This is a genomic window from Anoxybacillus tepidamans PS2 (genome assembly GCF_000620165.1).
Taxonomy (GTDB): Bacteria; Bacillota; Bacilli; order Bacillales; family Anoxybacillaceae; genus Anoxybacteroides; species Anoxybacteroides tepidamans_A.
This window is the reverse complement of record NZ_JHVN01000005.1, coordinates 115,344-173,014: the sequence shown is the minus strand read 5'-3', so window position 1 is coordinate 173,014 and position 57,671 is coordinate 115,344. Positions and strand designations below refer to the sequence as shown.

General features: G+C 44.6%; 48 protein-coding genes (2 of these 48 cut by a window edge). 31 read left to right on the top strand and 17 right to left on the bottom strand.

The window, feature by feature from the left end:
* Nucleotides 1–382: the 3' portion of a carbohydrate ABC transporter permease gene (locus N667_RS0107520; RefSeq protein WP_027409012.1), read on the top strand. The gene continues 914 nt to the left of window position 1, outside the view; 382 of the gene's 1,296 nt are visible here — the last part of the coding sequence; its start codon lies off the left edge, out of view; it ends in the stop codon at nt 380–382.
* Nucleotides 383–397: 15 nt separating this feature from the next.
* Complete coding sequence (locus N667_RS0107515) at nt 398–1,225, top strand: carbohydrate ABC transporter permease (protein ID WP_027409011.1); 828 nt, start codon at nt 398–400, stop codon at nt 1,223–1,225.
* Between the two features lie 52 nt (nt 1,226–1,277).
* On the opposite strand, the gene yhfH is transcribed toward N667_RS0107515, so the two are convergent.
* Nucleotides 1,278–1,415, bottom strand: a complete 138-nt coding sequence (gene yhfH, locus N667_RS19370) for a protein YhfH (protein ID WP_084278977.1) — start codon at nt 1,413–1,415, stop codon at nt 1,278–1,280.
* Between the two features lie 151 nt (nt 1,416–1,566).
* On the opposite strand from yhfH, the gene N667_RS0107505 reads away from it, so the two are divergent.
* From N667_RS0107505 to N667_RS0107485, 4 genes are all read left to right on the top strand, one after another.
* Nucleotides 1,567–2,301, top strand: coding sequence for an MBL fold metallo-hydrolase (locus N667_RS0107505; RefSeq protein WP_027409010.1), 735 nt, complete (start codon nt 1,567–1,569; stop codon nt 2,299–2,301).
* Between the two features lie 338 nt (nt 2,302–2,639).
* Nucleotides 2,640–4,181: a fatty acid--CoA ligase family protein gene (locus N667_RS0107495; protein ID WP_027409009.1), complete on the top strand. Its 1,542-nt coding sequence runs from the start codon at nt 2,640–2,642 to the stop codon at nt 4,179–4,181.
* A 385-nt stretch (nt 4,182–4,566) separates the two neighbouring features.
* Nucleotides 4,567–5,289: an AzlC family ABC transporter permease gene (locus tag N667_RS0107490; RefSeq protein ID WP_027409008.1), complete on the top strand. Its 723-nt coding sequence runs from the start codon at nt 4,567–4,569 to the stop codon at nt 5,287–5,289.
* Nucleotides 5,279–5,581, top strand: coding sequence for an AzlD domain-containing protein (locus N667_RS0107485; RefSeq protein ID WP_027409007.1), 303 nt, complete (start codon nt 5,279–5,281; stop codon nt 5,579–5,581). The genes N667_RS0107490 and N667_RS0107485 overlap by 11 nt, the downstream gene beginning before the upstream one ends.
* Before the next feature lie 33 nt (nt 5,582–5,614).
* On the opposite strand, the gene N667_RS0107480 is transcribed toward N667_RS0107485, so the two are convergent.
* Entirely contained in the window at nt 5,615–6,205 is a 591-nt protein-coding gene (locus N667_RS0107480; protein ID WP_027409006.1) for an SCO family protein, read from the bottom strand.
* A 138-nt stretch (nt 6,206–6,343) separates the two neighbouring features.
* Between N667_RS0107480 and N667_RS0107475 the strand changes: the two genes are divergently transcribed.
* The 11 genes from N667_RS0107475 to N667_RS0107425 all read left to right on the top strand — a co-directional run bounded on the left by N667_RS0107475 (nt 6,344) and on the right by N667_RS0107425 (nt 24,892).
* Nucleotides 6,344–7,609: a M48 family metallopeptidase gene (locus N667_RS0107475; RefSeq protein WP_027409005.1), complete on the top strand. Its 1,266-nt coding sequence runs from the start codon at nt 6,344–6,346 to the stop codon at nt 7,607–7,609.
* Between the two features lie 124 nt (nt 7,610–7,733).
* The gene (aceB, locus tag N667_RS0107470; protein WP_027409004.1) at nt 7,734–9,323 is read left to right on the top strand and encodes a malate synthase A; all 1,590 of its coding nucleotides are present in this window, start codon (nt 7,734–7,736) and stop codon (nt 9,321–9,323) included.
* A 20-nt stretch (nt 9,324–9,343) separates the two neighbouring features.
* Entirely contained in the window at nt 9,344–10,627 is a 1,284-nt protein-coding gene (gene aceA / locus N667_RS0107465) for an isocitrate lyase (protein WP_027409003.1), read from the top strand.
* A gap of 228 nt (nt 10,628–10,855) precedes the next feature.
* The gene (locus tag N667_RS0107460; protein ID WP_027409002.1) at nt 10,856–11,056 is read left to right on the top strand and encodes a hypothetical protein; all 201 of its coding nucleotides are present in this window, start codon (nt 10,856–10,858) and stop codon (nt 11,054–11,056) included.
* 112 nt (nt 11,057–11,168) lie between these two features.
* Nucleotides 11,169–11,708, top strand: coding sequence for a competence protein ComK (locus N667_RS0107455; RefSeq protein ID WP_027409001.1), 540 nt, complete (start codon nt 11,169–11,171; stop codon nt 11,706–11,708).
* A gap of 93 nt (nt 11,709–11,801) precedes the next feature.
* Nucleotides 11,802–12,419, top strand: coding sequence for a TVP38/TMEM64 family protein (locus N667_RS0107450; RefSeq protein ID WP_027409000.1), 618 nt, complete (start codon nt 11,802–11,804; stop codon nt 12,417–12,419).
* Between the two features lie 18 nt (nt 12,420–12,437).
* The gene (gene lepB, locus N667_RS0107445) at nt 12,438–12,974 is read left to right on the top strand and encodes a signal peptidase I (RefSeq protein ID WP_027408999.1); all 537 of its coding nucleotides are present in this window, start codon (nt 12,438–12,440) and stop codon (nt 12,972–12,974) included.
* 137 nt (nt 12,975–13,111) lie between these two features.
* Nucleotides 13,112–16,597, top strand: a complete 3,486-nt coding sequence (gene addB, locus N667_RS0107440) for a helicase-exonuclease AddAB subunit AddB (RefSeq protein ID WP_027408998.1) — start codon at nt 13,112–13,114, stop codon at nt 16,595–16,597.
* Entirely contained in the window at nt 16,597–20,331 is a 3,735-nt protein-coding gene (addA, locus tag N667_RS0107435) for a helicase-exonuclease AddAB subunit AddA (RefSeq protein ID WP_027408997.1), read from the top strand. The genes addB and addA overlap by 1 nt, the downstream gene beginning before the upstream one ends.
* 11 nt (nt 20,332–20,342) lie before the next feature.
* Complete coding sequence (locus N667_RS0107430; protein ID WP_027408996.1) at nt 20,343–21,518, top strand: exonuclease SbcCD subunit D; 1,176 nt, start codon at nt 20,343–20,345, stop codon at nt 21,516–21,518.
* Nucleotides 21,515–24,892, top strand: a complete 3,378-nt coding sequence (locus N667_RS0107425; protein ID WP_027408995.1) for an AAA family ATPase — start codon at nt 21,515–21,517, stop codon at nt 24,890–24,892. The genes N667_RS0107430 and N667_RS0107425 overlap by 4 nt, the downstream gene beginning before the upstream one ends.
* Before the next feature lie 303 nt (nt 24,893–25,195).
* Here the strand turns inward: N667_RS0107425 and N667_RS0107420 are convergent, their stop codons facing one another.
* The 7 genes from N667_RS0107420 to N667_RS0107390 all read right to left on the bottom strand — a co-directional run bounded on the left by N667_RS0107420 (nt 25,196) and on the right by N667_RS0107390 (nt 27,488).
* Entirely contained in the window at nt 25,196–25,417 is a 222-nt protein-coding gene (locus N667_RS0107420; RefSeq protein WP_027408994.1) for a spore germination protein, read from the bottom strand.
* A gap of 2 nt (nt 25,418–25,419) precedes the next feature.
* Nucleotides 25,420–25,839, bottom strand: a complete 420-nt coding sequence (locus tag N667_RS0107415; RefSeq protein WP_027408993.1) for a spore germination protein GerPE — start codon at nt 25,837–25,839, stop codon at nt 25,420–25,422.
* A gap of 28 nt (nt 25,840–25,867) precedes the next feature.
* Nucleotides 25,868–26,050, bottom strand: a complete 183-nt coding sequence (locus N667_RS0107410; protein WP_027408992.1) for a hypothetical protein — start codon at nt 26,048–26,050, stop codon at nt 25,868–25,870.
* On the bottom strand, nt 26,047–26,658 hold the full coding sequence (locus N667_RS0107405; protein WP_027408991.1) for a spore germination protein GerPC: 612 nt from the start codon (nt 26,656–26,658) through the stop codon (nt 26,047–26,049). The genes N667_RS0107410 and N667_RS0107405 overlap by 4 nt, the downstream gene beginning before the upstream one ends.
* A gap of 48 nt (nt 26,659–26,706) precedes the next feature.
* Entirely contained in the window at nt 26,707–26,964 is a 258-nt protein-coding gene (locus N667_RS0107400; protein WP_027408990.1) for a spore germination protein GerPB, read from the bottom strand.
* A gap of 12 nt (nt 26,965–26,976) precedes the next feature.
* Entirely contained in the window at nt 26,977–27,198 is a 222-nt protein-coding gene (locus N667_RS0107395; protein ID WP_027408989.1) for a spore germination protein, read from the bottom strand.
* 65 nt (nt 27,199–27,263) lie between these two features.
* On the bottom strand, nt 27,264–27,488 hold the full coding sequence (locus N667_RS0107390) for a spore germination protein (RefSeq protein WP_027408988.1): 225 nt from the start codon (nt 27,486–27,488) through the stop codon (nt 27,264–27,266).
* A 136-nt stretch (nt 27,489–27,624) separates the two neighbouring features.
* Between N667_RS0107390 and N667_RS0107385 the strand changes: the two genes are divergently transcribed.
* The 3 genes from N667_RS0107385 (at nt 27,625) to N667_RS0107375 (ending at nt 30,821) form a co-directional block, all read left to right on the top strand.
* Entirely contained in the window at nt 27,625–27,849 is a 225-nt protein-coding gene (locus N667_RS0107385) for a spore germination protein (RefSeq protein ID WP_027408987.1), read from the top strand.
* Between the two features lie 88 nt (nt 27,850–27,937).
* Complete coding sequence (locus N667_RS0107380) at nt 27,938–29,530, top strand: long-chain-fatty-acid--CoA ligase (RefSeq protein ID WP_027408986.1); 1,593 nt, start codon at nt 27,938–27,940, stop codon at nt 29,528–29,530.
* Between the two features lie 88 nt (nt 29,531–29,618).
* The gene (locus N667_RS0107375; RefSeq protein WP_232223889.1) at nt 29,619–30,821 is read left to right on the top strand and encodes a DUF418 domain-containing protein; all 1,203 of its coding nucleotides are present in this window, start codon (nt 29,619–29,621) and stop codon (nt 30,819–30,821) included.
* 8 nt (nt 30,822–30,829) lie between these two features.
* Here the strand turns inward: N667_RS0107375 and N667_RS18380 are convergent, their stop codons facing one another.
* Nucleotides 30,830–31,015: an aspartyl-phosphate phosphatase Spo0E family protein gene (locus tag N667_RS18380; RefSeq protein ID WP_269528346.1), complete on the bottom strand. Its 186-nt coding sequence runs from the start codon at nt 31,013–31,015 to the stop codon at nt 30,830–30,832.
* Nucleotides 31,016–31,219: 204 nt separating this feature from the next.
* On the opposite strand from N667_RS18380, the gene N667_RS0107360 reads away from it, so the two are divergent.
* Together N667_RS0107360 and N667_RS18375 are read left to right on the top strand one after the other, a co-directional pair.
* Nucleotides 31,220–32,128 (top strand): fumarylacetoacetate hydrolase family protein, encoded by a 909-nt coding sequence (locus N667_RS0107360; RefSeq protein ID WP_027408984.1) that lies wholly within the window; start codon nt 31,220–31,222, stop codon nt 32,126–32,128.
* 416 nt (nt 32,129–32,544) lie between these two features.
* Nucleotides 32,545–33,723 carry a fatty acid desaturase family protein gene (locus N667_RS18375; protein ID WP_084278970.1) on the top strand — a complete coding sequence of 393 codons (1,179 nt, stop codon included), beginning with the start codon at nt 32,545–32,547 and terminating at the stop codon, nt 33,721–33,723.
* A gap of 380 nt (nt 33,724–34,103) precedes the next feature.
* On the opposite strand, the gene N667_RS0107350 is transcribed toward N667_RS18375, so the two are convergent.
* Nucleotides 34,104–35,297, bottom strand: a complete 1,194-nt coding sequence (locus N667_RS0107350) for an ornithine--oxo-acid transaminase (RefSeq protein WP_027408983.1) — start codon at nt 35,295–35,297, stop codon at nt 34,104–34,106.
* A 157-nt stretch (nt 35,298–35,454) separates the two neighbouring features.
* Between N667_RS0107350 and N667_RS0107345 the strand changes: the two genes are divergently transcribed.
* Nucleotides 35,455–35,811, top strand: a complete 357-nt coding sequence (locus N667_RS0107345; protein ID WP_027408982.1) for a YisL family protein — start codon at nt 35,455–35,457, stop codon at nt 35,809–35,811.
* A gap of 137 nt (nt 35,812–35,948) precedes the next feature.
* Here N667_RS0107345 and N667_RS0107340 read toward each other — a convergent pair whose 3' ends face one another.
* Nucleotides 35,949–36,497 (bottom strand): DUF2777 family protein, encoded by a 549-nt coding sequence (locus N667_RS0107340; protein WP_027408981.1) that lies wholly within the window; start codon nt 36,495–36,497, stop codon nt 35,949–35,951.
* A 349-nt stretch (nt 36,498–36,846) separates the two neighbouring features.
* Here N667_RS0107340 and asnB point away from each other — a divergent pair, with 349 nt between their 5' ends.
* A complete protein-coding gene (gene asnB, locus N667_RS0107335; protein ID WP_027408980.1) occupies nt 36,847–38,694 on the top strand; it encodes an asparagine synthase (glutamine-hydrolyzing) in 1,848 nt (615 codons plus the stop codon).
* A 31-nt stretch (nt 38,695–38,725) separates the two neighbouring features.
* On the opposite strand, the gene N667_RS0107330 is transcribed toward asnB, so the two are convergent.
* On the bottom strand, nt 38,726–40,075 hold the full coding sequence (locus tag N667_RS0107330) for an MATE family efflux transporter (RefSeq protein WP_027408979.1): 1,350 nt from the start codon (nt 40,073–40,075) through the stop codon (nt 38,726–38,728).
* A gap of 125 nt (nt 40,076–40,200) precedes the next feature.
* Here N667_RS0107330 and N667_RS0107325 point away from each other — a divergent pair, with 125 nt between their 5' ends.
* Nucleotides 40,201–41,061, top strand: coding sequence for a helix-turn-helix transcriptional regulator (locus N667_RS0107325; protein ID WP_027408978.1), 861 nt, complete (start codon nt 40,201–40,203; stop codon nt 41,059–41,061).
* Between the two features lie 30 nt (nt 41,062–41,091).
* On the opposite strand, the gene N667_RS0107320 is transcribed toward N667_RS0107325, so the two are convergent.
* Nucleotides 41,092–42,858, bottom strand: a complete 1,767-nt coding sequence (locus tag N667_RS0107320) for an alpha-glycosidase (RefSeq protein ID WP_027408977.1) — start codon at nt 42,856–42,858, stop codon at nt 41,092–41,094.
* A 232-nt stretch (nt 42,859–43,090) separates the two neighbouring features.
* Between N667_RS0107320 and N667_RS0107315 the strand changes: the two genes are divergently transcribed.
* The 6 genes from N667_RS0107315 (at nt 43,091) to N667_RS0107290 (ending at nt 51,760) form a co-directional block, all read left to right on the top strand.
* On the top strand, nt 43,091–44,380 hold the full coding sequence (locus N667_RS0107315) for an extracellular solute-binding protein (protein WP_027408976.1): 1,290 nt from the start codon (nt 43,091–43,093) through the stop codon (nt 44,378–44,380).
* Nucleotides 44,381–44,574: 194 nt separating this feature from the next.
* Nucleotides 44,575–45,858 carry a carbohydrate ABC transporter permease gene (locus tag N667_RS0107310; protein WP_027408975.1) on the top strand — a complete coding sequence of 428 codons (1,284 nt, stop codon included), beginning with the start codon at nt 44,575–44,577 and terminating at the stop codon, nt 45,856–45,858.
* Between the two features lies 1 nt (nt 45,859).
* A complete protein-coding gene (locus N667_RS0107305) occupies nt 45,860–46,702 on the top strand; it encodes a sugar ABC transporter permease (RefSeq protein WP_027408974.1) in 843 nt (280 codons plus the stop codon).
* Nucleotides 46,703–46,798: 96 nt separating this feature from the next.
* Complete coding sequence (locus tag N667_RS0107300) at nt 46,799–48,331, top strand: alpha-amylase family glycosyl hydrolase (RefSeq protein ID WP_027408973.1); 1,533 nt, start codon at nt 46,799–46,801, stop codon at nt 48,329–48,331.
* A gap of 12 nt (nt 48,332–48,343) precedes the next feature.
* Nucleotides 48,344–50,713 (top strand): glycoside hydrolase family 31 protein, encoded by a 2,370-nt coding sequence (locus N667_RS0107295; RefSeq protein ID WP_027408972.1) that lies wholly within the window; start codon nt 48,344–48,346, stop codon nt 50,711–50,713.
* Nucleotides 50,714–50,731: 18 nt separating this feature from the next.
* The gene (locus N667_RS0107290) at nt 50,732–51,760 is read left to right on the top strand and encodes a LacI family DNA-binding transcriptional regulator (protein ID WP_027408971.1); all 1,029 of its coding nucleotides are present in this window, start codon (nt 50,732–50,734) and stop codon (nt 51,758–51,760) included.
* 215 nt (nt 51,761–51,975) lie between these two features.
* On the opposite strand, the gene N667_RS0107285 is transcribed toward N667_RS0107290, so the two are convergent.
* The 3 genes from N667_RS0107285 to N667_RS0107275 all read right to left on the bottom strand — a co-directional run.
* The gene (locus N667_RS0107285) at nt 51,976–52,839 is read right to left on the bottom strand and encodes an SDR family oxidoreductase (RefSeq protein WP_027408970.1); all 864 of its coding nucleotides are present in this window, start codon (nt 52,837–52,839) and stop codon (nt 51,976–51,978) included.
* An 88-nt stretch (nt 52,840–52,927) separates the two neighbouring features.
* The gene (metH, locus tag N667_RS0107280; protein WP_027408969.1) at nt 52,928–56,335 is read right to left on the bottom strand and encodes a methionine synthase; all 3,408 of its coding nucleotides are present in this window, start codon (nt 56,333–56,335) and stop codon (nt 52,928–52,930) included.
* On the bottom strand, nt 56,328–57,671 hold the 3' portion of the coding sequence (locus tag N667_RS0107275) for a bifunctional homocysteine S-methyltransferase/methylenetetrahydrofolate reductase (protein ID WP_027408968.1). The gene runs 507 nt beyond the window's last position; only the last 1,344 of its 1,851 coding nucleotides appear in the window; the start codon falls outside the window, past its right edge; it ends in the stop codon at nt 56,328–56,330. The genes metH and N667_RS0107275 overlap by 8 nt, the downstream gene beginning before the upstream one ends.

Genomic DNA, 57,671 nt, shown 5'->3' with positions numbered 1-57,671 from the left:
GCCTTATATGGCGCTGTTGCTATTGGCAGGATTACAAACCATTCCGAGTTCTTTGTACGAAGCAGCTTCTATTGACGGGGCAACGAAATGGCAACAGTTCATCAAAATTACGTTGCCGCTGTTAAAATCGAGCATTTTAGTGGCCTTATTGTTCCGTACACTTGATGCGTTCCGCGTCTTTGACTTAATTTACGTGCTCACAGGCGGTGGTCCGGCGAACTCAACGGAAACGATATCAATTTTGGCCTATAAAGTCATGTTCTCACAGACGAATTTTGGAGGCGGTTCGGCGCTTGCGGTGATCGTCTTTATCTGCGTTGCTATTATTTCGATGATTTATATTAAATTGCTAGGTGCGGATTTGCTCTCTGATAAAAAATAGCGAAGGGGTGAGAGTATGCAGAAAAAAGCTGGCCCGCTGTTTTATTTATTTTTAGCTGCTTTCGTATTTTTTGTCATGTTTCCGTTTTTATGGATTTTGTTAAGCTCGATTAAACCGCTTACTGAGTTGTTCGGGGACAGTGCATTTAACTGGTTCGCAAGCCACCCTACATTCAAATCGTACGTGTCGGTATTTTTGAATTATCCGTTTTTGCGATATTTGTGGAACAGTACTGTTGTCGCAACGGTTACGACGGTTTACACAGTGTTTGTGGCAGCATTTGCCGCGTATGCCATTGCCCGCCTTGAATTTAAAGGGAAGGCGGTTATTCTCGGGCTCGTTTTAGCGGTGTCGATGTTTCCGCAAATTGCGACCATTTCTCCAATCTACATGTTTGTGAAAAAGTTTGGCTTAACCAATAGCTACTTAGGATTAATTATTCCGTATACGACATTTGCGTTACCGCTATCCATTTGGCTTTTGGTGACGTTTTTCCGCAAAATTCCGTTCGACTTAGAAGAGGCGGCGAAAATGGACGGGGCAACGCCGATGCAAACATACTTTAAAGTCATTTTACCGTTGGCGGTACCAGGCGTGTTTACAACGTCGATTCTCGTTTTTATTGCTGCTTGGAACGAATTTTTATTTGCGCTGACGATCAATACCGCTGAAAAATATAAAACCGTCCCTGTCGGCATTGCCATGTTCCAAGGGCAGTATACGATTCCATGGGGCGAAATTTCTGCGGCGACGGTGATTGTGACCATTCCGCTTGTCATTATGGTCTTATTGTTCCAAAGACGAATTGTTTCCGGTTTAACGTCTGGTTCGGTCAAAGAATAGAAAAATGGATGGCGATAAAAAGGATGCTCTGTAAAAAGAGCATCCTTTTTTGTTAACGATGATGGACGACGCCTAAACAGTCGCTGCATTTATTTCCATAACATTCATGCTGCTCTTCGATTTCTTTCCCGCATTCGGCGCATTTTTTCGGCGGGAGGTTTTTAAAAAATTCAACAACGCTCATTAACATGGTGATCGCCTCCGTTCATTTGTTAATTGTATTGTATTATAACAGTATTTAATTAGTCAATAACTGTTTTAAAACAAAATTCAGCAATGATGCAAAATATTGGAGAATTATGTATGATGAAGAAAAGAATATAGAGTAGAGGTGAATAGTAATGAAGGTGACAGTTATTGGATATTGGGGCGGATTCCCGGCGGCGAATGAAGCGACATCTGGCTATTTGTTTGAACATGAAGGATTTCGGCTGCTTGTCGATTGCGGCAGCGGTGTGCTGTCGAAACTGCAAAACTATGTGACAGTAGAAGAGCTGGATGCGGTTGTCGTGTCGCACTATCATCATGATCATGTTGCGGACATCGGCCCGCTGCAGTACGCCCGGCTCATTAAAACGAATCTCGGAGCGGCGTTGCCGGAACTGCCGATTTACGGACATTCATTTGACAGCGATGGCTTTACACGGCTTGCCTATAAAGGGCTCACTAAAGCGATCGCCTATGACCCAGATAAAACGCTTGAAGTTGGTCCGTTTACGATTTCATTTATGAAAACAGCTCATCCGGTCATTTGTTACGCGATGCGTATTACAGCGGGCGGAAAGTCGGTGGTGTATACAGCAGATTCCAGCTATTTGCCGGAGTTTGCGCCGTTTTCTCAAGGGGCTGACTTGCTTATTTGCGAGTGCAACTTTTATGCGGGGCAAAACGCGGCACAAGCGGGACATATGACGAGCGAAGAAGCGGCGACGATTGCGTGCGATGCCAATGTCAGCGAGCTTTGGCTTACGCATTTGCCGCATTTTGGCGACCATTCGCAGCTCATCAGCGAGGCCAAAGCCGTATTCAATGGAGCGGTAAAGCTTGCAAAAACGGGGCTTGTGTGGGGCGAATAACGGACAAGGCGAGCAACATTATTGCTCGTCTTTTACTGTGTAGGAGGAGGGGAAGATGGTAAATAAATTAAGTTGTCATTTGTTTTTCTGTATATTTTTGAACAAAAAAGTACGTCTATGTCAAAATGAAAATGACGGCAAAGTGAATAATAAGTAGTAGCTCATAGTTACCAATGCTCATTATTTGTTGAGCACACTTTTGCTGGTTGAATTGCTAGGAAAGGCCTAACCTTTTCCCTTGCTCTTCCAATTTTTTTTAAATATAATATATTTAGAATTTTTTTAATTATTAAATGAATGATGATTCATTCATGGATTCGATAGGGGGAGGGAGTTTGATGAATTTATCTTCGCGGTTGGCAGAAATAGCCGAGCAGCTGCCGGAAAAGCTAGCGTATGTATATGAAGGGGAGCGTGTTACATACGGCGAACTGGATGCAGCGGTTACGAAATTTGCAAGCGGTTTGTGTCACATGGGGATTGGAAAAGGGGATCATGTTGCGTTACTGCTCGGAAATTCGCCGTACTTCGTCATCGGTTTGTATGGCGCGCTGCGGGCGGGTGCGACAGTGATACCGATCAACCCGATTTATACGCCGGATGAAATCGGCTATATTTTGAACAACGGAGATGTCAAGGCGGTCATCGGGTTCGATTTGCTTGTTCCGCTATTTATAAAGATGGAGGCGCATCTGCCGAAAATCGAGCATATCATTGTTTGTGAAACGCCGCAAGGAAAAGCGCAAGGAATTTCGCTTGCGAGCCCCAAAATGAAATCGTTTACAGAGATGTTGGCATCAGGAGATGTTCATTTCGAGGCTCCTGCGCTTCGCGAAGATGATACAGCCGTTATTTTATATACGTCAGGAACAACCGGCAAGCCGAAAGGAGCGATGTTAACGCATAAGAACCTTTACAGCAACGCGCAGGATATCGCCAATTATTTAAAGATTAACGACAGCGATCGCGTCATTGCGACGCTGCCGATGTTCCACGTCTTTTGTTTGACGGTTGCTTTGAACGCCCCTCTTATGAACGGAGGAACGGTGCTCATTATTCCAAAATTCAGTCCGGCGAAAATTTTTGAGATTGCTAGAGAAGAAAAAGCGACGATTTTTGCTGGCGTGCCGACGATGTACAACTTCTTGTATCAGCACGAAGAAGGGAAAGCGGAAGATTTCGCGACGCTGCGCCTTTGCATTTCCGGCGGGGCCTCCATGCCGGTAGCGCTTTTGAAAAACTTTGAACAAAAATTTAAGGTGATTGTATCGGAAGGGTACGGGTTATCGGAAGCCTCCCCGGTCACGTGCTTTAATCCGCTTGACCGTCCGCGCAAACCAGGATCGATCGGCCGAAGCATTTTAAATGTAGAAAATAAAGTAGTGAACGAATTCGGTGAGGAAGTGCCGGTCGGAGAAGTCGGAGAGTTGATTGTACGCGGTCCAAACGTCATGAAAGGGTATTATAAAATGCCGGAGGAAACGGCGCATACGATCCGCAATGGCTGGCTGTATACAGGAGATTTGGCGAAAATGGATGAAGAAGGGTATTTTTATATTGTGGACCGGAAAAAAGATATGATTATTGTCGGCGGCTATAACGTATATCCGCGCGAAGTAGAAGAAGTGCTTTACGGCCATCCGGATGTCATGGAAGCAGCGGTGATCGGCGTACCGGATCCGAGTTTCGGTGAAGCGGTGAAATGTTTCGTCGTTTCGAAAAATCCGGATTTAACCGAGGAAGCGCTCATTGAATATTGCCGCCAACATTTAGCGAAGTATAAAGTTCCGAGTTTCATTGAGTTTTTAGAAGAACTGCCAAAAAACACGACCGGAAAAATTTTAAGAAGGGCGTTGAAAGAACAATTAGCATCCAACTAAGCATAAAAAGCGCTGAATGATTCGGTATTTTTGTATGAATATCTTTTTCCTTCTGTAAAGTTCATTTCGGTTCCCGCAAACAGAGCAACAGTTTTTTTATCTCTATTAAAGCAATTCTTCTCAAGCGAATGACTTACATAGCCTGAGTCTATGTCTCTAAGGGCTCAGGCTATTTTATTTTTCCTAGAGATGTTAGGGGTCATGTACAGGAATGAGTTGTCGTGTATATCTTTTCAACTGTTTAGAAAGGAAAGACGGGTCGTTCTGAAAAAATAAATGCCTCTTTCTGTCCATCTATTAGAATTAAGAGAAATGATGAATATGGTATAATTATATTTATTCAAAGAATAGAGTAAATTTTATAAAAGGGGAGGGGAAGAAAAAGATGGAAACGGTTTTAACAGCGAAAAAATCGTCATCGTTTCGGCAAGGGGCGCAGGCAGGAGTAAGCATTGCGATTGGATATATGCCGATCGCACTAGCATTCGGTTTTCTTGCGAAAACAACAGGGCTCTCACTATGGGAGGCTGTGTTGATGAGCGTCATCGTATTTGCCGGTGCGTCGCAATATATTGCCTTGAATTTGCTGTCGCTCGGCACTGGGGCGTTTGAAATTGTGTTGACAACGTTTATTTTAAATATTCGTCATTTTCTTATGTCTGCATCATTAAATGAAAAAGCAGAACTCGATGCATTATGGAAAAAGGCGCTGTATGCATTTGGCATTACGGATGAAACGTTTTCTGTGGCGGCGACGAAAGAGGGAACGGTGAACGCATCCTATATGTTCGGACTTATTGCATTGTCGTACGGAAGCTGGGTGGTGAACTCAGGCATTGGATATCTGGTGGGATCAAAGGTTCCGGAAAATTTGAAAGAAAGTATGTCAGTAGCGTTGTATGCCATGTTTGTCGGGCTGCTCGTTCCATCCCTAAAGAAGCAGCGGAAAGTAATTTGGCTTGCCGGATTGGCGGCGATTTTCAACTCGATTTCGCTTCTAGTATTCCATGTGCCAAAAGGATGGGCGATTGTTATTGCTACGCTGTTAGCATCTGTCGCTGTTCAATATTTTTCAAGGGAAAGTGAGGAGAACGGGGATGCGCAGTGAGATTGTTTGGATGATTGTTGCAATGGGGCTCGTTACATATATTCCGCGCATGCTTCCGCTCGCTGTTTTTCATCGCGTGAAGCTTCCGCCGTTTTTTCAAGGGGTATTAAAAAACGTTCCGTACGCGACGCTAGGAGCGCTCATTGTGCCGGGAATTTTTCTTATTCATGAAGATCGCCTGTTTGGCGTTCTTGGATTTGTGAGCGCTTTTATCGCGGCATGGCTCGGGGCGAATGTCATTGTTGTTGTGCTTGCTTCGGTTCTCGTGTTGAGTTTGTATGCAATGATATAAGCAGAAACCACCGTACTTAACGACGGTGGTTTTTCATTTGATTTCGTCCATAATTGCTTTGTATACGGTTTGAACATTAAAATTTTTGCTCCCCATGCCGAATTGTTCGATTAAGCGGTTGTTTTTATCGAGCAAGTATGTATTGGTTGTATGAATAATCATGCCGTTTCCGGGATCGCGATATTGAAAGTTAAAGGCATCGGCTACTTTTTTTGTGTCTTTTTCATTTCCGCGAAGCAATACCCATCCTGCATCGTCCGGATGGATGCCAAATGTTTTGGCGTACGCCTGCAGTTTTTCGCGTGTGTCGCGCGTCGGATCGATCGTGATTGTTATAAATTCAACTTTGTTTCCGAACACCCCGTTTACTTCAAGTTTTTTTCGCAATTTCGTCATTTCAAATGTTGTATTTGGGCAAATATCGGGACAATTCGTATAAATAAACTCGAGAAGACGCACTTTCGGTTTCATTTGGCTAAAATGATATGGCTCGCCCCAAGCGGTTTCCAATGTAATATTGCGAGGAAGTGCCATTTGCCATTGGCGATATACGGAAAAATAAAGAATACCCGCACCGACGCAAATGACAAATAGGCTAGCAAATATCCAGTATACTTTTTTCAAATGCTTCACCCCCATTTTCATCATACATGAAAAAAGGACAAAAAACGAATAATGATTGTGAATTTTATCTGACGTTCTAACTTAAAGAAAAACGACTACACTAGTATAGTACGAGCGTGCATAAAAGAGGGGGGTTTTATGAAAAAGATCATTCGTTGGAGTGTCATCATTTACGCGTTATATTGCATCGGTATCGCCTTTTATTTATTTGTGCTTGCTCATTCGTCCATTCCTTCTGCATGGAAGGGAACAAGCGCGGATCCGGCAACGTTTCTGACGCCGCGAGAGTTGCTTTTAAGTGAACATTATTCACAACTAAAGAACTTTTTATATTTTATTTCGCTACCATATGAATGGATTGTTTATTTGATCATTTTGTTCAAGGGAATATCTAAAAAGATGGAACTATGGGCGACTCGCGCAACAAGATGGTGGATCGTGCAGGCAGCCGTTTACGTGTTTTGGCTATCCCTTATTGTTTCTGTTGCAACGCTGCCCCTCGATTTTATCGGCTATCGCATTTCGCGGGCATACGGCATTAGCACACAACCATTTTTGAACTGGTTGCGGGATGAAACAACAGATTTTTTAGTGAATACAGTATTGCTGATCTTCATTATAATTGTGCTATATTGGCTTATTCGCCGTTTCGAAAAGCGTTGGTGGTTATATGCTTGGATCGTTTCAATACCGTTTACCATTTTTTTGATGTTCATCCAGCCGGTTGTGATCGATCCGTTATATAACAGTTTTTATCCTCTTAAGGATAAGGTGCTTGAGGAAAAAATTTTAGCGATGGCACAACGAGCGCATATTCCTGCCGATCATGTGTTTGAAGTAAACATGTCCGAAAAAACGAATGCGTTGAATGCTTACGTCACAGGCATTGGTTCTCATGCGCGCATCGTGTTATGGGACACGACGTTAAAACGTTTGAAAGAGCAGGAAGTGTTATTTATTATGGCGCACGAAATGGGACATTACGTTATGAAGCACGTGTATTGGGGAGTAGCTGGCTATATCGTTCTTATTCTGTTTGGATTGTTTGTGACGAACCGTTTGATGCGATGGTCGATAGGAAAATGGAGGGGGCATTTTCAAATTAAAAGCATCGGCGAACTTGCTTCATTGCCGCTATTGTTGCTGACAATTTCGCTGCTTCAGTTTGCTGCAAGTCCTTTTGTTAATGCGGTATCGCGGTACGAAGAGCACGCTGCTGACAAGTATGCGATTGAATTGACGCAAAATACAGACGCAGGAATTTCTACATTTCAAAAACTGGCGCAAGCAGGACTTAGTGAAGTGTATCCACCGGCTCTTGTGAAATGGTTCCGCTATACCCACCCAACGATTTTTGAAAGAATCTTGTTTTTAAGGAGTGTAAAATCGAAAGATGACAAATAGCAGAAAGGGGACTTTCTGCTTATTTTTTTTAAATTTAAAAAAATAGTTTGATTTTTATCAATACTGTTATATAATAACAACAGAAATAAAAATATTTGTATTATAACAAGAAAGGCGGGGGAATATGGAAACGCAAACATCTGGTCTTCATGTGAAGGGGCGCATGAAGGCGGAATACGAAACGATTTTAACCACTGATGCGCTCCAATTTGTTGAAAAATTAGAGCGCCACTTTGGGGACCGAAGAAAGCAACTGCTCGAACGAAGAAGAGAACGCCAACGTGAATTGGACTCGGGAAAACTGCCAGACTTTTTAGAAGAAACAGCACATATCCGCAACAGCGATTGGACGGTCGCTCCACTTCCTCTAGATTTGCAGGATCGCCGCGTTGAAATTACCGGTCCAGTCGATCGGAAAATGATCATCAATGCCCTCAATTCCGGAGCGAAAGTATTTATGGCCGATTTTGAGGACGCGAACTCCCCAACTTGGGAAAACTGCATTGAAGGGCAAATTAATTTGCGCGATGCAGTTAACCGAACGATCACCTATGAATCTCCTGAAGGAAAAAAATATAGATTGAAAGAAAAACCAGCTGTGCTGAAAGTTCGTCCGCGCGGCTGGCATTTAGAAGAAAAGCACGTAACGCTTGACGGAAAGCCGATTTCTGCAAGTTTGTTTGATTTTGGACTTTATTTTTACCACAACGCTAAAACGTTAATTGCCAACGGTTCGGGCCCGTACTTTTATTTGCCGAAAATGGAAAGCCATTTAGAAGCCCGGCTTTGGAATGACGTGTTTGTTTTCGCGCAAAATGAACTGGGCATTCCGCAGGGAACGATTAAGGCGACGGTTCTTATTGAAACGATTTTGGCAACGTTTGAAGCCGATGAAATTTTATATGAGCTTCGCGAACATTCCGCAGGCCTCAATTGCGGGCGTTGGGATTATATTTTCAGCTATTTGAAGCGCCTTCGCAATCAGGAGAGAGTCATTCTCCCTGACCGAGCGCTTGTTACGATGACGGTGCCGTTTATGAGAGCTTATTCTTTGTATGTAATTCAAACATGCCACCGCCGCAATGTTCACGCGATGGGGGGAATGGCGGCACAAATTCCGGTCAAGGACAATCCTGAGCTAAACGAGCAGGCGTTCCAAAAAGTTCGGGCTGACAAGGAGCGCGAGGTGCGTGACGGCCATGATGGAACATGGGTGGCCCACCCGGCGCTTGTTCCGGTTGCAATGGAAGTGTTTGATCGAGAAATGCCGACCCCAAATCAAATTCATCAGAAGCGTGAAGATGTCTATGTAACAGCGAAAGATTTGCTTGAAGTGCCAACAGGACCAATCACAGAAGAAGGGGTACGGACAAATATTAATGTTGGCATTCAATATATTGAATCGTGGCTGCGCGGCCGCGGGGCAGCACCGATTCATCACTTAATGGAAGATGCTGCCACCGCTGAGATTTCACGTGCGCAACTTTGGCAGTGGATTCGCCATCCAAAAGGTGTCTTAGATGATGGACGAAAAGTGACAGAAGAGTTATTCCAGCAGCTGAAAAAGGAAGAACTTGAAAAGATTAAGGAAGAAGTAGGGGAGGAAGCGTTTCAAAACGGGCGTTTTCGAGAAGCGGTGCAATTATTTGAAAAGCTCGTGTTAGATGATGAATTTACTGAGTTTTTAACCATTCCGGGATACGAACTTTTATAAAAATAGAGGGGGAGAGGAAAATGGTACGTGATGAAAGAGTAAGACAATTAGAGGAAAGCTGGAAAATGGATGAGCGCTGGAAAGGAGTGGTGCGTCCTTACTCAGCAGAAGATGTCATGAAATTGCGCGGTTCGATTGATATTGAATATACGCTTGCTCGCCGGGGGGCAGAAAAGCTTTGGCATCTGTTAAATACGGAAGATTACGTTCATGCCCTTGGCGCTTTAACCGGGAATCAAGCGATTCAACAAGTAAAAGCAGGGCTAAAAGCCATTTACTTAAGCGGCTGGCAAGTAGCAGCTGACGCCAATCTTGCGGGACAAATGTACCCGGATCAAAGCTTATATCCGGCAAACAGCGTGCCGCATGTTGTCAAACGGATTAACCAAGCGCTGCAACGCGCCGACCAAATTCAGCATTTAGAGGATAGCGGCGACATTGATTATTTTGTGCCGATTGTCGCGGATGCGGAGGCTGGATTCGGCGGCCAGCTGAACGTGTTTGAGTTGATGAAAGCGATGATTGAAGCGGGAGCAGCAGCGGTTCACTTTGAAGATCAATTGTCTTCCGAGAAAAAGTGCGGTCATTTAGGCGGAAAAGTATTGCTGCCAACGCAAACAGCGGTGCGCAACCTCATTGCCGCGCGTCTTGCCGCTGACGTGATGGGGGTCCCTACCGTCCTTATTGCCCGTACTGATGCCAATGCGGCCGATTTAATTACGAGCGATATCGATCCGCGCGATCAAGAGTTTATTACGGGTGAGCGTACACCAGAAGGATTTTATCGCACAAAAGCGGGGCTTGATCAGGCAATTGCCCGCGGTTTAGCTTATGCGCCATACGCGGATTTAATTTGGTGTGAAACGAGCGAACCAAACCTAGAAGAAGCGCGCCGTTTCGCCGAGGCGATTCATGAGAAATTCCCTGGCAAACTTCTTGCTTACAATTGCTCGCCGTCTTTCAACTGGAAGAAAAAATTGGACGATGAAACAATCGCCAATTTCCAAAAAGAGCTCGGCAAAATGGGATATAAATTCCAGTTTGTCACATTGGCAGGATTCCATGCGCTCAACTACAGCATGTTTGAGTTAGCCCGCGGATACAAAGAACGAGGTATGGCTGCATACTCGGAATTGCAGCAAGCGGAGTTTGCCGCAGAAAAGTACGGGTATACAGCAACAAGACATCAGCGTGAAGTCGGCACCGGATATTTTGATGAAGTTGCACAAGTGATTTCCGGCGGCCAATCGTCCACTGTGGCGCTTAAAGGGTCAACGGAAGAAGAGCAATTTACAACAGCTTAACGTAACTATGAACGTTCCTTCATTGATAATATAAGGAAAGCTGTTTGTGAAAAATCGACGAATAAAGCGACTTGAAACAAATTTTTCAATGGCTGTAAAGTTTAGTGTGACGTTCAAAGGGGAACATGGGGGATTATATAGATTTAATAGAAGGCTCACAACATGTGTGAGCCTTTTTTGCATGTTTTGGAAAAAATAAACCATGATAAAAAGAGGAGGTGTCGCATAATGAAGAAAAAAGAAAGAGAACTGCCGCTTGATTCGGTTTTAAATCCAGAAATAAGAATGAGCACTGATTTTCATTTCCGTCAGGCTTTTTTGGATGAGGATGCGTATGCCGGCGATTCGCTAGGGGAGCATACAGCGATCGAACAAGCGAACGAATATTTAGCGGATGAAGAACTGCAGCAAATCTTTCATAACTCTTGAGCGATTTTTAGAAATCGCTCTTTATTTTTTTGAAAATATAGAAAAAAATAACTTTTAATGGTATGATGTAAATGTACAAATAATTCTGAATAATACGAGGGGTGGATGAATGATGAAAGTGAATGAATTTATTGTTCTCGATGATTTTATTGTAAGCCGTTATACGATGGCTATCTTGCCTCATCATTTTGATGATCACCGCTACTCGAAAGTAATTGAAGAAGACGGTGAGTACATCGTCAAGCTCAAACCGATTGATATTATCGCTCGTAGCTGCCATTACTATGGCTCAAGTTTAAAAGGGAGAAAGGAAGGAACAAAAGAAATTATAGGCATTACCCATAAACCCCCGATTGCTGTTGAGCCACTCAACGAAATTTATGTATTTCCAACGACATCCCCGAATGATGCAAGATGCGTATGGATTTCTCATATGCATGTGCTAAAATACGAGCCTTCTCGTGGAGACAGAACGAACGTGTATTTTACAAACGAGAAAAGCATTTGCCTCGAAATTTCCTATCATTCATTCGTCAATCAGCTCTATCGCACTGCACAGCTAAGAACGAAATTATCCGAACGAATGGAAGCGCGAGAGCGGAAAATGAAATACTTTTTTCGAATGGATAAAACAAAAGACTGGTTATCATGAGTTTTTAAAAGTTGCTAAACTTCTCTCTATTTATATTCCCCTCACAACCGTGTAAAATAAAAGTGACAGCAACAATGTGAATGGGGAGTATTCATGGACTTTGAAACGTTAAAAGAATCGCTTACTTTAAAACATGTATTAGAACTATTAGAACATTACCGATCTTTCGGAATGTTGCCCGGCGTTATTGTAACGTTATTAGAATCTTTTTTTCCGATTCTCCCGATGTTTGTGCTTGTAATGGCTAACGCGGCTGCTTTTGGATTTTGGCAAGGGATGATGATTTCATGGATCGGCGCTTGCCTTGGATCAATCTTAGTTTTTTTGCTTGCAAGGAAAGTCGGACAAAAGCAATTTTTTAAATTTTTAAGCCGCTATCAAAAAGTGAATCAGCTTGTCAATTGGGTAGAGCGCCATGGCTTTGGTCCGCTATTTTTACTATTCTGTTTTCCGTTTACTCCGTCAGCTATTATTAATGTTGTTGCGGGGTTGTCAAGAATTAGCAGACAGCAGTTTATTCTGGCGGTTTTATTTGGAAAAATGGTCATGATTTTTGTTATTAGTTTTATCGGGTATGATCTTGAGGCATTAGCTAAACAGCCGCTTCGTACAGTAATTGTAGTCGTCATCATTTTTCTTTTGTGGTATGCGGGAAAGAAAGTAGAGGCGAGGTTTTCGTTAACTGAAAAGGCAAGTAAAGAAGATTCTTAAACCGGGTGGGCAATGATTATGAACAAACGACCAATTTATAGGAGAAAATCTGTTATATGGGGAATCGGGTTGTCTCTCGTTTTTCTTGTTCGTTTCTTGTTCTTTACCAACTATGTGGTTGAAGGCGAGTCGATGATGCCGACGCTTCAGGAGGGAAATTTACTCATTGTTAATAAATTAGGAAGCATCCAACGATTTGATATTGTGGTGTTTCATGCGAATGCGCATGAGGACTATGTAAAGCGCGTCATTGGCTTGCCCGGAGATCAGATCGTGTATAAAAACGATGTATTATATGTTAACGGAAAACCGATGGAAGAGCCGTATTTAAAGCCATATAAGCGCAAGTTGGTGGATGGAAAATTGACCGGCGATTTTACGCTTGAGGAAGTAACCGGAGAAAAAACGGTTCCTAAAGGCTGTGTGTTTGTGTTGGGAGATAACCGTTTAAGCAGTTGGGACAGCCGGCATTTTGGATGTATTAAAATGAGCCAAATTGTAGGGAAAGTCAATGTCCGTTATTGGCCGTTTAACGAAATTGGGACACGTTTTTAGAAAAAGGTATTCATCGAAAGAACAATGAATACCTTTTCTTTTTTTGAAAAATTAGGTAATGGATGGCTCACTCTTTAAAGCAAACGAACACACGTGCTAAAATAAAGAGAACGATGGGAAATAAAGGTGATGAATCTATGTCGCTTCGTTTTATTATTGGAAGATCAGGAACTGGAAAAACGGCAAAATGTTTAGATGAAATCCGTGAAAAATTAAAGGGGGAGCCTTTTGGTTCACCAATCATTTATATTGTACCGGAGCAAATGACATTTCAGTCGGAGTATTCACTTATTCGCACGCCAGGACTTGAAGGAATGATCCGCGCTCAAGTGTTCAGCTTTACAAGGCTTGCGTGGCGCGTATTGCAGGAGACAGGGGGCATGAGCCGCTACCATTTAAATCAGACGGGTGTGCGTATGCTTTTGCGGAAAATTGTTGATAAACACAAGGGAGAACTCGTATTGTTTGGGAGTGCGGCCGAAAAAAACGGATTCATTGAACAGTTAGAAGAAATGCTGATTGAATGCAAACGTTATTGTGTTACACCAGAACAGCTTCAACAAACGGAAGCACAATTACGCCATCGCGCGAGTGCGGCAGAGAAGGTGTTGGCTGATAAACTAAAAGATTTGCAGCTTATTTATAAAGAATTTGAATATGAACTGATCCAACAATATGTTGATTCGGAAGATTATTTGCGGCTTCTTGCGGAAAAAATTCCGCATTCAACCTATATTAAGGATGCAGAAATTTACCTCGATGGGTTTCACCATTTTACACCGCAAGAATATATGGTGATTGAGCAGCTGTTGTGTTTTGCCAAGAGAGTGACGGTGGCTCTAACGGTGGACGAGCCTTATAATGAGCATGTGCCTCACGACCTTCATTTATTCCGCATGACAGGAAAAACTTATCATGATCTTCGAAATATGGCACTTTTAAATAATGTGCCGCTCGAGGGCGTGGAGATGCTGCAAGAAAATGTGCGCCATCGTCATCAAGCGTTTCGCCATTTAGAGGCGTATTACGATGTGCGTCCAGCTGTTCCTTTTACCGAACGTGTTGATTCTATTCAATTATGCCAAGCAGCGAACCGCCGGACGGAAGTAGAAGGAATTGCGCGGGAGATTATCCGGCTTGTGCGCGATGAGGGATACCGTTATCGTGATGTGGCTCTGTTAATTCGCAATTCTGATGATTATCGAGACATCGTCAAAACGGTGTTTGCTGACTATAGTATTCCATATTTTATTGATGAGAAAGAATCAATGGGCAACCATCCGTTTATCGAGTTTGTTCGCGCAAGCCTTGATGTCATCAATAGTAATTGGCGATATGAGGCTGTTTTCCGCGCAGTGAAAACTGATTTCTTTTTTCCGCTTGATGGTGATGTTCAAATAATGCGCGAGGAAATGGATCAACTTGAAAACTATGTGCTCGCACAAGGAATTTATGGGGCCAAATGGACCGAGAGATGGACATACCAGCGTTACCGTGGTCTTGAAGATATAGGTACACCACAAACAGATGAAGAAAGGGAATACGAGGAAAAGCTCAACAGGTGGCGAGAAATGGTGGCAGCACCGCTTTTGGGGCTGCAAAAGCGGCTGAAAAAAGCCAAGACGGGAAGAGACATGTGCGAGGCACTTTACTTATATTTTGAACAATTGCACGTGCCTAAAAAACTCGAGAAGCTTCGTGATGAGGCGGAAGAAAAGGGACAATTACTCATGGCCCGCCATCATGAGCAAGTATGGAATGCTGTAATTGATTTACTAGACCAATATGTTGAAATACTAGGAGACGAGGCGCTGCCGCTTACATTGTTTGCAAAAATTATTGAAACAGGTCTGGATAGCCTGCAATTTTCGCTAGTGCCGCCGGCGATTGATCAAGTGCTTATCGCCCACTTCGATCGCTCTCGCCTATCAGATATTAAATGTGTATTTATCGTTGGTGCTAACGACGGGATTATCCCAGCGAAAAAGAATGACGGCGGCATGTTATCCGAAAAAGATCGCGAGCTACTTTATCATTTTTCGGTACGCGTTGCGCCGACAAGCAAAGAGCAGCTGCTTGATGAGCCGTTTGCCATATATTTGGCGCTTGTAAGCCCAGCAGAGCGGCTATATATTACATACCCGCTCGCTGACGGAGAAGGAAAATCGCTATTGCCATCCATATTACTGAAGAGAATAAAAGAGCTGTTTCCGGCTATACAAGAAAAACAATGGGGAGGCGAACCGCTTCATTCCTCGCTGCACGACCAGCTCGCTTTTATTGCGAATCATGCGGCAACGCTTGGGGCTCTTGCGGTTCAACTGCAAGCGTGGAAACGGCAATATCCTATTGAGCCGGTTTGGTGGGATGTATACAACATCTACACGGAGAATGATGAATGGAAAGAGCGGGCGAGAAAAGTTCTTAGTGCGCTTTTCTATGAAAATCGAACAAAAAAACTTGAAAAGGAGATTAGTAAGAAGCTGTATGGACGCAAACTGCAAGCGAGCGTGTCGCGCATCGAGCAGTTCAATCGCTGTCCGTTTGCCCATTTTGCTTCATATGGCCTCCGTTTAAAGGAACGCAATGTTTTTCGGCTTCAGGCGCCTGATGTTGGCCAGTTGTTTCATTATGCGTTAAAAATGATTACCGAGCGTGTTCGTGCGGAGCAGTTGGATTGGGCTCGGCTTTCAAAACAGCAATGTGAGAAGCTGTCATATGATGCGGTCGAGCAAATCGCACCGTACATACAACAAGAGATTTTGCTGAGCTCGCACCGTTATCACTATGTGAAGCGGAAGCTGCACCATATTATGGCACGAACGACAACCGTATTGAGCGAGCAAGCGAAAATGAGCGGATTTGCTCCCTTAGAAGTAGAATTACAATTTGGCGGTAATGGCCCGCTTCCGCCGCTAAAATTCCAGCTTGCTGATGGCACGATCCTTGAATTAATCGGACGGATTGACCGCATCGACCAAGCCAAAAGTTCAAAAGGCGTTTTATTGCGCATTATCGACTATAAATCAAGCAATAAAAAACTAGATTTTACGGAAATCTATTACGGATTAACGCTGCAAATGCTTGCCTATTTAGATATCGTCATCGAATACGCTGAACAGCTGGTCGGAACGAAGGCATTGCCGGCGGGGGTGTTATATTTCCATATTCATAATCCAATTATTAAAAGTAAAAATGCGTTGTTAGAAGAAGCAGATGCGGAGCGGAAAATTTTCGAAAGCTTTAAAATGAACGGCTGGCTTCTTAATGATTACGAAGCTATCAAATTAATGGATCAAACACTCGATGCCGGGAAAGGCTCTGCGATTGTTCCTGTCAAAATCAATAAAGACGGCTCGATTGCGAAAAATTCTGGGGTTTTATCGGAACGAGATTTTGAGCGGTTGCGTCAACATGTTCGCGCAGTGTTTCAACAAGTTGGAACACAAATCGTTCAAGGAATCACTGATATTGCACCATATAAAAGGAAAAATGAAACGGCTTGTCAATATTGCGAATTTAAAGCGTTTTGTCAGCTTGACGATTCACTTCAACAAGACCGTTACCGAGTGTTAAAAAATAAACATATTGAGCAATTGGATGAAAACGGAGGGGAAGAATGATGAAAAAAGTTCTCCCGCCCAAACCTCAAGGGGAACTTTGGACGGATGAGCAGTGGAGCGCGATCGCGGTAGATGGAGCGCATACGCTCGTGGCAGCGGCCGCCGGTTCCGGAAAAACGACAGTCCTTGTCGAGCGAATCATTCAAAAAATACTTAACGAGCAACATCCCGTTGATATCGACCAGCTGCTTGTTGTGACGTTCACGAATGCGGCCGCGGCGGAAATGCGGCACCGAATCGGTGAGCGAATTGAAAAAGCAATCGCCGAAAAGCCGCATTCGCTTCATTTGCGTCGGCAGATGAGCTTATTGCCAAAGGCATCGATTTCAACCATCCACTCGTTTTGTTTAGATGTCATTCGCAAGTATTATTATTTAATTGATCTGGATCCAGTATTCCGGATTGCTGATGAAACAGAAATCGAGTTGCTGAAAGAAGAAGTCATTGAGGAACTGTTTGAAGAGCAGTATGGAAAAGAAGAAAATGAAATGTTTTTGAGCGTCGTGGATCGCTATACAAGCGATCGGACAGATATCGGCTTGCAGACAGTCGTTTTGCGTTTGTACGAATTTTCCCGCTCTCATCCGTATCCTGCCGAGTGGCTTAATAAACTTGTAGCGATGTATGAGATCGCCGACGATACAGCTATAGACGAGCTTCCGTTTGCATGCTATTTGTTCAAATATATCGATTTTCAACTGCAAGCAGCCAAACACATGATACAGCGGGCGCTCGACTTGACACAGCATCCGAACGGCCCTAGTTATCTCCGTGAAACGCTTGAAAGCGATATGATGAAAATAGAAGAGTTGGAGAAAGCAAGAAACGATTCGTGGCAAGGGCTTTACGATGCGCTTCAGTCGCTTGCGTGGGTGACCGCAAAAAGAAAGCCAAAGCATGAGGAATGCGACGAGGAACTCATTGAAGAAGTAAAAAATTTGCGGGAAAAGGCTAAAGAGCGAATCAAAGGTCTCAAAGAAGAATTGTTTGCGTTTAAGCCAGAAACGTGGCTTCGCCATTTACGAGAGATGAAGCCGGTAGTTGAAACGATTGTAAATCTTGTTCTCGAGCTGTCCGATCGTTTGCAAAAAAAGAAGGCGGAGAAAGGAATTGTCGATTTTGCTGATTTAGAACATTATTGCCTGCAAATTTTGCTCCATCCTTCATCGACGATTGATCAGCCGCTTCCCTCTGATGCTGCGCTTGATTACCGTTCACAATTTGTCGAAGTGTTGATCGATGAGTATCAGGATGTGAATATGGTGCAGGAAACGATTTTACGGCTTGTCATCGACGATGATGAGGCGGTAGGCAATTTATTTATGGTAGGCGACGTGAAACAATCGATTTATCGGTTCCGTCTGGCTGAACCGTTTCTCTTTTTAGGGAAATACCAGCGTTTTTCAGCTAATGGAGAAAATAGCGGAATGCGCATTGATTTAGCACAAAATTTCCGGAGCCGTCCTGAAATTTTAGACGGTACGAATTTTATTTTTAGACAAATTATGGGGGAAGCCGTCGGAGAGATTCAATATGACGATAAGGCGGAACTGAAGTTTGGAGCGACTTACTATCCGGAAAAGGTACAACCTGTTGAATGTATTTTTATTGATAAAGCTGACAGCACGGCGGCAAGTGAAGTGGAAGCGACAGAGGAAGAAATGGAGCAGCAGGAACTAGAAAACGCCCAGCTCGAGGCGCGATGGATGGCGCAAAAAATCAGACAGCTGATCGATGAACCATTTTACGTATATGATCGCCAATTAAAAGCACAGCGGCGCATTATGTACCGCGATATCGTCATTTTGCTGCGCTCTATGCCATGGGCACCGCAAATTATGGAGGAGTTTCGCAAACAAGGGATTCCCGTTTATGCAGAACTTTCTTCTGGGTACTTTGCGGCTACAGAAGTTTCGATTATGCTCTCGGTGCTTAAGGTGATCGATAATCCATTTCAAGACATTCCATTTGCTTCTGTACTTCGTTCTCCAATTGTCGGTCTCAACGAAAATGAGCTCTCTCTTTTACGGCTTGAAAAGCCAAAAGGAACGTTTTATGAAGCGTTTTTGGCGTTTTTACAGAAACAGCCGTCGTCCGACACGGAGCAATTGTTGCATGATAAGGCAGCCGCATTTGCGGAAAAGTTGCAGGCATGGCGTACAGCGGCACGACAAAGCTCGTTGGCGCAATTAATTTGGCAAATATACCGCGACACGCACTTTTACGATTTTGTCGGCGGACTGCCGGGCGGCAAACAGCGCCAAGCGAATTTGCATGCGCTGTATGAAAAGGCGCGTCAATTTGAAAATACATCGTTCCGCGGCATTTTCCGCTTCTTGCGCTTCATCGAACGGATGCAAGAGAGAGATGATGATTTTGGAGCAGCGCGTTCTCTCAGCGAGCAAGAGGATGTCGTTCGGCTGATGACGATTCATAAAAGTAAGGGGCTCGAATTTCCTGTTGTCTTCGTAGCAGGGCTAGCCAAAAGCTTCAATACGCAAGATTTGCGACAAAATTATTTAATGGATAAAGAGCTCGGTTTTGCTGCTCATTTTGTTCATCCACGCTTACGTGTCAGCTATCCGACGCTTGCGCAGCTTGCTGTTAAGAGAAAGCTTGAACTAGAGCTGCTAGCGGAAGAAATGCGGGTTTTATACGTGGCTTTAACGCGCGCCAAAGAAAAATTGTATTTAGTTGGAACGGTTAAAAAGCTAGAAAACGAGAAAAAGAAGTGGCAATCTGCGTGTGCTCATTGCGACTGGCTGTTGCCTGATTACGTACGCGCCTCCGCGCGGTGCTATTTAGACTGGATTGGCTATTCGCTTGTTCGCCATGCAGATAATTCGACTTTACGAAACGGCGCTGCTATAGAAAGTGAAATTTCCGCTCACCCGGCGAAATGGGCTGTTCACGTTGTTCCTGCTTCAGAAATCAGCAGGCGTCAAGACGAATTCGAACAAGTAGCGGAACAAATGAATGAACAGTTACGCATGATGGAACGCGTTTCGATTCAAAGCGGCTTGTATGACGAAGTGGCACGCCGAATGAGTTGGAAATATCCGTATGAACTTTCCACTATTTCACGCGCAAAGCAAACGGTGTCCGAACTAAAGCGGCAGCGGGAAACATTCGGTGCTCATGCTGATCAAGCGTTTTTGCGCCCGCTCCGTACACAAATCATTGAACGGCCTCGCTTTATACAAACGAAGAGGTTAAGTGCTGCCGAAAAAGGAACAGTGATGCATCTTGTGATGCAGCATGTTGATTTAACCGAGGATGTGACAGAAGAGAGGCTTCGAGAGCAAATCAGCAAAATGGTTCGCGGTGAATGGTTGACGGAGGAGCAGGCTAGGGAAGTCGATATTGCTAGTATTGTGTCGTTTTTCCAAACCGACATCGGCGAGCGTTTGCGTAAAGCAGCGCGTGTAGAACGAGAGGTACCGTTCAGCTTGGCGCTTTCCTCGCATGAAACATATGCGCAATGGAGCGGTGAAGAAGAAGTCATTCTCGTTCAAGGTGTATTCGATTGCGTATTTGAGGATGAGCAAGGATTCGTCTTGATTGATTTTAAAACAGACCATGTGAGTTGGATGAATGATGTACAGGCGGTTATGAATGAGCGCTATCGAGTACAGATGGAGCTATATCGCCGTGCTATCGAGCAAATTTGGAAAAAGCGTGTTGATGAATGTTATATCTATGTTTTTGATTGTGCGCAATTGTTTCCGATGTAGGAGGGAGAAATTTGCGAATTTTGCACACAGCTGATTGGCATTTAGGGAAAACGCTAGAAGGGCGAAGCCGGCTGCGCGAACAGGAGCAATTTATCGATGAAATGGTAGCGATCGTAGAGGAAGAGAACATTGACGTAGTGTTGATGGCGGGGGATGCTTTTGATTCTGTCAATCCGCCAGCCGCGGCAGAACAATTGTTTTATGAGGGCATAGCTAGACTGTCAAATGACGGGCAGCGGCCAGTTGTTGTCATTGCTGGAAACCACGATCATCCTGACCGCTTGGCTGCTGCATCCATGCTGGCTGTTCGCCATTCGATTACATTGCTCGGTTTTCCAACAAACCAAGTTCAAGAGATTTATGTTCCGTCGTGCGAAGAAACGCTGATGCTCGGCGCACTTCCGTATCCATCCGAATCGAGGCTTTTGCAGTTGCTTGCATCTGAAAACGATGAAAAGCAGTTGCGGAAAGGCTATGACGAAAAAGTAGGCGAAATTTTTGCGGCGATGAATGCAAGTTTTCGCCATGATACGGTCAACATTGCGATGAGCCATTTATATGTGGCTGGGGGAGCGACATCGGATTCAGAGCGGCCGATTGAAGTCGGCGGAGCATATACCGTTTCTGCCGAGCGTTTTCCATCGCGCGCCCAATATGTGGCTCTTGGGCATTTGCACCGCCCGCAAAATGTCAAGCGGGCGAGCATGCCTGCACGCTACTCTGGCTCACCGCTAGCCTACAGTTTTTCTGAAGCAGGCTACACTAAATCGGTCACGATTATCGATGTTCATCCTGGAAAAGAGGCCAATGCCTTAGAAATTCCACTATCAAGCGGCAGGCCTCTTGTCAGGTGGAAGGCAACAGAGGGGATTGCGCAAGTATATCGTTGGCTCGAGGAAGGCAAGGATCGCAACGCTTGGATTGATTTAGAAATAACTGTGGAGCATTCATTGACCCTCGAGGAAATCCATCGTTTGCGGAAGCTGTATGACGGATTCATATATATTCGACCGAAATTTTTGACTAAAGAAGAGGTAGTGCAGGAAATGCGCGAACATGTTCCCATTGAAATACTGTTTCAACGCTTTTATGAGAAGCAAACAGGAGGGGCGAAACCGACGGATGAACTGGTTCGGCTGTTTCTAGAGTTGCTTGTTGATGAAGATGGGGACGGTGATGAACAATGAAGCCGATTCGTTTAACAATTGCGGGATTACATAGCTTTCGAGAAAAGCAGACGATTGAGTTTGAGAAGTTGTGCGATGGCGGTCTTTTTGGCATTTTTGGACCGACGGGAAGCGGCAAATCATCTATTTTAGATGCAATGACGCTAGCGCTTTATGGAAATGTAGAGCGGGCCGCGAACAATACGCACGGAATTATGAATCATGCCGAAAAGGAATTGGCTGTTTCGTTTACGTTTGAACTGGTAAATGCTAACGGGAGAAAACGATATACGGTTGAGCGAAGTTTTAAACGAAGCGACGAACTTCGTGTAAAAACAGCAATAAGCCGTCTTATTGAGGATGGAGAGGAACGGGTTGTGTTGGCTGACAAGACAAGAGATGTCGATGAGCAAATAAAGCGTCTTCTCGGATTGGAAATGAAAGATTTCACCCGGGCCGTCGTGTTGCCACAAGGGAAATTTGCCGAATTTTTATCGTTAAAAGGAGTAGAACGGCGGCAGATGCTGCAGCGGCTTTTTAACCTTGAGCAGTACGGCGATTGTTTAAATAAAAAATTAAAAGCGAAGCTGGCAAAAACAACGGCAAGATTAGAAGCGATCCGCGCTGAGCAGGCGGGACTCGGGGATGCATCTAAAGAAACGCTTGATGAACACAAGCGGCAATTAGCGATGCTTGAATCGGAACTCAAACAGCAAAAGCTGCGATTTTCGCAAATAAGCGAGCGCTACGAACGGTACAAACAGCTTTGGCAGTGGAAAAAAGAAAAAGAATATGTCAAGCAGCAATTAGAACTGTGCCGTCAAGAAGAAGAAGTGGTTGCTCAGCTTGAACGCAAACAAAAAAAAGCAGAGGAGGCGGAACGGTTATTTCCATACCTCCAACAATACGAGCAAGCCAAACAAGAAGCGGAAAAATGGGCGAATGGCATCGGACAAATCGAACAACAATTTCAGATGGTTCGCCAACAATACGAAGCGGCAACTGAGGAGTATCGTTTGATTCGGGAACGAAAAAATGAGGAAGAGCCGAAACGATTGCAAAAAAAGGAACAGCTAATTCAGGCGCGGCAGCTGCTTGAGCGAATCGAGCAAATTAAACAAGAACTAACTGACATTGCTAGGCAAATAGATCATGCCATAACGGAAGAGGAACGGGCGAAACGATCGTTTCAACAGCTCTCCGACCTTTACGAGCGGGCATTAGAAAAACAGAAAAGATTGAAGGAAGAATGGCAGCAAAAGCAGGTCAACCTACAAACGAAAGAGCGGATTTATCGAGCGTACGAGGAAAAGAGGGACATTCAAACCCTTGAGCAGGCTTTGCAAGAGATAAAGGAACAGTGGCAGGCAAAACAAGCAAAGCTCGATGAAATCTCTCGAATAGAGAAAGTATATGAAGAGCAAGAGGAGCTTATTAAGACAAAATGGGCGAAACACTTTCAACAGCTGCAATGGTTGTATCACTATGTATGCGAACAGCAAGGAAAGCTGGAAAAAACGATAGTGAAAATCAAGGAAAAACAAAAAGTCGCCGAGCAAGAGCGCATGCGCCACGCGGCGTTGGCGCTAGCGGCAGAGTTAAAGGATGGGATTCCTTGTCCTGTCTGCGGCTCACTGCATCATCCCGATCCGTTAAAGTCGGCCGATAGTGATACGAGCGAGCCATCGGCTGAATGGGCCGATTGGCTTGAACAAGCTCAAATGCTTGTTCAGCCGTTTCAGTCTCTTAAAATTCAACTAGAGCAATTAGCGGAAGCGATGATGCAAGAGGATGATGAATCGCTCCCAACGTTAGAGAATGTAGAAAAATTAAAAAAAGAAGTAGAAAGAGAACTTCCAAGTTCCATTCATGAGCAGCTGCACTATTTTTCCGCGGAAGCCAAAGCGCTGCATCAGGATTATTTGCAATACCGCGAGGAAACGAACAGTATCATTCAAAAACGAAGAAAGATAGAAAAAGAGAAACAAGATCTTTTCCAGCAAAGAACCGTGCTGCAGCAAGAAATCGACGAATGGATGAGCAAGTATCACGAGCGAGCTCAAGCAATGGAAGAGCGAATGAAAGCATGGCTCGATGCACACGATGATTTGCCGTTTGAGGCGATCGAACAATTGATGAAACAATTGCGTGAAAATGAAAGAGAATCGCAATTATTGCAAGAAAGAATTGAGAAAAGCGTCCGTTTTCTCGAGGAAAAAGCGTTCGAACGAGAAAAGGCCAAAGAAGAGTGGCAGCAGCTTGAAAGAAAGCGAACAGAATATTCGGCGTTGCTCCAAATGAAACAACAACAACATAAAGAATATGAACAAGCACTTCCATTTGCAATTCAATCAGTGGAACTTGAGCGATTGCTAGCAGAAACCGAGGAAAAGCTACGGCAGCTACAACAGGAGGAAGAAGCAGCATATAAAAAGTGGAATGACATGCAGAAACAATATCAGATGCTAGAAGCGAAGAAGCAAGCAGCACAATTGGCTCTTTCTGAAAGCCACAAGCGATTTGAACAAATGAGTACTCAATGGGTTGAACAGCTGCAAAAGAGTGCTTTTGCAACCGGTGACGAAGTTCGAGCGGCCCTGTTGAATGAGAAAGAAAAAACAATAATTGCCAATCAGGTGGCCCAATATCGTGAAAAGCGGCTCAAATGGCAAAATGAATGGGAACGCATCACTAAGATGATGAACGGAGAGGACATAGCGGAAGAACAGTGGCTAGAAATTGAACGATTGCGGCAAGAAGAAGAAGAGAAGACGACCGAATTAATTAAACAGGTAGCTTCTATGCGGACAAAATTAGAAGAGCTTATTGACAAACACGCACGTTTTCAAGAGTTAGAGCAACAACGCGTAGAAGCGGAACGGTTAGCGAATCAATATCGGGAATTGCAAAACGTATTGCGCGGCAACGGTTTTGTCGAATTTATCGCCGAAGAGCAGTTAATTCGTGTTACACGCGACGCATCACAACGGCTTGGGACATTGACACGGCAAAGATATGCGATAGAAGTCGATTCCGAAGGAGGATTTATTATTCGTGATGACGCCAATGGCGGTGTTCGTCGTCCGGTGACGACACTGTCAGGGGGAGAAACATTTTTGACTTCTTTATCGCTGGCATTGGCTTTATCGGCACAAATTCAGTTGCGTGGCGAGTATCCGCTACAGTTTTTCTTTTTGGATGAAGGATTTGGCACTCTTGATGGTGAATTGCTTGATGTTGTTATTTCTGCGTTGGAACGGCTGCAATCTAACAACATGGCGATCGGAGTGATCAGCCACGTGCAAGAGCTGCGCGCCCGCTTGCCAAAGCGGCTGATTGTAGAGCCAGCGGAACCGTCGGGGCGAGGAACGCGCGTGATGCTAGAGGTTATGTAGCAACAAGGGAAAAGAGCAAGAAAGTTGATGATCCAAAAATATTGCGTACAACATTGATGGGGAATTCACGCAAGAATACATGAAATTTTTCAGCTATATCCCTGCAGGTAAATCCGTATGTCAACGTACAGGGAAGGCACGCCATCCGCATGTCTGACCGGTAAGGTGTCTTGCTGCTCTAGGAGAAGAGAGCAGCGTCAAGTCATTTTAACGTATCCCCGAGAAATCTCCCACCTCTAAGCGAAGTGTAGGTGGGAGAGGTTCATCAACACGATTAGGTTGAGAGAATGGCCCTCTCAACCTTTAGTTATTTCCAGCTATATTGCCGTCGAACAAGTCAGGATCAAAAGAGTTGGTCAAACTAACGCCGTTGTTTGTAATAACGAAATCTCCCGTATTAAATCCGCCTGATCCTGCTTCTGTTTTCGTCGCCACTTTTGGCGCGATGTATAGCGAGTCGCCCACTTGAAACACAGCACCGCTGCTGACGTTTGTAATTTTAATTGGACCGACAACTGCAGGCATATTTACTCCTCCTTTGTTATGCGCGCCGCCGTTTGCGGAACGGAAGGAGGGGGAGAAGAAGGCTGATCCGCTAGCTGGCGTATATGTTTAATTCTTGTTTCACCGTTCACGGTGGAGGTCGAGCCGATGTGAACGACTGCTGCAGTCGAGGCGGCAATCAAGTAAACGGAGCGGACGGATAGAACGGGGGATTCATGAAGCCGATAAATGTTATCGGGAGCAGAGATATCTAGCTTAGGAATTGGTTTTGTGAAAACAGGAAATAATTCTTCTCCTTCACTTCCGAAAAAAAGTTCATGTTGTCTCTGTACCGCTAATACTTTCGAGCGAGCGTTAATCTCTTTTGAATCTCCAATTTGGAAAACAGAACTAAGAAGGAATGTTTTGCTGTTGATATACTGCACTATTGATAATCGTTTCATCCTAGGAAACAACCTTTCATGTTGGATTCTATGAACCTTTTGGAGTAAGCGGAACGAATGGACCGATAATCAAAGATTCTGGCGGGGTGTCAAAGGCAGAAGCTAAGTTAATAATATCAGCGTCTCCAATTAAGAAGATTGATGAACTGGTAACAGCGGTTAGATAAATATCCCCAACGTGCATCTCGCGGTTGATGACGGTATAATTCATGATGTTCCTCCTTGCTTCGGTAAGTGTTTAATAAAACTCTCCAATGATCGATCAATATCTTCTTTTACTTTTGTAAATATCTCGTTTTCTACATGTTCTGAAGTTTGCGCGTCTGGAATATATCCGCTATTTGTTTTTTGCTGCAAATAAAAACGAATTCGTTCATCAATTTGGCGTTGAATATCTTGAAGAATGAACTGACGGTACGGTTCATCTAGCTCGTAAGAATATTTCTGCTCGAGTTCTTGCAAAAGCTCTTTACATTCATTTGCTAAATAATTGTTAATTTTTGTTTGAATATTGCGAAATAAAATCGGTTCAGGTTTAGGAACGATTGTTTGTTGAGGGCTAACGGCAAAATCTTCGATCGTTCCTGCTCCGCCGTTAGGAGTCAGCCCGATATTTAACGTCCCTTCAAGTGTTTCCACTTTTAATTGATCAAACTTATATTCAATTCTTTCGATCGTCATTTGCGGCCGCTGTTTTATTTCTTGCAATTCTCTTTCAAGAACTGCAACCCGCCTTTCAAGCTGTTGGATTTTATTTGTTTGCCATAATAAATACTGCTGCAACTTAATAAAGTAATCTTGTAGAAATGAAATGCTCATACGGCTCCTCATCCTCTCAAAGGTCCCTTCTCTTATCAAGTATATGGTCTATGAATGGTTGTCATCACTTTTTTCAGAGTCTTTTTCGCGAGTTGAGGAATGGAGAGGAACCAATGGAGTAATCGGTTCACTTGAAGGTCCAGAAATGACCGCTTCAGGGGCCGGCTGCGTAAATCCGCCAGTATTGCTCAAAGTCGAAAGCGCCTGAATGCGTCCAGCACTGCCGATTTGTAAAACGGACGAGTTGGTGACAGAACCGATTTTAAATTGGTAAATACATATACTTTGATTAATGTAGAAATTCATTGTTCCCCCCCTTTATGCATTACCAACGATATTTTCATCCACGACATCTGCATCATTCGTGTTCGTATTGCTATAGTAGTTATATACGTGCAAGCCGTTGCCTGTATTAAAAGAGCCCGCACCGGCAAACGTTTTAGCGATGCTGTATGGCGAGATCGCAAACACATCCCCGATATGAAAAACCCCGCTGCTTCCGATACTATTTAGCTTAACGACTCCAACGAATGCCGGCATAGTCATACACCTTTCTTTTATGATTACTTATATCTTATGGGCATGTGCTGAAAAGTGTGATTCCGCTAGTTGTTAGCAACATTGTTTCCATCCGCAACATCTGAATCTGACGTATTAGTGAAGCTAACAAACGAGTTCGTCTGCATAAAGTCTCCGTTATTGCTTCCGCCCGATCCATTGTAAGATTTCCCCGTACTTTTTGGAGCGATTTGTAAGACGTCACCGAAATTGACTGTCCCATCGCCGCTGACATGTGTAATTTTGATTGGCCCTCCGATGAAGGATGGCATATGCTCACGCCCTTTCTTATTTGTATTAATGCATTGTATGAAATAAAAAAGAAAGTGTTGAACGGTGGCGGGTGTCCATATCGATTTATTTCGAGTTTCATAAAATAATAAATAAAAAGCGAAGAGGATGATCAGCATGCCAGCCGTTATTATGGGTGGGATAAAAGTCACGAGCGTTTCTGGAAACGGCACCGTTAATATGGGTGATGTACTGCAAATTACGCCGAAAAGTACAACGAAAGCCTACAGTGGAGCAGGCGGTGGCAATACAGGCGATTTTTTGCAGACGAACACGGTTTTTAGTGTAACGAACACTTTTGATTCAAGTTTAAAAGATAATGTTAACGCAGGTAATAATTAGAGGCGTTACGAAATTGTAACGCTTTTTCCTAAAAAATGTGTTATAATTTTATTGAATTTTCTGATATATAACAAGGGGGATGAGGAGTATGAATGTGCCGTTGGTATTGACGCATTTTTTGGATCGCGCTGTGTCGCTGTACGGCGAGAAGACAGGGGTCATTTGTGATGGAAAGCAGCTTACATACAGTGAATTGAGTAGGAGAGTGAACCAGCTTTCACACGGATTGAGAGAGCTGGGGATACAAAAAGGCGATCGCGTCGCATACTTGGCTCCCAACACACTCGAAATGTTGGAAGGTTTTTACGGTGTGTTTCAGCTTGGAGCGATCATGGTTCCGTTAAACATTCGCTTAAAACCTGAGGATTATTTGTTTATTTTGAATCATAGTGAAAGCAAAGTGTTGTTTGTAGACCAAGAGTTATACCATCTAATTGCACCAATTAAGGACAAGCTGGAGACAGTGAAAACAATCATCGTTCATTATAAAGATAACGAAACAAATGAAATCGCTTACGATGAATGGTTAGGACAATTTTCAGCGGATTCGTTCGAGCGTCCATACATCGACGAGGATGATGTGTGCAGCCTCCTTTACACGAGCGGAACGACGGGAAAACCGAAGGGCGTGATGTTGACGCATCGAAACAACTATCTCCATGCGCTCGTCACAATGCATCATTTGCGAGTTTCGGATCGCGACAACTATTTACATGTCTTACCGATGTTTCATGTCAATGGATGGGGAGCGCCGTTCTATTATACAGCAAACGGGGCCACGCACATTTGTTTAAGAAAAGCAGCGCCAGAGCTTATTTTCAATTACATTCAACAATATAATGTTAATGTTATGCATATGGCGCCGACAGTGCTCAATTCGTTGCTGCAATATTACGAGCAGCATAAGCCAATAGTTGATCATCCTATGCGCGTCGTTATTGCTGGATCCGCGCCGCCGCCGGCGTTTGTAACACGCGTTGAAAAAGAATTAGGATGGGAATTTATCCAAGTATACGGTATGACGGAATCATCACCGCTCAGCACGGTATCGACCATTCGTTCTCACTTGTGCGATTTGCCGCTTCATGAGCAACATCGAATGAAAGCGAAAGCGGGGCATGCGATGATCGGCTGCGAAGTAAAAGTAGTGAATGAGCACGGCGAAGAAGTGCCACGCGATGGAAAAACAATTGGGGAAGTTGTGGTCAGAAGCAATGGTGTGATGAAAGGATATTGGAAAAACGAAGAGGCTACGATGGAAACGATTCGGAACGGCTGGCTTTATACGGGGGACATGGCGACGGTCGATCAGTACGGAAACATTGATATTGTCGACCGCAAAAAAGATATTATCATCAGCGGAGGAGAAAATATTTCTTCCATCGAGGTTGAAGGGGTTTTATATGAGCATCCGGCCGTGCTTGAGGCGGCTGTCATTGCAGTGCCTCATGAAAAGTGGGGCGAAACGCCGCATGCGTTTGTTGTAAAAAGGTCGGGGCTCGAAGTGACGGAGCAAGAATTAATCGATTTTTCAAGAGAGAAGTTAGCGCATTTTAAGGCAATTACTGGCGTAACGTTTGTAGAAGAGTTGCCAAAGACCGCGTCAGGAAAAATTCAAAAAGTACATTTGCGCAACGAGTATTGGGCCTCGGTTGGAAAGTCAGGAAAATACGTGAACTAATCAAAAAAGGTCATTTGTCGATTAGACAGATGACCTTTTTTGTTATTTGTTATATAATTCCATCATAATGCAAGAAGGAGGATTTAAGGTGCAGGCGTTGACACCGATTTCTGAAAAAGAGAGGATTCAAGTGATTGATGTGATCAGAGGATTTGCTATTCTAGGCATTTTCCTAGTCAATATGCCAGATTTTAATTCTCCAATCATGTATTTAAAGCCGGGGAGTTGGTCGAGCGAGCCGCTTGATCGATGGACAGAGATATTCATTGATATTTTTGCCCAAGCGAGTTTTTATACGTTATTTTCTTTTTTGTTCGGATTTGGTGCCATGATTTTTCGAGAAAGAGCGCTTATGAAAGGTTATTCCGCTTCCTGGCTTTTCGCAAGAAGGCTTATTGTATTATTTCTGATCGGGTGCGTTCATGCTTTTCTTATTTGGCACGGCGATATTTTAATTTCCTATGCATTGACAGGTGCGATTTTCTTGTTGTTTTATAATGCTCACGAGCGCTATTTGTTGATTGGAGCGGCCGTTTTTTTGCTTGTCCCCAACACGGTGATTAGTTTGTTATTGCTGATTCCAATTCTTATAGGTGAGGGAGATTCGGCTCATTTTTACAACGAAAGATTGGCGGATGAGGCACTTCAGCATTATCGTGATGGAACGTTTTCCGATATTTTTTGGCAGCGTTGGCACGACTGGGTATATGTAAACGGAGGAGCAGAAACGATTTACATCGTTATTTCGCTTTTGCCTATGTTTTTGTTAGGGGCATACGCAGCAAAGAAGCAATGGTTTACGGCTGTTGAGGCAAATGAAAAAATATTGAAAAGAATATCGGTTTTTGCTTTCGTAATCGGCATTATTTTTAAACTGCTGCCATACTGGTCGGAGAAGAATGTATTTACGGAATACGTTCAACATACATTTGGCGGTCCAGCAACAGCCATTTTTTACGCTGTGACAATGGCGTTGTTATCAAAGAACTCATTATGGAATAAATTGTTTTCACCGCTTGCAGCAGTCGGTCGCATGTCGTTAACAAACTATTTGTTTCAGTCGATTGTTTGTACAGTTTTATTTTATAGCTATGGATTAGGATTGTATGGAAGCGTTCGCCCGTTTTACGGACTGCTTTTAACAATAGCCATTTACGGATTGCAACTTGCCTTAAGCACAATATGGCTAAGCCATTACCGAATGGGGCCATTGGAATGGATATGGAGAACGCTCACATATGGCCAAAAGCAGCCGTTCAAAAAGGGTGAAACATACGAACGGCTGCTATGAATAATTCTCTATTCAGGGAGTGAGATACCTAGTTTTAATGGGGCGATAGTGTTTTGTTGAGAGGCTAACGTTTGCTTTAACTGGATATTTAACAATTCGTCTAGTTCCTGGCTGCACTGAACCGTTTCTTTTGCCGTAAAGCCGTATGTTAAAGCCAGTTCAATCATTTGTTGTCTTTTTTCCTCAATCAACATAATCATCTTTTTTCACCAACGTTTTTGTTATTGTTGTTAGGAAATTAGTATGACCAATTATAAAACTATTATACACAAAATGGGAAAAAAGGGAATGGGTTCGTTAAAACAAGACATAACATTACATAATTCTACAAATTTTTCGGTAGGGTTTGTAAAGAAAAAAAAGAATATTATTAGAAAACGGAGCAGGGAGGAATTATAATGAGATTTGTCACAGCTGAACGAAATCATCAAATATTTGTAGGTGTGGTCAATAAAAAGGAAGAGATTATCAATCTGGCGTTAGCAGAGCAAGCGATGAAAGGATCTAAGACGTTGCCTGAAACGCTTGTCGAATGCATTGCGATAGGAGATCAATTTATCGAGGAAGTTCAAAAAATTGCGACATGGATAGAGACAGAGAAACAATCTTCTTCAGATTACGTATATCCGTTAGAGAGTGTCCGGTTATTAGCGCCTATCCCCCGGCCGTCTAAAAATATTTTTTGCGTCGGAAAAAACTATGTTGAGCATGCCATCGAACTAGGAAGTGCGGATGATATTCCAGAGCATCTCATGCTGTTTTCAAAAGTTCCAACAACGGTTATAGGACATGAGGCGAGGGTGCTGCGTCATGAAAATGTGACTAATGAACTAGACTATGAAGGGGAATTGGCCGTTGTTATTGGAAAAAAAGGCAAAGGAATTCGCGCCGAAGAAGCGCTTGATTATGTGTTTGGCTATACCATTATTAACGATATTACGGCGCGCGATCTGCAACAGCGACATAAACAGTTTTTGCTTGGGAAAAGTCTAGACACGTCTTGTCCGATGGGGCCGTGGATTGTACATAAGTCACTGATCCCTAACCCGAACCGTTTGCATATCGAAACGAAAGTGAATGGGGAAACGCGGCAAAAAGCGAATACCGAACAGTTTATTTTTCCGGTTGAAACGATTATTTCTACTATTTCTCAAGGAATGACGCTAGAGCCGGGAGATATAATCGCCACAGGGACGCCAGCGGGAGTCGGAAAGGGGATGAAACCGCCGCGCTTTTTACAGTCGGGAGATGTAGTAGAAATCACAATCGAAAAAATCGGCACACTTCGAAACTCAATTGGTAGCTAAACAGAAAATTGAAAGTTATTAAAAAAGAGAATTATATGGTAAGAACGTGTTACAAAACGCATAATGCACATAAAAAATCCACCGCCTTGGAATTGTATACAGTGGCCAAAACACTTCATCGTATGGAGGACTCTAGTACCGCTTACATTTTAGAAGTAGTTACATCTGACAAACGATGCCTATATCAACAGCTCTAAACCAGCTTTTTTGCTATTGTTGGCAGAAATGCTGGTTATTTTTCTAAAAAAATAGTACCAAAAAATAATACGAGGGTAATAAAAAATTGACAGGACAAAAGGGAAGATGTTACGATAAAACACAAATCATTTTTTCAGAAGATTACAACCTATGTTGTTTTGGTTCCTTTTGTCAAATTGTGTTGCAGGCAAAAGGCTGAAGTTGAAAGGAGTTATCATATGAAAGAGCTTCATCCGTTTGGTTGGTATGCGGCGCAAATCTCCCCGTATTTGCCGAAAAAGGCATTTCAACCAGTCCCTTCCCGTCTTTTCCTTGGCCTTGTGTATTTAATAGCAGTGCTTAGCGGTATCCTCGTCATTTCCTTGCTTGAGCTTCAAACGATATGGAATATGCTTATTTCTGTTGTACTAGGCTTTAGTTTTGCAGCGCTAGGATTTTTAGGACACGAAATTTTACATGGCACGGTTGTGCGAACGCCGTGGTTGCGGGATTTTCTTGGGGCGGTAGCCTTTTGGCCGTTATGTACAGGTCCGAAGTTATGGAGAAAATGGCATAATATAACGCATCATGTCCATACACAAAATGAAGAGAAAGATCCTGATGCATGGCCAGCCATAGAAAAATTAGCGCAAAGCCGTCTGTTGCGTTGGATATATAAAATTCCGTTTACGATACGAGCGTTTTTTGCATTTAGTTCATTAGCCATTATGTTTACGCTTCATTCGATAAGGATGCTGTTTTATTTTCTGCAAAATTTTCATCCCAAAAATCGTGGAATCGTCTTCTTCCAGTTTCTTTTGCCATGGGCAACATGGATTGGCTTATTATTTATTGTTGGATTCACTAAATGGTTCTTTATCTTTTTATTGCCGCTATTGATTGCCAATTTTATTGTGATGAGCTATATTTCGACGAACCATCGCCTCAATCCTTTAGTCTCTGTCAATGATCCGCTTGCGAACAGCCTTTCCGTTACAGTTCCGAAATGGATGGATGTACTTCACTTTAATTTTTCCTATCATACAGAGCATCATCTGTTTCCAAGCATGAGTTCCAAATATTATCCATTGGTAAAAAAACAGATTAAAAAGATGTGGCCGCATCGCTACCACGAAATGCCGATGCTTAAAGCATTATGGGCGCTTTGGAAGACACCTAGACTTTATTATCAGCAAAACCAGTTGATTGAACCACGTCAAGGGAACGTATACGGATCTTTAGGGCATGGGCTGAATCCGTCCTGTATTGAATACCATAAAATCGAACATGGGAAAAAAGATACTTTAACATATTCCACCGATTCATCTCCCACCCCTAAACGAAGTGTAGGTGGGGCAATCAGGGATCAACAAGGCAGAATGGCAGTGCAAGACGCGGATGCACAACTGGAAAAATAGCAGAAACATGCTGGTTCCATAGAGCCAGCATGTTATTTGTTGGGCGTCAAGATTGATCATGCAATTTGATTAAAGATAAAAACAAGGAATGAAACCGATTTTTATGTTTTCCCGTGCAGCGAAGTGGTTGTGAAAACACGAATTCCATGTTTTTGATGCACAACTGCTTAAAGATCTGCAAAAGGTGCGATATCTATAAATCGTGTTGATCTATAACACGGCACTTCGAAAAATGTCTATGAAATGCTAAACAACTTTTGCGTATTATTGGTCACTCATTGTTTGGCGAATCGCAGCAATGATTATAAAACGGAGCAAGCATTACAAAGGCAAGATAAAACAACGCTAGGACGTGAAATCCTAGCGTTGTTTGCTTTGTTTTATTCGCTAAACACTTCTTTTACTTTTTCGATCGCCCAATCAAGCTGCTCTTTTGTAATGACGAGCGGTGGAGCGAAGCGAATGACCGTGTCGTGCGTTTCTTTGCATAATAATCCTTTTTGCTGTAGCTTTTCACAATATGGACGGGCCGGTCCGTGCAACTCGAGACCGATAAACAATCCGCGGCCGCGCACTTCTTTAATGTCAGGATGCTCAATTTTACGCAGTTCTTCTTGGAAGTAGTTTCCTAGCTCGAAAGAACGTTCCGCTAATTTTTCTTCGATAAGAACGTCGATCGCAGCGATCGAAACGGCGCAAGCAAGCGGGTTTCCGCCGAATGTCGAGCCGTGCGAGCCTGGATTGAAGACGCCTAAAATGTCGCGGTTTGCCGCTACACAAGAGATTGGGAAGACGCCGCCGCCTAATGCTTTACCGAGAATGTACATGTCCGGAACAACGTTTTCCCAATCGCAAGCGAACATTTTTCCAGAACGGCCTAAGCCTGATTGAATTTCGTCAGCAATGTATAGCACGTTGTTCTGTTTACACACGTCGTAAGCCGCCTTTAAAAATCCTTCCGGTGGAACGTTGATGCCCGCTTCTCCTTGAATCGGTTCGAAGATGAAGGCCGCCGTATTCGGTGTAATCGCTTTCTTTAACGCTTCGATGTCGCCGAATGGAATGACTTTAATGCCAGCAAGCATCGGGCCGAAGCCGCGCTTATATTCCGGATTGGAAGACATCGATACGGCTGTCATTGTCCGGCCGTGGAAGTTGTCTTCACAAACGATAATTTCTGCTTTGTCTTCTTCTACGCCTTTTACATCATATGCCCAGCGGCGAGCCGCTTTGACAGCTGTTTCGACTGCTTCCGCCCCTGTGTTCATTGGCAACACCATATCTTTTCCTGTTAGTTTCGCCACTTTTTCATACCAAGGACCTAATTGGTCGTTATGGAACGCGCGGGATGTCAATGTAATACGATCCGCTTGTTCTTTTAATGCCTGAATAATTTTCGGATGGCGATGACCTTGGTTGACAGCGGAGTACGCGCTTAACATATCCATATAACGATTGCCCTCAGGGTCTTCTACCCACACGCCTTCCCCTTTTGATAGAACCACTGGAAGCGGATGATAGTTGTTGGCGCCATATTGTTCTGTTAAATGAATAATTTCTGTTGTTTTGCTCATGCGTGTTCCTCCTATTTGCAGTAGTCCGTACATTATTTTTATTATAGCAAAAATATTGCTAGCTTGTTAGGTTGAAAATTCCGGAGCGTCGTATTTCGCTTTTCTTAGGAAACATGTTATGATGAAAGCGATTATGTTTGAAAGGAGATCCATTCAAATGACACACGCGCATATTACGACATGGGTTATTGCCTTTATTTTATTTTTTGTATCCCTTTCGATGCAAAAAGCCCGTTCGCCGAAAGCTAAAATGATGCAAATGATCTTGCGACTCTTTTATCTGTTGATCATTGCCACAGGGGCGATGCTGCTTCATATGCTTGCTACTCTTCCGCCGCTATACATCGTAAAAGCGGCCGCCGGTTTATGGGTGATAGGAGCGATGGAAATGGTGATGGCGAGCGTGAAAAAAGGAAAGAGCGCGCGCATTGCTTGGGTTCAGCTAGCGATCGCTTTTCTTCTTGCACTATATTTGGGCTTAAAATTACCATTAGGATTTCATCCTTTTGCTTGAAGACATCTTCCTGTATCACAGACAGTAAACGTATATGTTGCTTAAAGATTACATAGAAGAGGGTGCCCAACTGTGTGATGGGCACCTCTTTCAATATACACTGATATTTCGTGTGGAAAGTAGTTTTTCAAACACGCTTATCCAATTTGTGCGCAAATGAAGCGATTTCCTGTATGAAATGTCATTTCAAAACGGTCTTTATTTGTTGCCCCCCGCTCATAGTAATGTTGCACGTTGCCGATCAGTTCCGTGTTGTCATAAATAATAAAATTAACGCCGGTGCTTTTTTCAAATAGAAGCCCGTTGTAGCAATAAAGGCAATCGTATAATGAAAAGCCGAGTCCATTCAACCATTCAACAAAACGGAAAAATGTTTTTTCAGGAAGAGTCTCTAACCAGCAGCGATATGCGAAAGGAAGCTGTTTGCGAAATCGGACGATGTCGCCGTTACTGAGTGGAACAACAGATCCTTCTAAAAGAATTGCTCCGTTTTCTTGCCAATGGCCGACGAGCCACTGACCGAAGCGGAAAATCTCTATTTCTCCTTCTGCCATTTCTTCAAGCAGCGCCGCTTCTTCGTTTTCTTCATCGAAGAAAACCCATTCATCATTGACGTACTCAATTTCACCTTGTATATAAGCGCGTTTTTGCTCAGGAATGCGCGCCATTCTTTGCTCAAAACTCATATTTTTTCATCTCCTCCTCTTTTCTCGTTTTCGCCGATTTTTCCTGCATTTATTCACTTCCTTGGACAATTCATCGAAATGGCTGCACTTGCATACAATGAAAGCATGCCAACGAGAAAAAATTCGGTGAACGTATAGTATCAACGGAAAATTCTCGCCCTAAGGGGATTTTCTGAAAGGTGCGGGTGAGCCGAAGTGAGACAGGGAGAAAAGCTCTAGCGGTATCTATTTAAAAAATCGTTGCGCCCTAGAGAAGGCGGGGGATGTCGCCGTTTTAGCTTCTAACTGCATATAATGTGGGAAAAAGACGACATGTTTTTACGTTGAAGAAAAGAAAGGATTGATTTGTATGTGTGGGATCACCGGTTGGGTCGAATTCCAGCGAGAGATGCGCACTGAGAAGCAGACGATTAAAAAAATGACCGAGACATTGGCAAAGCGCGGTCCGGATGATACAAACTATTGGCTGGGCGAATATGCGGCGTTTGGACATAAGCGCCTTGTCGTGGTCGATCCAGCGGGCGGGGCGCAGCCAATGACGAGACATAAAAATGGCCATGCTTACACGATTTGTTACAACGGGGAGCTTTACAATACAGAAGATCTTCGCAAGGAACTATTGAAAAGAGGCTATGCGTTTCAAGGGCATTCAGATACCGAAGTGTTGTTGACATCGTATATCGAATGGCGAGAGCGATGTGTAGAATATTTGAACGGAATTTTTGCCTTTGCGATTTGGGATGGAGAGCGTGAGCAATTATTTTTAGCGCGGGATCGTCTAGGAGTCAAGCCGCTTTTTTATCGCAGTATGAAAAGCGGTTTGTTGTTCGGATCGGAAATTAAAGCAATTTTAGCACACCCTGATGTAAAAGCTGAACTCGATCGCGAAGGGTTAGCGGAGATTTTTGGATTAGGCCCCTCTCGCACCCCTGGAAGCGGTGTGTTTCGCCATATTAACGAGTTGCGGCCGGCCCATGCGTTAATATGCTCGCGAGAAGGAAGGAAAATATGGCGTTATTGGAACGTAACGAGCGATATTCATCGCGATTCATTTGCAGAAACGGTGGAGAAAGTGCGATTTCTTCTTACTGATGCTGTTACAAGACAGCTCGTTTCCGATGTGCCTGTTTGTACCTTTTTATCCGGCGGGGTCGATTCAAGCGCGATTACGGCGATTGCAGCGACGGCGTTTGAAAAAGCAGGAAAAGGTCCGCTTCATACGTATTCGATTGATTATGAAGGAAATGATCAATATTTTACCGCCAACGATTTTCAGCCGAACGCGGATGGCCCGTGGATCGAGAAAATGTCGAAAGCGTTTGGGACAGTGCACCATCGTTGTGTTATTTCCCAACAGGACTTAGCGGATCATTTAACAGAGGCGGTCGTTGTTCGCGATTTGCCGGGAATGGCCGATGTCGACTCGTCGCTGCTCTGGTTTTGCAGGCAAATTAAACAAGATTTTGTCGTCAGTTTATCAGGGGAGTGCGCTGACGAAATTTTCGGAGGATATCCTTGGTTCCACCGCCCAGACGATTTAGCACGAAGCGGATTTCCGTGGATGCGATCGACGGAGGAGCGAATGGGGCTGTTAAAAGAAAAATGGCGCAACAAGTTGCGATTGGATGAGTATGTCAATGAGCGTTTCCAAGAAACGATTGCTGAAGTTCCGGCGCTTGAAGGGGAAAGTGCCGTTGAAGCAAAGCGGCGTCAACTCTTTTATTTAAATATGATCTGGTTTATGACAACGCTGCTTGATCGCAAAGATCGAATGAGCATGGGGGCAAGTCTAGAAGTGCGCGTCCCATTTGCTGATCACCGCTTAGTTGAATATGTTTGGAACATTCCATGGGAGATGAAAATGCACGGCAATCGCGAAAAAGGAATACTGCGCCGGGCGCTAGAAGGGATTTTGCCGGAAGAAGTGCTATATCGGAAAAAAAGTCCGTATCCAAAAACACATCATCCTCTTTATACGGAGTTAGTAAAAAAGAAGTTGAAGGAAATATTAAACAACCGCTCATCGGTATTATATGAATTTTTTGAGGCCGAAAAGCTGCATGAAATGGTCGAAACAGGAGGAAAATCGTTCCGAACGCCTTGGTTCGGCCAGCTTATGACAGGACCGCAATTGTTAGCCTACTTGTGCCAAGTTCACATGTGGTTTGAACACTACGGAATTCAAATTAAAGAATAAAGGAGAAGCTCTATCTGTAAGCTTCTCCTTTTTATGCTGTTTCGACTTGTTGAATAAATGATTTCTTTTGCCATACTTTCGAGCGCCAGCGCCATAACATGAGAAGACCGCGCAGCCACTCATCGGCGATAAAGGAAATCCAGATGCCTACAAGCCCAAACCCGAAATAGATTCCGAGAATATATGAAATGGTTACGCTCACGCCCCACATCGATAAAATCCCCATATAGACTGGAAATTTTACATCGCCGGCTGCCCGCAGGGAACTGATAATGACTAAATTGAACGAGCGGCCCGGTTCAAGCACAATGGTTAAAAGCAATAGCGTTTTTGCTGTTTCGATAATCTCGCTGTTTTTTGTAAAAATCGCGAGAAGCGGATCGGCCAATACATAGCAAATCGCAGCCATGATAATAGAAATGACAATAGCGCTGCGCAAGCTTTTTAAACACCGTTCGTATGCGGCCTGATATTGCTGTGAGCCAACAAAGTGGCCGACAAGAATTTGCGTTCCCTGCCCGACTGCAATGCCAAAAAGAAACACGAACATCATAACATTTTGGGTGTAGATTTTCGCCGTCAGTGCCTCCGTTCCCATCCAAGTAATAAAATACGTAATGAGCATTTGTGCCGTATTATACGCTAAATGTTCTCCGGCCGAAGGAATGCCGATTTTCAGCAAATTGCGCACATGGCGCATTGGCAAATAAAAAAGGCGTGGCAATGACAGCGGCAGGCAGGTCCGCTTCACTAAAACAACGAAAATGACAATGAGGGCAATACATCGGCTGATCGTTGTCGATATCGCTACCCCTTTAACTCCTAATACGGGAATTCCGAACGGACCAAAAATAAAGAAATAATTTCCGATTACATGGAGGATGTTCATGCCAATCGTAATGTACATCGTATCACGGGTATATCCGTAGCTTTTTAAAATGGCTCCGGCGGTCATAATCAACGCTTGAACAAATAAAAACCCCCCGACAATTCCTAAGTAGGAGTATGCCTCGTTCATGAGCTCAGCTGGCAGATCCATCGCTTGCAACAACGGTTTGCCAAACAGCAGCAGTCCAACGCTCAGGAGAAGGCCAAATAAAAAATTAGAGCTAATAGAAGTGAACGCTACCTCTATGGCACTTTTTTCATCGTGTGCTCCGACGTACTGGGAGACTAAAATGGCTGTTCCCATCGCAACAAAATCAAACATGACAATGACGAGAAATACGATCTGGTTCGCGACGCCGACTGCGGCAACCGAATCATCGGAATAGTGGCTCAGCATCAACGTATCGGCATTTCCCATTAACATGTACAAGAGCGTTTCGATAAAGATGGGCCATGTGAGTGCGAATAAAGTAAACTTTTTTTCCCCTGCCATCAAGACAACTCCTTTACATTTTCCGACGTAAAAACTATATTCAGTGTATCGATTTCATTAAAGGTTAAAAAGGGAATAACACGATTCTATTTGTACATTTCCGACTTAGAAAAGGGGAGAGAAAGATGCATATTACGTTTCGCTGGCCGCCTTTTCCGACATTTATTAAGGGGGGAGAGGCGGTTTTTTCGAAAGGAAAAAAGCATTTTCGCCGCACGTTTTCCGTCTTTGATTTGCTGTATGTCAAGCAAGGGTGCTTGTTTATGGCTGAAGCAGAATCCCGTTTTTCCGTAGGCGAGGGGGAATATATCATTCTTATTCCCGGACGAGAGCATTATGGCTACCAAGAATGCCGCGAGGATACACAATTTATTTGGCTTCATTTTGCGATGGAGAACCATTATGAAGTGATAGAAAAAGAGGATCTTAGCTGGCATGATATCATTGAACGGGAAGCAACATATGTGGAGGCGGCGCAATATATGTTTCATTTGCCGCAATACGGAAAACCGCAACAAAAGGAAAGAATGGAACAATTGCTTCAACAAATCGTTGACCTTAATGAAGACGGCGCTCCTGATAGCCCACTGAAACAGCAAATATACTTCACGGAGTTTCTATTGCAGCTGCAAAAACAAGCGCTACGCATTCCGAGTGCATCTGAAAAAGTATGCGCGGAAGCGATTCAATATATTCATAAGCATTATCAAGAGCCGTTCGACATGAAGCTGCTGGCTCAATCGCTGCGCTTTCACCCGGACTATATTACGCGCTGCATGCAAAAAACGCTCGGGATGAGCGTCACGCAATATTTGCACTATTATCGGTTGTCAAAGGCGAAAAAATGGTTGACGGAAACGAATGAAACGATTGAGGCGATTGCCAAAAGAGTAGGGATTGAAGATGGAGCGTATTTTACCCGGCTTTTTAAAAAAGTAGAGGGAGTAACGCCAACTGAGTATCGCCGTACAGTTCAGCGCACGTAAAAAAGCGAGGGAACGAGCCCGCGCTTTTTGTCATTTTTCGACTTGATAGATGGCAAAGCCGTATGGCGGAAGCGTTACTTGCCATGAATCGCTTGCAATAGCAAACGACTCAGCCGTCCAGATGTTAGTCAGTCGTTTTCCTTTTAGAAAAAGTGGAAGAGAGAGGTTCGTTTCTTGTTCACTGTTGTTAATAAGGAATACGATCGTTTCATCTTCATATGTTTTTATATAGATGAGATGATTTGTTTCATCGCCCGCATCGATAAAGTAAAGCTGTCCGCGATTGCCGAAGGCTTTATAGGTTTTTCGCAGCGAGATCAATTTTTGAACGTGGGCGAATAAGTTGCGATTTTGCTCGGATTCATCCCATACCATACATTTTCGGCAGCCTGGATCTTGCCCGCCTGTCATGCCAATTTCGTCGCCATAATAAATGCAAGGGGTGCCTGTAAAGGAAAGTTGGAATAAAAACAGCAGTTTCGCTTTCTGTACATCGCCGCCACACACCGTCAACATTCTTGGTGTATCATGGCTGCCGAGCAAATTGAAAGCCGATTCATTGACGTTCATTGGGTATGAATGGAGCACTTGTGTCATCATATGCGCAAACGTTGATGCGCTGATCTCCTGTTTGGCAAAAAAGCGAAGCGCGCCATTTGTAAACGGATAATTCATGACCGCATCAAACTGGTCGCCGCGAAGCCACGGCATTGCATCATGCCAAATTTCGCCGAGAATATAAACATCAGGTTTTATCGCTTTAACGGCCTGACGAAACTCGCGCCAAAACTGGTGATCGACTTCATTGGCCACATCTAAACGCCATCCATCAATGTCAAATTCGCTAATCCAGTAAGTCGCTACATCTAATAAATACTGCTTTACTTCCGGGTTTTCTGTATTCAGTTTTGGCATCGTTGGCACGAAGGCAAATGTATCATAATTCGGACGCGGGGATGTCCGCAGCGGAAATTCGTGAATATGAAACCAATCTTTATATTTAGAACGCTCTCTGTGTTTGAGCACATCTTGAAACGGAGCGAAATAATAGCCGCTATGGTTAAAGACGGCATCAAGCATGACGCGAATGCCTTTTTGGTGACAAAGATCCACAAGCCGTTTGAACGTTTGTTTATCGCCAAATTGCGGATCAATTTCAAAATAATCAATCGTATCGTATTTATGATTGGAAGGCGCTTTAAAAATCGGAGTAAAGTAAATACCGTTGATTCCTAATTCCACAAGATAATCGATTCGTTGAATAATCCCTTCGAAATCTCCGCCAAAGAAGCTAGTCGGTGTCGGTTCGGCGCTTCCCCAAGGCAGTGTACCTTCCGGGTTGAGCGCATTGTTGCCATTAGCAAACCGTTCGGGAAAAATTTGATACCAAACGGTGTCTTTGACCCATTCTGGAGCTTGAAAAATATCGGCTTTGTTTAAGAAGGGAAAACAAAAATAATAAGCGGTGTCATCGCACGGAACCTCGTCATAAAATCCTTTTTCTGTATAGATGATTCGCTTCGATTCTGCTAAAAGTTCAAAACCGTAGCGGAGACGGCGATAAGGTGGGATCACTTCAGCGAGCCAGTAATCAAATAATTCATCGCTTCCACTTTTTCGCATAGCCATTTTGTTGATTTGCCATTGGTCATTTTCCCATTCGTACGGATCGCCATATAGTAAGTTGACGCGTTCGATGTCGCTTTTTCTTGTCCTTAGCCGGATGTGTAAAGTGTTGTCATCATAGGCATAGGCAAAATTGTCTTTCGGACGATGATAAATCGCTTCTTTCAGCACCTTTATTCGCTCCTTTCGCAATAGGATAATGCAATCGATTGCACTCTTACATTCAGGTTAAAAGAGAAGGAGGAAAAAGTCAACAAGCATAATAGCGGGTTAATCATAAAAAAATAGTTGCCAAAATGTCAAATGGTTGTATAATTAAAAATAAGATTTGTGCAACCGTTTTCACAAACTGTGTTGTGAAAGCGGTTGTATTTTAAGACTGGTAAATTAGGAGGGGTCGATCATGAAGAAAGTTGTATCTATTTTCTCGTCGCTTGCTTTAACAACGGGGGTGTTGGCAGGTTGTGGACCGGATAAGGAGGCAACGAATACAAGCGGAGGCAGCAAACAAACGGAAACTGCAGAGAACGGTATGCCTCCAAAGCCGGATAAGCTTGTCGTCTGGGAAGATGTAAAGCGCGGTGTCGCACTCGAACCAGCGATTAAAGCGTTTGAACAAAAATACGGTATTAAAGTCGAGTACAAAGAAGTAGAGATGGCGACAAAGCAGCGCGAACAGCTTCGTCTCGACGGTCCAGCGGGCACGGGGCCGGATGTTATTACCGTTCCGCATGATCAAATTGGCCAGCTTGCAACCGAAGGATTGATCCGCGAGATCAAAGTGGATCAATCAGTGCTAGATACGTTTACGGAGTCTTCCATTAAAGCGGAGACATACAAAGGAAAACTATATGGATTGCCGAAAGCGGTGGAGACGCCGGTATTTATCTATAATAAAAAACTAATGGATAAAGCGCCGGCCACCATGGATGAGTTATATCAATTCGCGAAAAATTTTACAAAAGGAGGCAAATACGGCTTTTTGGCTCTTTGGGACAATTTCTACTTTGCTCATGGCATTATTGCCGGTATGGGCGGCTACGTCTTTAAAGACAACAACGGCACATTGGATCCGAAAGATCTTGGCTTGAATAATGACGGGGCGGTAACAGGCGCTGAATATATTCAAAAATGGTATAAAGAATTATTCCCGAAAGGCATTATCGGCGAAAACGGCGGTTCCACAATGGATGGGCTGTTTAATGAAGGGAAAGTGGCGGCTGTTATGAACGGTCCATGGGCGTTCCAAGGCATGCGCGATGCGGGCATTGATATCGGGGTTGCGCCGATGCCAACATTGCCGAACGGTGAGCATGTGAAAACGTTTATGGGTGTGAAAGGATGGCACGTATCCGCGTTCTCGAAAAATCCGGAATGGGCGACAAAATTAATTGAATTTTTAACAAACGCGGAAAACGCGAAAAAACGCTTCGAGTTGACAAGAGAGATTCCGCCGGTGAAATCTCTCATTAATGACCCACTGATCGCTAATGACGAAGGGGCAAAAGCGGTAGCGATCCAGTCGCAATATGCGATTCCAATGCCGAATATTCCAGAAATGTCGGAAGTGTGGGGCCCAATGGCGACAGCGCTGCAATTAGTAGCGAATCAGAAGGCTGAGCCGAAGAAAGCGTTAGATGACGCGGTGAAAACGATTCAAACGAACATTGAAACGAATCATTCAGGCAAGTAATCATCGGGCGGTATCTCCTGTGCGGAGGTACTGCCCAAACTTTCTAGCGATTGGCTACGATCAAGCAAGTATTGCTAGAAAGTGAGATTTTTAGTTAGCTATAGGATTGCACTGTTCAATTAATTATTAAAAAATGAAACAATCGAATTCATTTGTCCATCGTCCCCGCGATGTTTCGGAAAGGAGGCTGTTATATGGAATCAACCATCTATCAATCGAGCCACCGGAAAATCGCCCTCGGCTTGTCGGTTGTGCCGGGGCTCGGACAGTTGTATAATCGCCAGTACGTTAAAGGGACTTTCTTTTTAATTTTAGCTGCCTCTTTTTATATCGTATTTGGCGATTTGCTTAACATGGGGCTGTGGGGATTAGTGACGCTTGGAGAAATAGTGCCGCGCGATCATTCGATTTTTTTGCTTGTGGAAGGCATTTTAGCTGTCATTGTGCTTTTATTTGGCCTCGGCTTCTATGCTTTTAATTTGTGCGATGCCTATAAAAACGGGCAAAAGCGCGACCTAGGATTGAAAGTCAGCTCTTTGCGCGAGCAATACCACACGCTTGTTGACAGCGGGTTTCCATATTTAATGATTTCCCCCGGTTTTATTTTGCTTGTCTTTGTCGTCGTTTTTCCAATTATTTTTGTCGTGCTGCTTGCGTTCACAAACTACGATTTATACCATACGCCTCCGGCAAGACTAGTAGATTGGGTCGGCTTGCAAAACTTTATCGATTTGGTAAAGCTTGATCTTTGGCGAAAAACGTTTATTAACGTTTTAGCATGGACGATCGTATGGACGTTTGGGGCGACCACGCTGCAAATTGCCCTCGGCATTTTTCTGGCGATTATTGTGAATCAAAAAGATTTAAAGGGAAAAGCGATGATCCGGACGATTTTCATTTTGCCATGGGCCGTTCCAGCGTTTGTGACGATTCTCGTATTCTCCGGAATGTTTAACGAATCATTCGGGGTAATCAATAAGACGATTTTAGCGGCATTGGGGCTTCCTGCAATCGATTGGATGACCGACCCGTTTTGGACGAAGGTCGCGCTTATTCTCATTCAAACATGGCTTGGGTTCCCGTTCATTTTTGCGATGACAACAGGGGTGCTGCAGGCCATTCCGGATGAATTGTATGAAGCGGCCACAGTCGATGGGGCTACCGCATGGCAAAAGTTTACGAAAATTACGTTGCCGCTCGTGTTATATGCTGTTGCACCCATTTTAATTACACAATATACGTTTAATTTTAATAACTTTAATATTATTTATTTGTTTAACGGCGGCGGACCTGCCGTATCTGGACAAAATGCAGGGGCAACCGATATTTTGATTTCATGGATCTACCGCTTAACGATGACGTCTGCGCAATATTCCAAAGCGGCGGCGGTCACCTTGCTTTTATCGCTTGTCGTTGTTTCGGTTGCGCTATGGCAGTTTAGAAGAACAAAATCGTTTAAAGAAGAGGATATGATGTAATATGAACATGAAAAGACAAAAAATCATTCGTTTGACGTTGTCGTATTTAGTCATATTGGCCATGACGATCGTCATTGTCTATCCGCTTCTTTGGGTTATCGGCTCTTCCTTGAATCCGGGCCAAAGCTTGTCAGGCTCGAAAATGATTCCGGATCATGCCACTTTTGCTCATTATAAGGAACTGTTTGACACATCGAAAAGCGATTATTTGCTTTGGTATTGGAATTCTTTGAAAATATCTACATTAACGATGATTTTTTCTGTCATTCTCGTTAGTTTGACAGCGTATTCGTTCTCTCGCTACCGCTTTATCGGTCGAAAAAATGGATTGATGACTTTTTTGATTTTGCAAATGATCCCGAACTTTGCCGCGTTGATTGCGATTTATGTTCTCGGTTTGCTGACGAAGTTAATTGACACTCACTTAGGGCTCATTCTCGTCTATGTCGGCGGTTTTATTCCGATGAATACGTGGCTGATGAAAGGGTACTTAGATACGATTCCGAAAGAGCTGGATGAGTCAGCGAGGATTGACGGGGCCGGGCATTTGCGCATTTTCTTACAAATCATCATGCCGCTTGCCAAACCGATTATTGCAGTGATCGCGCTTTTTGCGTTTACCGGGCCGTTTGCGGACTTTATCTTGGCGAGCGTCTTATTGCGCAGCAAAGAAAAATATACGCTTGCTGTCGGTTTATACGATTTGGTTGCGAAACAATTTGGCAGCGAGTTCACTACGTTCGCTGCCGGCTCTGTCTTGATCGCTGTGCCGATCGCCATCCTCTTCCTTTCATTCCAAAAATATTTTGTATCCGGACTGACGGCGGGCGGAACGAAAGGATAAGAAAAAGGAAGGAAAGAACTGTTCAAGTTCTTTCCTTTCACATTATTTCAAGCTATATTAAAACAGTAGACTTGGAATGAATAGGGAGTGGGAAGGATGAAACGAATACTTGCTTCTTTTCTTGCTGTCTTCTTCTTGCTTGCGGCGGCTGTTCCGGCGCGGGCGGAATCAGGAGGAAAGCGGACGTGGCAAGATGAATCGATTTATTTTATTATGGTCGACCGGTTTAATAATATGGATCCGACAAACGATCAAGACGTCAATATTAATAATCCGCGCGGTTATTTCGGCGGCGACTTAAAAGGGGTGACTGCCAAGCTTGATTACATTAAAGAAATGGGATTTACAGCTATTTGGCTGACCCCGATTTTTAAAAATGAACCAGGTGGCTATCATGGTTATTGGGTGTCCGATTTTTATCAAGTCGACCCGCATTTCGGCACGCTGGCTGATTTAAAAACGCTAGTAAAAGAAGCGCATAAACGCGGTATGAAAGTGATTTTAGACTTTGTTGCCAATCATGTGGGCCCGCATCATCCGTGGGTAAATGACCCGACGAAAAAAGGTTGGTTTCATGAGAAAAAAGACATCGTCAACTGGGCCGATCCAAAAGAGGTGGAAAATGGGTGGTTGTATGGCTTGCCTGATTTAGCGCAAGAAAACCCGGAAGTCAAGCGCTATTTAATTGATGCGGCAAAATGGTGGATTAAAGAAACGGATATCGACGGCTACCGGCTCGATGCAATGAAGCACGTGCCTAAATCATTCTGGCAAGAGTTTTCACGCGAAGTAAAATCGGTTAAAAAAGACTTTTTCTTGCTTGGGGAAGTGTGGAGCGACGACCCTCGCTACATTGCTGACTACGGAAAATACGGAATCGACGGATTTATTGATTTTCCTTTTTATAAAGAAGCATCGGCAACTTTAAGCAGCGCTGATCAATCGCTTGAACCGCTTTACAACGTGTGGAAACGAAATGTGGCTTTTTATGATCGGCCATATTTACTTGGAACGTTTCTTGACAATCACGATACGGTTCGGTTTACGAAACTGGCTTTAGACCATAAGCAAAACCCGATTACAAGAATTAAGCTTGGATTAACGTATTTATTTACAGCACCAGGCATTCCAATTATGTACTACGGCACCGAAATCGCATTAAATGGAGGAAACGATCCCGATAATCGCCGGCTCATGGATTTCCGAACAGATAAAGAAATTATTGATTACATTACGAAAATCGGAGAACTGCGCCAGCAATTGCCTTCATTACGGCGCGGCGACTTTACGCTTTTGTATGAGAAAAACGGGATGGCGGTCTTTAAGCGAACGTATAAAAAAGAAACAGCGGTTATTGCCATCAACAATACTACAAAGACGCAAAAAGTCCATTTGACAAACGACCAGCTTGCGCCGGGAAAAGAGCTGCGGGGATTATTGGCGGGCGATTTGGTGCGAAGCGATAAAAATGGATACGATATTATTTCCAACAGGGAAACGGCGGAAGTTTACGTGCTGGCGAAAAAGACAGGATTAAACGTGCCGTTTATCGCCGCGCTCGTTGCGGTTTATGTACTATTTGGCCTGTTTTTATATTATCTCAAAAAACGATCAAAGCGCGCTGCTTAGGAGGTGGAGGAAGTGCTTGAAGACACAAGCTTTGCCATTTTACCTGATCGCGACGGCGAAAAGAGTAAAAACCGCTTAATCGACATTGGCAATCTGTCTTCCTTTTTATATGAGCGGAACGTTGCTTCGTTTCAATGCGATAGGGGTGTCGTTAAAGTCTGCTTTTATGATGAAGATATTGTGCGCATCGCGTTCAATCCTTTTGGGGAAACGAGCTTGCGGACAAGCCCGGCGATTATTAAACAGCCGCACACAGTGAACGTCGAGATTAAGGAGACGGATGAAGCGGTTACACTTGCCACAGAAAAATTGCTAGTCATGTTGCGAAAACGTCCATTGCGCGTCTTCGTTTACGACCGTACGGAACGTTTGCTGATGGCTGAAGAAAAAAGGGGCATGGCCTTTACGTATGAAGGGCATGTTTACTGTTACAAAACAATGGATAAAGCCGATCATTTTTATGGATTGGGCGAAAAAACGGGTTTTCTTGATAAGCGCGGCGAAAGGCTGACGATGTGGAATACGGATGTGTATGCGCCGCACAACCCAGAAACTGATCCGCTCTACCAGTCGCATCCGTATTTTATGACGGTAAGAAACGGATACGCCCACGGTCTGTTTTTTGATAATACACATAAAACGACGTTTGATTTTCAAACAGAGGCTGACGAGTATTGTTTTTGGGCCGAGGGGGGCGCCATTGATTATTACGTGCTGGCCGGCCCGACCCCGAAAGATGTGCTTCGGCAGTATACACATTTGACGGGGCGAATGCCGATTCCGCCTAAATGGGCGCTCGGTTATCATCAGTCGCGCTATAGCTACGAAACAGAAGAAGAAGTAAGGGAACTGGCGCGAACATTTATAGAAAAAGAGATTCCGCTCGATGCGGTTTATTTGGATATTCATTACATGGATGGCTATCGTGTGTTTACGTTTGATAGAAACCGCTTTCCGAATCCGAAACAGCTGATTGAAGATTTAAAGCAAAACGGAATCCGCATCGTGCCGATCGTTGATCCGGGCGTCAAGGCCGATCCGGAATATCGCGTCTACCAAGAGGGAGTGCGCTCTGGCTACTTTTGCAAGTATATTGAAGGGGACATCTTTTTCGGCGAAGTATGGCCGGGGAAAAGCGCTTTTCCTGATTTCACAAACGAACAAGTGCGAAGCTGGTGGGGCGACAATCATCAGTTTTATGCCGACTTAGGCATTGAAGGTATTTGGAACGATATGAACGAACCGTCTGTGTTTAATGAAACAAAAACGATGGATATTGCTGTGATGCATGACAACGATGGAGATCCGAAAACGCATCGTGAACTTCACAATCTTTACGGATTGATGATGGGAGAAGCGACATACAACGGCATGAAAAAGCTGTTGGACGGAAAGCGCCCGTTCTTGCTGACGCGCGCCGGTTTCTCAGGCATTCAGCGCTATGCCGCTGTATGGACAGGAGATAACCGCAGCTTTTGGGAGCATTTGCAAATGTCGCTGCCGATGTGCATGAACTTAGGATTATCCGGTGTTGCGTTTTGCGGCCCAGATGTTGGCGGTTTTGCCCATGACTCTAACGGAGAGCTTTTAACGCGCTGGACGCAGGTCGGAGTGTTTACGCCATATTTCCGCAACCACTGCGCCATCGGTTTCCGCCGCCAAGAGCCGTGGGCGTTTGGCGAAACGTATGAGCGCATTATTAAAAAATATATCGAAATGCGTTATGAATGGCTGCCGCATTTATATACGCTGTTTGCCGAAGCGCACGAGACGGGAGCGCCGGTGATGCGGCCATTGTTTTTTGAGTATCCTGATGACGAAGACACGTATCATTTATATGATGAATTTCTCGTAGGCGCCAATGTGTTAATCGCGCCAATCATGACGCCAAGCACTACCCATCGGACAGTCTATTTGCCGCCGGGACGCTGGGTCGATTATTGGACCGAGAACATACTTGAAGGCGGCCGCTACCATCTCATCAATGCTCCGTTAGATACGCTGCCGATCTTTATTAAGCAAGGTTCGGCGATTGCGCTTGGCGATGTAAGGCGCTCTACCGATATGCCGGATCGCCGCCGTATCATTCATATATATAAGAACGACGAAGGCACGGCGACATACACATTATATGATGATGATGGACAGACATTCGCTTACGAAACAGGAGACTATTTCCGCTTGCACGTAGACTTAGAATATAGTGAACATTCCGTCCGAATTGCTACAAGAAAAGAAGGGGCATACCACCCGGATTGGGAGCTATCGTTTGCTATTCATGGAGCGACAGAGAGAACAACAGTGATCGTAAACGGAGAGCAGCAGGGAACATGGGATGAAAAGCAGCGCATATTATGGATTACAGACAACAAGAATATATAAAAAGGGGGAGTATGAGCGATGAATGTCACAATTAAAGATGTTGCGAAACGAGCGAATGTCGCTCCCTCTACTGTCTCAAGGGTGATTGCGGACAGCCCACGCATTAGTGAAAAGACGAAGCGAAAAGTGCGCGAGGCGATGAAAGAGCTCGGCTACCATCCGAATTTCATCGCCCGCAGCTTGGCGAATCAATCAGCGCAAGTGATCGGCATTGTCATGCCAAGCTCGGCCAATCAGGCGCTGCAAAACCCCTTTTTTCCCGAAGTGATTCGCGGCATTAGCAAAGCGGCGCACGAAAAGAAATATGCGCTGCAAATGTCGACAGGAGAAAAAGAAGACGAGATTTATGAAGGAGTTATTGAAATGCTGCAAGGCCGCCGCGTTGATGGGGTCATTTTACTGTATTCGCGGGTGAACGACAAACTTATGAAATATTTACAGCAAAACGACTTTCCATTCGTCGTGATCGGTAAACCGCACCAAAAGGCGGAAGAAATTACTCACGTCGATAATGACAATTATCGGGCGGCAAAAGAAGCGACCCAGTATTTAATCGAGCTTGGGCATGAGCGAATCGCTTTTGTCGGCGGCAATGTCAGCTATTTAGTGACCGTCGACCGGTTGCTCGGATACGAAGAGGCATTAAAAGAAGCGGGATTACCTTACCGAACAGAGTATGTCATGCATGAAGAATTTTTGAAAGAAGGCGGGCAGGAAGCGATGAAAGAGCTACTGTCGCTGGATGAACCGCCAACCGCTTTAGTCGTTGCCGACGATTTGATGGCGCTTGGCGTATTAAATACGCTTGATGAGATGGGACTGCGCGTTCCGGATGACATATCGATTGTCAGCTTTAACAATACGCTGCTCGCGGAAATTTCCCGTCCGCCGTTAACATCGGTCGATATTCATATTTTCCAGCTTGGATATGAAGCAGGGAAAAATTTGATTGAACGAATTGCGAATCCGAATGAACCGATTAAGCGTATTATCATTCCGCATCACCTGATTAAGCGCTTTTCGTGCGATTACAATTCGAGAAAATAAAAGTCCGTGCCGTACAATCGGTTCGTTTCAGAAAACAGAATAAATAGCAATGTAATAAGCAACAAAAACGCTCGGATTTTCCGTACCGAGCGTTTTTCGCATCACTTATGAAAAATAGAGGCTACTGAACGTCTACTACAATTTGTCCAAACAGCTCTTTCCCGATATAAGCATTGAGAACTTAATTTCCTTTATATTGTAACATGATAAAAGGCTTATCCATTCACAATTTTTCCGCCGTTGACGTGAATCATTTGTCCGGTAATGTAAGAAGCGTCATCGCTTGCTAAAAAGACATAGCTCGGTGCGACTTCTTCCGGTTGCCCCGGCCGTTTCATCGGTGTATTGGCGCCGAATGATGCGACTTGTTCACTTGAGAACGTCGACGGAATGAGCGGCGTCCAAATCGGGCCAGGAGCAACGCCGTTGACGCGAATGCCTTTTTGCACGAGCGATTTGGCAAGCGAGCGGGTAAATGTTGCAATCGCTCCTTTTGTGGCGGAGTAATCAAGCAGCTGCTCGTGGCCTTCATAGGCTGTGATCGATGACGTATTGATAATCGAGCTGCCTTCTTTTAAATAAGGAAGAGCAGCTTTTGCCAAATAAAAATAGCCAAAGACGTTTGTGCGGAACGTTTTTTCCAATTGTTCGGATGTAATATTGAGCAAGCTCTCTTGCGGATGCTGCTCAGCCGCGTTGTTGACAAGAATGTCCAGCTTGCCAAAGGCAGTGACGGTTTGCTTGACTGCTTCCATGCAAAAATGCTCGTCGCCGACATCGCCGGGGATCAGTAAGCAGCGCCGACCTTCTTCTTCGACTTGCCGCTTCGTTTCTTCTGCATCTTCATGTTCATTGAGATAAATAATCGCGACATCGGCTCCTTCCTTCGCGAAATAAATCGCCACGGCTCTGCCAATGCCGCTATCGCCGCCGCTAATTAAAGCGACTTTATCTTTCAGTTTGCCGCTTCCTCGATACGTCGGGTCTTCGGATACGGGCTGCGGCGTCATTTCTGTCTGCAAGCCCGGTTGACGGTTTTGGTGTTGCGGCGGCAATGTTGCCTGCTGTTTTGTAACCATTGTCCTTTCCTCCTTGGAGCATCATTTATTTGTTATTATGGAACAATGGCCGCAAATTATGAAAAGCCAAGGCGCATCGCCTTGGCTTTTACAAAACGTTGAAATATCTCGCTTCCGGATGGGCAAACACGATCGCTGAGACGGACGCTTCCGGCTCCATCATAAATCCTTCCGTTAAATGAATGCCGATTTCTTCAGGGAGCAAGAGGCGGAACAGCTTCTCTTGATCCTCTAGGTTTGGACAGGCCGGGTAGCCAAACGAAAACCGCTGCCCTTGATATTTTGCCGCAAACCGTTCCTCCATCGTAAAATCTGGATCATCCGGGAAACCCCAGCGGTCGCGCATTACTTGGTGAATGCGCTCCGCTAACCCTTCAGCGACTTCAAGCGCCAACGCTTGAACGGCGTGGCTTTTCAAAAATTGCCCGTCTTCTTTCCAACGTTGGGCAAGCTCGCGGATGCCCGTTCCCGCTGTGACCGCAAAGAAGCCGACATAGTCGATTTGTCCGCTTTCCACCGATTTCGCATAATCCGCTAAACAAAGGTATGGCGTTTTTGGCTGCCGCGGGAACTCGAATGTTTCGATGACGGTTTTGGCATCGGACGGCGAGTAAATATAGAGGCGGTTGCCATCGCTTTGCGCCGGGAAAAATTGATAGACGGCCGCTGGCGCGATCCACTGCTTCTCTTTCGCTTCATGAAGCAACTCGTCGATGAGCTGTTTGAGCGCGAGAGCTTTTTCGTCCTGTTCGGCAAGCAGCGTTTTCACTTTTCCTTTTAAACCGAGATGATGCCCAAGCAGCATTTGCCAGTTCATATACGGCTCCACATGGGCAAGCGGAACGTTCTTTAACACGTGCCGTTCTAAATCAGTCGGTACAAATACAGGGACGTTTGCCGAAACATTTGATTTGGTGATGACGGTTGACTCTGAGCGCTGCACTGAAGCGGATGCGCTTTTTTCTTTCCGTTCATATTCAATTTCATTTTGTTGCAGGCGGTTGGCAAGTGCGAGTCCATCCATCGCATCTTTGGCGTACAGCACGATGCCGTCGTATTCCGGCGCGATTTTATTTTCGGTAAATTTGCGCGATAACGCGGCACCGCCGACCAAAATCGGAAGAGAAATGCCCGCTTGTTTTAAGTCTTGTGCGGTTAGCACCATTTGTTGAGCCGATTTCACAAGCAGACCTGATAGGCCGATAATGTCAGGACGTTCTGCATGGATCGCCTCGATCAGCTGCTGCGAGGTGACTTTAATGCCTAAATCAACCACTTGGTAGCCGTTGTTGCTTAAAATAATGTCAACTAAGTTTTTGCCGATATCATGCACATCGCCTTTGACGGTGGCGAGCAATACTTTCCCTTTCGTGCTTGTTTCTGTTTTTTCCATGTACGGCTCTAAAAAGGCAACGGCTGCTTTCATCACTTCGGCACTTTGCAACACTTCGGCCACGATCAGCTGATTGTCGTTAAATAATCGTCCGACTTCATCCATTCCCGCCATAAGCGGTCCGTTAATAATGTCGAGCGGGGAAGGGTACGTTTGCAGTGCTAATTCCAAGTCGGCAATCAAGCCTTCCTTCGATCCTTCCACGATGTAGGCGGCGAGCCGTTCCTCCAGCGACAAATTTTTATTCGTTGTTTTCGCTTCCTTTGTTTTGTCGCGGTAAAATTGAATAAACGTGTTTAACGTGTCATCATTGGTGTTAAACAATAGCGCCTCGGCTAATTGCACTTCCTCCTCAGGAATCGAAGCGAACCGTTCGAGTTTTTCCGTATTGACGATCGCGTAGTCGAGCCCTGCTTGTGTGCAATGGTACAAAAAGACCGAGTTCAAAATTTCCCGCCCGATCGGCGGCAAGCCGAACGACACGTTGCTGATGCCGAGGATCGTTAGACATTGGGGCAAGCGCTCTTTAATCAAGCGGATGCCTTGAATCGTTTCGCTTGCGGCGCCGATGTATTGTTCGTCGCCTGTGCCGACCGGGAACACAAGCGGATCGAAAATAATATCGTGCGGCGGTACGCCGTATTTGTTGACGAGCAAATCATATGAACGCAAAGCGATCTCGAGTTTTCGTTCCGCGTCGACTGCCATGCCTTGTTCGTCGATCGTGCCGACGACGACCGCTGCCCCATATTGATGAATGAGCGGCACAATTTTTTCAAATCGTTCTTCGCCGTCTTCTAGATTAATCGAGTTGATAATCGCTTTCCCTTGTGAATACGATAGGGCGCATTCGATGACGTTTTCGTCGGTTGAATCGATGACAAGCGGCACTTTCACTTTTTTGACCACATGCTCGATGAACCGCTCCATGTCTTCTTTTTCGTCGCGGTCGGGGTCCGCAAGACAAATATCAATGACATGAGCGCCATTTTTCACTTGAGCGCGGGCGATTTCTGCCGCTTCTTCATATTTTCCTTCGGCAATGAGGCGCTTAAATTTGCGCGAGCCGATCACGTTTGTTCGCTCGCCGACAAAAAGAGGGCGCATCGTTTCGTCGTAAATAAGAGGCTCGATGCCGGAGACGGCGTGCATATCGAACGAAGCGGGAATCGGCCGCGGCGGGAGGTCGCGAACCGCTTCGGCGATAGCCCGAATGTGGTCGGGCGTTGTGCCGCAACAGCCGCCGACGATGTTAATCCAGCCTTTTTCGGCAAAGCGGCGAATTTTGGCCGCCAACATCTCCGGCGTTTCGTGGTAATGGCCTTCTTCATCCGGCAGTCCTGCGTTCGGATAGCAGCTGACGGCAGTGTCTGAGAGCGCAGCAAGCGAACGCAAATGATCGGTCATGAACTCTGGTCCCGTTGCACAGTTTAATCCGACGGCCAACGGCTTCATATGGCGGACGGAGATAAAAAACGACTCAATCGATTGCCCGGCAAGCGTTGTTCCCATCGGCTCGATCGTTCCGGAAATGATAATCGGCACCGTTTTTCCCATTGTTTGAAACGCTTTGGAAATGCCGATAAAACCGGCTTTGACGTTGAGCGTATCTTGACACGTTTCTAAAAGAAGGAGATCGACGCCGCCGATTAAGAGCCCGCGCGCTTGTTCTTCGTAGGCGGAAACTAATTGGGAAAACGTCGCTCCACCCGTGACGGATAGTGTTTTTGTTGTTGGCCCCATCGAACCGGCGACGAAGCGCGGCCAGTCCGGTGTCGAATATTGATCGGCTGCTTGCCTTGCTAATTTAGCTGATTGAATGTTCAGTTCAAGCGCAAGGTGACCGAGGCCGTATTCATCAAGGACGATGTTCGTCGCTCCGAATGTGTTTGTTTCAATAATGTCCGCTCCAGCTTCTAGGTACGCCTCGTGAATATGTTTGATGACATGAGGGGAGGTGAGGGACAAATATTCGTTGCACCCCTCGTACTCTTCGCCGCCGAAATCGTTGGCCGTAAGTCCAGCGCTTTGAATCATCGTTCCCATTGCCCCGTCAATAATTAAAATTTTTTTGCGCAGCTGTTCGTATAGTTGGCTAGCCATGAAGCACCTTCCTTTCTGAGCTTAAGCGCTCTTTCTCGTGGATATAATGAACTAATTCTACCGTCATCTCGTAGCGTAGAAACGGGGTGATCAAATAAATGCCGTGGAACAAATCGAATGCAGCGTCAATCAATGATTTTGCAATCGCAATGCCTTCTTTTGCCGATTGAATCGGGTCGTTCGCGCAGGCGTTCATGCGCGCCCGAATGTCATCGGACAATGTGATGCCCGGCACTTCATGATGAAGGAAATCGGCGTTGCGGGCGCTCGTCAATGGCATAATTCCGATATAAATGGGGGCTTCGAGATGTTTTGTCGCTTCGTATACTTCTTCGATTTTCTGTTCCGAATATAAAGGCTGCGAAATAAAATAGTGGGCGCCGCATTGGACTTTTTTCTCGAGCCGCTCAACTGCCTTCTCTAAGTAGCGAACGTTCGGGTTAAAGGCGGCGGCGATTGAAAAATTCGTTTTTTGTCCAAGTGGCTGTCCAGAATAAGACAGGCCTTCGTTGAATTGGCGAATGAGCTGAATGAGATCGAATGAAGATAGATCATAGACGGATGTAGCGCCAGGAAAATCGCCGATCTTTGACGGATCGCCGGTCACCGCCAGCACATCGGTCATACCGAGTGTATGCAAGCCCATCAAATGGGATTGTAAGCCGATTAAATTGCGGTCGCGGCATGTAATATGAATGAGCGGCCGCATGCCGACTTGTTGTTTGACGATCGTTCCGAGCGCGACGTTGCTGATGCGCGGAGTCGCAAGCGAATTATCGGCGAGCGTTAGCGCATCGATGTTCGCTTCTTTCAGCGCTTTCGCCCCTTCTAAAAATTTCGCGATGCCGAGTTTTTTCGGCGGATCGAGCTCAACGATCACGGATCTCCGTTTGCTTACAATGTCTTGAAGCGGCGGTTCTGTTGTCGGTTCAGGCGATGAAACGACAAGCGCGGTTTGCCGCTGTTTGATCTCTTTTTTCAGGACGGGTGTCCGGTCGATGAGCGCTTTTGCCATCGCTTCAATGTGCTTAGGCGTTGTACCGCAGCATCCCCCGATAAGGCGGACGCCCTGGGCGCGGAAGGAGAGTGCCGTTTCTTGAAAATAATCTTCATTTGTTTCATAGACGAGGCGGCCGTCACGGTAGTCGGGCAAGCTTGCGTTTGGGTATGCTGAAAGAAATGCTGTTTTTGGAAGAGGCACTTCCTCAAGCGAGCGAATCATATGATACGGACCGAGGCGACAATTCAGTCCAACGACATCCGCCCCGAGCTGTTCCAACTCGGTAAGCGCCTTGCTAAGCGGGGTACCGTCCTGCAACACACCGATATCGTGAAG

Coding starts and splice junctions, on each gene's coding strand:
- N667_RS0107420 (WP_027408994.1), bottom strand. CDS start 25,417: ATGCCTGCAGTTGTCGGTCCAATTAAAATTACAAACGTCAGCAGCGGT.
- yhfH (WP_084278977.1), bottom strand. CDS start 1,415: ATGTTAATGAGCGTTGTTGAATTTTTTAAAAACCTCCCGCCGAAAAAA.
- N667_RS0107345 (WP_027408982.1), top strand. CDS start 35,455: ATGACACACGCGCATATTACGACATGGGTTATTGCCTTTATTTTATTT.
- N667_RS0107395 (WP_027408989.1), bottom strand. CDS start 27,198: ATGCCGGCATTCGTTGGAGTCGTTAAGCTAAATAGTATCGGAAGCAGC.
- N667_RS0107315 (WP_027408976.1), top strand. CDS start 43,091: ATGAAGAAAGTTGTATCTATTTTCTCGTCGCTTGCTTTAACAACGGGG.
- N667_RS0107475 (WP_027409005.1), top strand. CDS start 6,344: ATGAAAAAGATCATTCGTTGGAGTGTCATCATTTACGCGTTATATTGC.
- addB (WP_027408998.1), top strand. CDS start 13,112: ATGTCGCTTCGTTTTATTATTGGAAGATCAGGAACTGGAAAAACGGCA.
- N667_RS0107410 (WP_027408992.1), bottom strand. CDS start 26,050: ATGAATTATACCGTCATCAACCGCGAGATGCACGTTGGGGATATTTAT.
- N667_RS0107390 (WP_027408988.1), bottom strand. CDS start 27,488: ATGCCATCCTTCATCGGAGGGCCAATCAAAATTACACATGTCAGCGGC.
- N667_RS0107400 (WP_027408990.1), bottom strand. CDS start 26,964: ATGAATTTCTACATTAATCAAAGTATATGTATTTACCAATTTAAAATC.
- N667_RS0107340 (WP_027408981.1), bottom strand. CDS start 36,497: ATGAGTTTTGAGCAAAGAATGGCGCGCATTCCTGAGCAAAAACGCGCT.
- lepB (WP_027408999.1), top strand. CDS start 12,438: ATGAACAAACGACCAATTTATAGGAGAAAATCTGTTATATGGGGAATC.
- aceB (WP_027409004.1), top strand. CDS start 7,734: ATGGAAACGCAAACATCTGGTCTTCATGTGAAGGGGCGCATGAAGGCG.
- N667_RS0107425 (WP_027408995.1), top strand. CDS start 21,515: ATGAAGCCGATTCGTTTAACAATTGCGGGATTACATAGCTTTCGAGAA.
- N667_RS0107350 (WP_027408983.1), bottom strand. CDS start 35,297: ATGAGCAAAACAACAGAAATTATTCATTTAACAGAACAATATGGCGCC.
- N667_RS0107300 (WP_027408973.1), top strand. CDS start 46,799: ATGAAACGAATACTTGCTTCTTTTCTTGCTGTCTTCTTCTTGCTTGCG.
- N667_RS0107490 (WP_027409008.1), top strand. CDS start 4,567: ATGGAAACGGTTTTAACAGCGAAAAAATCGTCATCGTTTCGGCAAGGG.
- N667_RS0107515 (WP_027409011.1), top strand. CDS start 398: ATGCAGAAAAAAGCTGGCCCGCTGTTTTATTTATTTTTAGCTGCTTTC.
- aceA (WP_027409003.1), top strand. CDS start 9,344: ATGGTACGTGATGAAAGAGTAAGACAATTAGAGGAAAGCTGGAAAATG.
- N667_RS18380 (WP_269528346.1), bottom strand. CDS start 31,015: ATGTTGATTGAGGAAAAAAGACAACAAATGATTGAACTGGCTTTAACA.
- N667_RS0107305 (WP_027408974.1), top strand. CDS start 45,860: ATGAACATGAAAAGACAAAAAATCATTCGTTTGACGTTGTCGTATTTA.
- addA (WP_027408997.1), top strand. CDS start 16,597: ATGAAAAAAGTTCTCCCGCCCAAACCTCAAGGGGAACTTTGGACGGAT.
- N667_RS0107455 (WP_027409001.1), top strand. CDS start 11,169: ATGAAAGTGAATGAATTTATTGTTCTCGATGATTTTATTGTAAGCCGT.
- N667_RS0107450 (WP_027409000.1), top strand. CDS start 11,802: ATGGACTTTGAAACGTTAAAAGAATCGCTTACTTTAAAACATGTATTA.
- N667_RS0107380 (WP_027408986.1), top strand. CDS start 27,938: ATGAATGTGCCGTTGGTATTGACGCATTTTTTGGATCGCGCTGTGTCG.
- N667_RS0107505 (WP_027409010.1), top strand. CDS start 1,567: ATGAAGGTGACAGTTATTGGATATTGGGGCGGATTCCCGGCGGCGAAT.
- metH (WP_027408969.1), bottom strand. CDS start 56,335: ATGGCTAGCCAACTATACGAACAGCTGCGCAAAAAAATTTTAATTATT.
- asnB (WP_027408980.1), top strand. CDS start 36,847: ATGTGTGGGATCACCGGTTGGGTCGAATTCCAGCGAGAGATGCGCACT.
- N667_RS0107290 (WP_027408971.1), top strand. CDS start 50,732: ATGAATGTCACAATTAAAGATGTTGCGAAACGAGCGAATGTCGCTCCC.
- N667_RS0107415 (WP_027408993.1), bottom strand. CDS start 25,839: ATGAAACGATTATCAATAGTGCAGTATATCAACAGCAAAACATTCCTT.
- N667_RS0107325 (WP_027408978.1), top strand. CDS start 40,201: ATGCATATTACGTTTCGCTGGCCGCCTTTTCCGACATTTATTAAGGGG.
- N667_RS0107460 (WP_027409002.1), top strand. CDS start 10,856: ATGAAGAAAAAAGAAAGAGAACTGCCGCTTGATTCGGTTTTAAATCCA.
- N667_RS0107485 (WP_027409007.1), top strand. CDS start 5,279: ATGCGCAGTGAGATTGTTTGGATGATTGTTGCAATGGGGCTCGTTACA.
- N667_RS0107310 (WP_027408975.1), top strand. CDS start 44,575: ATGGAATCAACCATCTATCAATCGAGCCACCGGAAAATCGCCCTCGGC.
- N667_RS0107495 (WP_027409009.1), top strand. CDS start 2,640: ATGAATTTATCTTCGCGGTTGGCAGAAATAGCCGAGCAGCTGCCGGAA.
- N667_RS18375 (WP_084278970.1), top strand. CDS start 32,545: ATGAAAGAGCTTCATCCGTTTGGTTGGTATGCGGCGCAAATCTCCCCG.
- N667_RS0107360 (WP_027408984.1), top strand. CDS start 31,220: ATGAGATTTGTCACAGCTGAACGAAATCATCAAATATTTGTAGGTGTG.
- N667_RS0107405 (WP_027408991.1), bottom strand. CDS start 26,658: ATGAGCATTTCATTTCTACAAGATTACTTTATTAAGTTGCAGCAGTAT.
- N667_RS0107385 (WP_027408987.1), top strand. CDS start 27,625: ATGCCAGCCGTTATTATGGGTGGGATAAAAGTCACGAGCGTTTCTGGA.
- N667_RS0107285 (WP_027408970.1), bottom strand. CDS start 52,839: ATGGTTACAAAACAGCAGGCAACATTGCCGCCGCAACACCAAAACCGT.
- N667_RS0107330 (WP_027408979.1), bottom strand. CDS start 40,075: ATGGCAGGGGAAAAAAAGTTTACTTTATTCGCACTCACATGGCCCATC.